Genomic DNA, 56138 nt, shown 5'->3' with positions numbered 1-56138 from the left:
GCCTTCGACCGCTGGATCGGCGGCACCGCAATGGTTCTGGCGCCGCTGCTGCTGACCGCCGGAGTGCTCACCCGGTGCGGGTACGGACTCCTCTTCGACGACCAGCTCGCCGCCTACGCGGAAGCGTCCACATTGCTCACGTGGTCGTACTCGCTGTTCGCGCTCGGCGTCGTCGCCCTCGTGCCCGCCGTGATCGCCCTGGCCCGGCGGATCGGCGGCGGATGGGGCGTCTGGGGCGGGACACTGGCGCTGCTGGGACTGCTCGCGCGGATCTTCCACGCCGGAGCCGACCACATGGCCTTCCGCTTCGCCGACGCCATCGGCGTCCCCACCACGACCGAGGCGGTGCGCGAGAGCTACGGCGCGTTCCACGTCTTCGCCACCTTCTCCATCGCCATCATGACCGGCTGGATCGTGCTCGCCATCGGCGCCAAGCGCACCGGCGTCCTGGGCTGGACACAGGCGACCGGCCTCGCGCTGGCCTGCGCGCTGCCGCTCGGCGTCCTCAAGGGAGCGACGGTCTTCTCACTGGTGGCCGTCCTCGGACTCGCCCTCGCCCTGGTGCCCGCCGGAGTGCGGACCTGGCGCACCGGCCCGGCGCCGCGACCCGCGACGGCGATCCGGTGGACGGCCGTCGTCCTGGCCGCCACCGCGCTGGCCACGCTGCTGGGACAGGCGGGCTGACTCGCCCGGGGCCCGCGCCCCCGCCGGGCGACCGGCGGGGGCGTCCCGTGCTCAGTTCCGGTACCACTTCTGGGCGCCGGTGCCGTTGCACGTCCACAGTTGCAGTGGCGTGCCGTCGGCGGTGTTGGCGGCGGTGACGTCGAGGCACTTGTTCGCCTGCGGGTTGACCAGGTCGTTGGCGCCGGACAGGACCCACTTCTGGGCTCCGGTGCCGTTGCAGGTCCACAGCTGGACCTTGGCGCCGTCGGCGGTGGAGCCGCCGGAGACGTCCAGGCACTTGCCGAGGGCGCGCACCGAGCCGTCGGCGGCGAAGGTCCAGTTCTGGGCGCCGGTGCCGTTGCACGTCCACAGCTGGACCTTGGTGCCGTCGGCGGTGTTGGAGCCGGAGATGTCCACGCACTTGCCGGCCAGGCCGGTGATGCGGCCCGCGGAGCCGGTGTCGGGGGCGGTGACGCGGACGTAGTCGACCACGAGCTGCTGCGGGAACGTCGTGGCGGCGTCGGGGTTGCCCGGCCAGTTGCCGCCGACCGCGAGGTTCATGATCATGAAGAAGGGGTGGTCGAAGACCCACTGGTTGCCGCCGATGTCGGCGGGGGTCTTGCGGGAGTACTGGATCCCGTCGACCGACCAGGCGATCGCGCCGGGCGACCAGTCCACGGCGAAGGTGTGGAACGCGTCGGAGAACTTCTGCCCGTTGGGGAGGGTGTAACCGGCGCCCACACCGGCGCCGCCGGAGTAGCCGGGGCCGTGGATGGTGCCGTGCACGGTGGACGGCTCGAAGCCGACGTTCTCCATCACGTCGATCTCGCCGGAGTTGGGCCAGCCGGCCGAGCCGATGTTGTCGCCCAGCATCCAGAACGCCGGCCACATGCCCTGCCCGCGCGGCAGCTTCATGCGCGTCTCGAAACGCCCGTAGGCCTGGGTGAAGGTCTGCGCGGTCAGCAGCCGCGCCGAGGTGTACTGGCAGGTCCCGTACCAGCAGCCGTAGTTGCCCGGATTGTCGCGGCGGGCGGTGATGACGAGGTTGCCCGCGCCGTCCAGGGACGCGTTGTCGGTGCGGTCGGTGTAGTACTCCAGCTCGTTGTTGCCCCAGCCGGAGCCGCCGATGTCGTGCCGCCACTTCGCCGGGTCGGGCGCGGTGCCGGCCGCGCCGTTGAAGTCGTCGGAGAACACGACCGGGCCCGCCGACGCCGGGGCGGGGGCCTGGACGGCCGCGATGGCGATGGCGAGGGGTAACGCGGCGACGAGGCCGACGATGGTCCTTAAGAGCTTCATGGCTCCTCCTGCCCACTCACTTACTATCTGGTCAGTAAGTGTTTGCCGCACGGTATCGCCCGAAAGCGCACGAGTCAACACAGAGTGTCGAGACGTCGGCACACCAGGGCCGAAAGGCCTGGATCCGCCCGCCGCGCCCGGCGCAGAGTGGATCCCCACCCCAGCGGAGGAGACATCGTGAACTGGCTCATCACCGGCTGCTCCAGCGGCCTCGGACGCGCGCTCGCCGAACGCCTCCTCGACCGCGGCGAGCGGGTCGTGGTCACCGCCCGGCGGCCCGAGTCCATCGCCGATCTCGCCGCCCGGGACAACGCGCTCGGCCTGCGCCTCGACGTCACCGACCGGGACCAGATCGCCGCCGCGGTCGCCGCCGCCGGGCCCGTCGACGTCCTGGTGAACAACGCCGCCTACGGCTACCTGTCGGGCATCGAGGAGGGCGAGGACGACGAGATCCGCGCGATGTTCGAGGCCAACGTGATCGGGATGGCCGCCGTGACGCGCGCGTTCCTGCCGCAGATGCGCGAGCGCGGCGCCGGGCACGTGCTCACCGTCTCCTCCATCGGCGGGCTCGTCGCGTTCCCCACGATCGGCTACTACTGCGCCACGAAGTGGGCGGCCGAGGCGATCAGCGAGGCCCTCGCGGTGGAGGCCGCGCCGCTCGGCGTCAAGGTCACCATCGCCGAGCTGGGCGGCCTGCGCACCGAATGGGCCGGGGGCAGCCTGCACGTGTCCAAGACCGTCATCGACGACTACGAGGTCGTGGCGCAGGGCAGGGCGTTCATCCCCAGCATCCACGGGCACCAGACCGGCGACCCCTACCGCGCCGCCGACGCCCTCATCGACATCGTTCAATCGCCCGAGCCGCCGCTGCGGGTGGTCCTGGGCTCCGACGCCCTCGGCATCCTCGAAGAGCGCGTGAAGACCTACGCCGACGTCGTGGAGGCCGGGCGCGAGGGCGCCTCGGCCATCGACTTCCCGGGCTGAGGTCACGCCACCGGCGTGCCGTTACCGGCCTCGGCGAGCGCGGGTTCCGGCGCGCCGCTTCCGGCCGCCGGACCCGGCGTGGGCTCGCGTCGCGGCACCATCGCCACCGCCAGTCCCAGCGCGATCGTGACGACCGCCGACAGCAGCAGCGTCACGCGCCCGCCGACGGCGGTGACCAGCGGCCCGCCGAGCAGCGTCCCCAGGGCGGTGGCGGGGGTGGTGAGGGCGGTGCGGGTGGCCAGGACGCGGCTGAGCAGCTCGGGGGGCGTCTCGCGCTGGAACAGCCCGGTGGTGATGGCGGTGAACGGCCCGTAGATGATCCCGCCGACGGCCATGCCGGCCAGGCCGGGGACGACGGCGTCGGTGAGTCCCAGCGGCAGCAGCGCCAGTCCCCAGCCCAGGATCACGCACGCGATCACCGGCCACGGACGCCGTTTGCGCAGCAGGCCCGCCCCGAACGCGCCGATCGTGGCGCCCACGCTGAAGACCGACCAGTACAGGCCCAGCAGGCCCGCCGAGCCGCGCAGCTCCTCGGCCACGTGCACGGGCAGCGCGACCTCGACCGGCCCGTACAGGAAGAAGAACGCGCAGGTCACCGCGATCAGCCCGAGCAGGCGCGGCCGGTCCAGGACGGCCCGCCACCCACCGGTCGGCGCGCTCTCGTGGGTCTCGCGGCGGGTCTTGACGGTGGCGGCGGCCACGGCCAGGACCGCGAAGCTCACCGCGTCCACCACGATCACCCATCCCGGGCCGGACAGGGCGGTCAGCCCGCCCGCCAGCGCGGGCCCGGCCACGAACGAGGCCTGCGAGAACGTCGACAGCAGCGCGTTGCCCGCGACCCGGTCCTCCTCGGGCAGCACCTCGGCGATGAGGGTGTAGGTGCCGGCGTTGCCCCACGCGTGCAGCAGCGCCGACACCGCCAGCAGGACCACCAGCGCGATCGGCGCCAGCGACCCGGTCACCGCCAGGACGCCCACCGTGCCCAGCGTGACCGCGCGCAACGTCGCGTCGGACGCCACCAGCCGCGCCGCCGGGAGCCTGCGCATCAGCGGCGCCAGCAACGCCGCCCCGAGCGGCGTGGGCAGCGCGTAGGCGCCCACCGCCAGGCCCGTCCACAGCCCGGCCTGCCCCTCGGGCGCGATGTGGACGGCCAGCCACGCCACCGCCACCATGCTCATGCCGTCCCCGAAGGCCGAGACCAGCAGCCCCGGCCACATCCGCCGCAGTACCGGATGCCGCAGCAGCCGTCCCGTCGATCCCGCCCAGTTCCTCAGTTCGCTCATGACGTCGAGCCTGGTCCCGGCGGGCGCCCGCGGCATCCGTGCGCGGCACGGAGACGACCACGGAACCGCGTGCGCGACACTTGCGCGGTGACCCCGGAGATCTCCGCCCGCGAGGCCGACGTCCTGGCGCTGCTCGGCGAACACCTGAGCAACGCCGAGATCGGCGCGCGCCTGTACATCTCGGTGCGCACGGTGGAGAGCCACGTGTCGTCCATGCTGCGCAAATTCGGCGCCGCCGACCGCCGCGCCCTCGCCCACCACGCCGCCGAACTGGCGCGCGCCGGGACCCCCGGGCCCGCGCCGGTCCTGCCCGCGCCCCTGACGTCCTTCATCGGCCGCGCCCGCGAACGCGCCGCCCTCGCCGCGCTGCTCCGCGAGCACCGGCAGGTCACCGCCGTCGGCCCCGGCGGCGTCGGCAAGACCCGCCTCGCCCTGAAGGTCGCCGCCGAGACCGCCGCCGCCCACCCCGACGGCGTGTGGTTCGTCGACCTCGTCTCCACCACCGACACCGCGATGGTCGCCGCGGCCGTCGCCGCCGCCCTCGGCCTCGGCGAGCAGCCCGGACGGGGCCTCGACGAGTCGGTCACCGTCGCCCTCGCCGACCGCGACGCCCTGCTCGTGCTCGACAACTGCGAGCAGGTCCTCGACGGCGTCGCGCCCTTCCTGGAGCGCCTGCTGGCCACGTGCCCGCGCGTGCGCGTCCTGGCCACCAGCCGCGCCCGGCTCATGGTGCCCTTCGAGCGCGTCTACCAGGTCCCCTCCCTGTCGGCCGAGGACGACGCCGTCGCCCTGTTCCTCGACCGCGCCTCGGCCGCCGGGCTCACCCCCGACGCCTCGATGCGCGAACGGATCATCGAGATCTGCCGGCGCCTCGACGGCATGGCCCTGGCCATCGAGCTGGCCGCCGCCCGCTGCGCCGGGCTCGGCCTCGACGGCCTCGGCGCCGGGCTGTCCGACCCGCTGCGGATGCTCGCCGGCGGCTCCCGCGCCGACGACCGGCACCGCTCCGTGCGCGCCGCCCTCGACTGGAGCCACGCCCTCCTCGAACCCGCCGACCGGGCCCTGCTGCGCGCCGTCTCGGTCTTCGTCTCCCCGTTCACCGCCCGCGCCGCCGCCGCGATCGCAGGGGAGACCTTCGTCGCCGACGGGCTGGCCAGCCTCGCCGAACAGAGCCTCCTCGTCGTCACCGCCGCGCCCGGCGGCACCGAATACCGGGCCCTGGAGACCATCCGCCAGTACGGCGCCGAACGCCTCGACGCCGCCGGGGAGACCGAAGCCGTCCACGCCCGCCACCTCGCCTGGTGCCTGTCGGCCGCCGAGGACCTGGCACCCACCGGCGACTGGCGCGTCCGCTTCGACGACACCGCCGACGAACTGCGCGCCGCCCTCACCCGCGCCACCGACCGTCCCGCCGCCCACCGCCTCGCCCGGCGGCTGGCCGAACTCACCTTCGCCCGCGGCCTCATCGGCGAGTCCCAGCAACGCCACGAACAGGCCGCCGCGCTCGCCGCCGACCCGGCCGAGGCCGCCGGGCTCCTCCGCGACGCCGCCGCCGTCGCGGTGTGCCGGATGCGCGGCGACGACATGTACCGCCTGCTCAAAGAGGCCGCCGCGCTCGCCGAGAGCGCCGGGGACACCGCCGCGGCCGCCCGCCACTGGGCCACCGCCGCCACCCACGCCCACCGCTTCTCCGGCGAGTTCGCCGACCTGCCCACCCACGCCGAGGGTCTGGCGCTGCTGGATCGCGCCGCCGAGCTCGCCGGGGACGACCCGGGCGCGCTGGCGGCCGTCGCGCTCGGCGAGGCCGGGGTCCGCTTCGACGCCTTCGGCTCGGCGCTGGGGCCCGCGGAGAACTCCGTCGCCGAGACCCTCGCCGCCGCCGAGCGCGCGGTGGCCGCCGCCCGCCGCACCGGCGACCCCTACGCCGAATCGGCCGCGCTGGACACCCTCACCGGCGCGCAGAGCTGGAACGGCGACGCCTTCGCGGTGGCCGCCACCATCGAGCGGCGGGTGGCGCTGATGACGCCGCTGCCGGAGGGACCGGTCCGCACGCTGGAGCTGATGGACGCACTCGTCCAGTCGATCGAGGCCGCGCTGGGTGTGGGCGACGTGGCGGGCGCGCGCGGCAACGCCCGCCGCGTCCGTGCGCACCCGCTGCTGGCCGAGGTGTCCTACCGCGCCACCGGCTGGGAGCTCGTCGCGGGCGTCCTCGGCGGCGACCCGGCGCCGCTCCCGGCGATCGGTGAGGACTTCCTGGACTCCTGGCGGCGCTCGGGCCGCCCCACCGGGACGTTCCTGGGCCCGGGGGTCTCCGCCGGACTGACGCTGCACCGCCTGCGCGGCGACGAGGACGCCGTCCGCGAGTGGTCCGATGTCCTGGCCCGGGTGGGGACCCTGCCCACCCACGGCCACAGCTACCTGGCGATCTTCGAGGCCACCGAACTGCTCCACACCGGGCGCTTCGAGGAGGCGCTGAAGCGCCTGGCGCCCGACCCGCGCGAGGTGTGGAAGTACGTCACCTGGCTCTGGCTGCACTGGTACGTCCCGCTGCGCGCGGAGGCCGCCGTCCTGGCCGGTGACGCCGCCGCCCGCGAGTACATCGAGGACGGGCGCGGGTACGTGCGCGGCAACCCCTTCGCCGAGGCGGTCCTGGACCGCGCCGAAGCGCTCCTCGACGGCGACCGGCTCCCGGCCACGTCCTTCGCGGCGAGTCCGTACCAGGCGGCGCGCACGCTCGTCCTGGCCGGAGGGGCCGAGGGCGAGCGCGGCGCCGCGCTGGTGGCGGAGCTGGGGCTGGTGCCGATGGCTCCCCCGCCGCGGACCTGAGTCCTCACCGGGCGGCCACGGCAGCACGGGTGGTGACGAGAGAGACCCGCGCCTGCAGCCCTGCCGAACAGGGGAAGGCGCGGGTCATCTACGAGCTCACCGCCGACGGCCGCGGGCTCGTCCCGGTCTAGCTGACGCTCAGTCCCGGTCGAGCTGGCGCAGTGCCCGGCACGCCGACTCGATGGCGCCCTCGATCCAGCAGCGGTAGGCGGTCGACGTGCCGTCACCGGCGAAGACGAGGCGGCCCCCGGCCTCCGGCGCGCGCGTGTCCGGTCCGACCTCGACGGCCTGGCCGGGCATGTACACCGCCGCCTCGCCGCCGGTGAAGCGGTTCCGAGCCCACGACTCGACGTGGTAGCCGCCGGTGAAGGACTCGCCGACCACCGGCCCGTGCAGGCGCTCCAGGTGCCCGACGGCGGTGCGGGCGGCCTCGGCGGCGTCCAGGGCGTCCCAGCCCCGGGCGTCATCGGACCAGGTGTAGGACGCGTAGACCACACCGCCCGTGCCCTGCGGGTGCGAGGGGTAGACGACGTACCGCAGCGGGCCGTCGGTGACGTCGACGCCGCCGGGGGTGGTGCCGTCCGGGTCCCACCAGCGGGTGTCGAACTCCAGCATGATCTTGGTGGCCGCGTCGTAGTGGAGCTCGCTGATGGCGCGCTGCTTGTGGTACGACAGCTCCGGGGTGAACTCCACGTGCCGCAGCACCGGGTGCGGGCACGTGACCATGACCGCGTCGGCGGTGAAGCGCCGGTCGCGGCCGGTGGAGTCGGTGGCGGTCACCGTCAGCTCGGCGGCGGTGGAGTCGATGCCGGTGACCTTGTGCCCGGCGCGGACGGGTCCGGCCAGCTCCGACAGGGCCGCGATGATGCGGTCGGAGCCGCCCGGGATCTCCACCAGCTGCGTGCCCCGCGCGAGGAACACCCGCGACAGCAGCGTGTGCGTCAGCGACAGCGGCATCCGCGCGGTGAGGTTCTCCAGCGTCCCGACGAGGTCGATGAGGTCCTCGCTGAACCCGGCCTGCTCGGCCAGGAACCGCCGCAGCGACCACTCGCCGTACTGCTCCAGGTGCGCGCGCCAGCCCTCGGTGTCGTGCCGCTCGGGCGTGATCGCCTCCAGCGCGGCGGCCAGGATCTCGCCCGAGCCGCGCGCGTCGTCCACCCCGAACTCGGCGTTCAGCGCGCGGGGATCGGCCTGGTAGTCGCCGCGCGTGGTCCGCAGGTTCATGCAGTCGACGATCCGCTCCGGGCGGCCCATCACGAACTGCCGCTTCTCCAGGCCCAGCCGGTCGATGAGGACCTGCGCCAGCTCGTGGTCGACCGGGAAGCGCATCGCGCCCGCCTCGGCGTAGGAGTCGGCCAGCAGCCACGGGTGCCGGACGGTCTTGATGCGCCCGCCGACCCGCGTGTCGGCCTCCAGGATCGTCACCGTCGCGCCCGCCTCGCGCAGCAGCCACGCGGAGACGAGCCCGGCGACGCCGGCGCCGATGACGATGACGCGGCGGCCCTTCAGGCGCTCCAGCGAGCCGGCGCCGGTGAGCATGTCCCGGTAGCGGGCGGTGAGATCGGCGCCGTCGACGGGATCGCGGCGGGTGATGTCGCAGGCGACCTCGGTGAGACGGTCGATGGTGATGGTGATCGGGGGCTCCTCAGGGCGAAAGACGAATCGTTCGTCGGTGAGGATAAAGGGTGAATGGGACTTTTTCGCGATGGCACGCTAGCCCAGCCCCGCCTCGTGCCCCACGATCGCCGCGCGCACCCGGTTGTCCACCCCCAGCTTCACCAGGATCGCGCTCACGTGCGCCTTCACCGTGCCCTCCACCAGGAACAGCCGCCGCCCGATCTCGGCGTTCGGCAGGCCCCGCGCCAGCAGGGCCAGCACCTCGCGCTCGCGCGGGGTGAGGGCGTCCACGAGCCGCCGGGCCTCCTCGGCGCGGGACAGGCGCTCGGGGCCGAGGCGGCCGAGGACGCGCTTGGCCACCGAGGGCGACAGGTACGCGCCGCCCCCGGCGACGGCGTGGACGCCGGTGAGCAGCTCGCGGGGGTCGCCGGCCTTGAGCAGGAAGCCGTCGGCGCCCTCGGCGAGCGCGCGGTGGACGTGCTCGTCCTCGCCGAAGGTGGTCAGCATGACCACGGCGGTCTCGGGCAGGACGCGGCGGAGTTCGGCGGCGGCGGACAGGCCGTCGAGGCGGGGCATGCGGATGTCCAGCAGCGCGATGTCGGGCCGGTGGGCGAGGGCCAGGTCGATGGCCTCGCGGCCGTCGGCGGCCTCGGCGACGACCTCGATGCCGGGGTCGGTGGACAGGATCGCGCGGACGCCCGCCCGGATCATGTGCTCGTCATCGGCGAGCAGTACGCGGATCACGCCGCCTCCGGGAACGTCGCGCGGACGGTGAAGACGCCGCCCTCGGCGGCGGCGCGCAGGGAGCCGCCGGCGAGGCGGACGCGTTCGTCGAGGCCGATGAGCCCGCGCCCGCCCGAGACGGCCGGGGAGGCGCCGGTGACGGGGTTGGCGACCTCCACCGCCGACGCCGTCACGCTCACCGTCACCGGCGCGCCCGGCGCGTGCTTGGCGGCGTTGGTGAGGGCCTCCTGGACGACGCGGTGCGCGGCCCGGGACGCCACCGGCGCGCCCGTCGCGGTGAACGCCACGGCCAGGCCCGCCGCGCGGGCCCGCTCCACGAGGTCGGCGATCGGCTCGTCGACCGGCGTCAGCGGCTCGCTCTCGGCCCGCAGCAGCCCGATCGTCTCGCGCAGGCTCTCGGTGGCGCGACCGGCGGCGGCGCGTAGGTCGGCGACGGATGCCCGGTGCTCCCGCGGTAGGTCCGGCGCCAGCTCCAGCAGCCCGGCGCGCAGGGCGAGCAGGGCCAGCTCGTGGCCGAGGGAGTCGTGCGTGTCGGCGGCGATGCGCTCGCGCTCGCGCAGGCGGGCCTCGGCGGCGATGAGGGCCCGCTCGCGCTCCAGGGCGGCGACGCGGTCGCGCCCGGCGGAGACCAGCTCGGCCTGCTGGCGGCGGAAGCGCCCGGCGAGCCAGGGGAGGGTGACCAGGACGCCGAGGACGGCCAGGGCGGTGAACACGTGCCAGGGGTCGATCAGGGCGAGGAGCCCGGAGAGGGCACCGGCCGTCCAGAGCGCCCAGTGGTCGCGGGGGTTCGGCGATCGCCGCCCGAGGTAGTAGGCGGCGATCGCGAGGAGGACGGTGAGGGCCACCCGCCATACCGGCGCGCTGCCGCCGTAGCCGAGCCCGTTCCACTGGCTCAGGCCCGCGGTGAGCAGCAGCGCGAGGAAGCTGATCATCGGCGGAAGGCTACCCGCGCGACCCGGGCGGCGGCGACGGCCAGGGCGGCGGCCGCGCCGGTGATGAGCAGCAGCATCACCGAGGGCGCCCGGTACCAGCACTGCGCCCAGGTCACGTCCCGGCGCATCAAGAGCTCCAGCAGTGAGGGGTAGGCGGCCAGCAGCGCGACCGGCAGGACCAGCGGCGACAGCCGCAGCGCCTTGCGCTTGGCGCGCCCGGCCCAGCGCCGCGACCGCAGGACGCCCAGGACGCCCAGCCCGGCGGCGGCCAGCAGCAGCGCGGCGATCACGAGCTCGGTGGTCCACAGGCCGCCGCCGGTCTCGGGGGCGCGGCCCTCGGCGAGGGCGCGCAGGCCGTCCACGACCACGTGCGATTCGTCGTAGATCGCCGAGCTGTTGGCCATGACGGCGATGCCCAGGCCGGTCTCGGGGTCGATGAGCTGGTCGGCGGTGTAGGTGAACAGGTTCCCGGCGTGCTCCAGGGTGCCGTCGGGGTTGACGCCCCAGCCCATCGCGTAATCGGTGCCGGGGGCGGGGGTGTGCATGAGGGCCAGGGACTCGGGGGCGATCAGGGCCGGTCCGTGCCCGGACTGCATGATCAGCCACCTGCCCATGTCGGCGGCGGTGGTGACGACGTCGCCGGACCCGCCCAGGTAGCGCTTCTCGAACAGTTCCCCCGCCCGCGGCCAGGTGCCGAAGAGGTGGATGTGCCCGGGCGGGGCCTCGCGGGTGACGGCGGTGCCGGTCATGCCGAGCGGGCCGAAGACCTCGGCCGCCATGTACTCGGGGTAGGACCGCCCGGAGGCCACCTCGATCAGCCGGGCGAGCAGGTCGTAATTGACGTTGGTGTAGGCGAACCCGGCGCCCGGGTCGGCTACCAGGTGGTCGTCGGCCAGCCGGTCCACAAAGGACGCCAGGTCGGGCGCGGCGTTGGCGTCGGCGATGTCGACGCCGGTGTCGGAGATGCCGGAGGTCTGGTTGAGCAGGTGTCGCGGGGTGATCGCGGCGGCGCGGGGGTCGTCCATGGCGAAGCCGGGCAGCTGCGCGGCCAGCGGCGCGTCCAGGGCGACCCGGCCGTCCTCGGCCAGCTCCAGCACGGCCAGCGCGGTGAAGGACTTCGACACCGAGGCCACCCGCATCGGCGAGTCGGCGCTGATCCCCTCGCCGTAACCGGCGGCGTGGACGACCTCACCGTCCCTGGTGACCACAAGGGACAGACCCGGCAGGCCGGAGGCGTCCAGCTGCTCCCGGGCGAAGGCGTCGATGGCCTCGGGGGTCAGGGACGGTGAGGGCGCGGCGGACGCGGCGCCCGGCAGCAGGAGCGCCCCGGTGAGGGCGGCGGTGGCGGCGATGCGGGTGATCTTCATGCCCTGAAATCTATGAACCGGCAGGTCGCCGGACATGGGGCGAAAGGCAGCACCCACCCCTGACGAAAGTCGGGGGTAGGTTGCGATCATGACGAGCTCCCGCGTGCGCCACGGACAGGTCACCCACACCCGCGTCGTGGCCGCGACCCCGGCGGAGGTCTTCGCCGCCTTCGGCCCGCCGCTGCGGCTGGACTGGTTCCGGATCCCCGGCTCGCTCGGGCACGAGATCGACTACCGCGTCGGCGGCGGCGAGACCGCCAGCGGCGCCTTCACCCCCGACGCCGAGCGCGAGCTGATCGAGTACTCCTCGCGCTACCTGGACCTGGTCCCCGGCGAGCGCATCGTGTTCGCCTACGGCCTGGCCGTGCAGGGTGTGCGCAGACAGGCCGCGCTGGTCACCATTGAACTGTCCGCAGTGGACGGCGGGACGGCGCTGTCCTACACCGAGCAGTACGCGCTCACCGGATTCGACGGGGACGGCGAACGCGACGCCCGGCACCAGGAGGGCAGCATTCCGCTCCTGCTGAACCGCCTCGATCACGCGCTGGCGCGGTGATCTGGGGCCGCGCAATTGACGGCGGTCGGCATTGCGGATATCCGTTAAGGTGTGTCGCACTTACGGACCTTGACGTGAAAGAGACACCCCTCAGTTATGGACGAGCTCAGTGGATTGAACCGCGAGCTCCTGGACCCCGACGAGTGGATGCGCAAGCAGGACGAGCGCATCGCGAAGCTGCGGGAGCAGGGCGAGCGGATGAGCACCGATCTGGCCGGTGCCCGGATCGAGGCGAGCGACCGCGGTGAGCTGGTGAACCTGGCGGTCAACCCGTCCGGCGCGCTGCTGTCGGTATCGCTGTCCCCGAGGGCGCTGAACCTGACGGCGACGCAGTTGTCGGAATTGATCATGAGCGTTTACCGGGACGCGCAGCGGCGCGGCTCGGAACGAATGATGGACATCATGTCCGAGCATCTGGGCGCCGATTCGCAGTCGATGGACTTCGTGCGCAGCGTCGTGCCGCGGCCGGAGTCCGAGGACGGCGATGACGGCGACACGGACGCGTGGAGGTACAACCGATGAGCTTCAACGTCAAACCCGAGGAACTGACCGCGCACGCCACCGTCCTCGAAGGCATCAAGGGCGACATGGAACGCGCCAAGCAGACAGCGAAACAGGTCGGCTACGGCGGGACCGAGGCCTACGGCCTGTTCCTCCAGTTCCTGGTGCCGCCGATCCTGGAACTGTGCCTGGGCAACGCCGCCGACCTCATCGGTGACGCCGCCGAACTGGCCGGCGCCTTCCACAACGGCATCAAGTCCAACAACGAGTGCTACATCGCCTCCGAAGAGGCCATCAAGGACATGTTCGACAGCGCCAACTCCGACGGGATGCTGCGATGACCGGCGAGGCCACGATCGGGCCCGCCGGGCCCATGATCGCCCAGAACGAAGGCCCCTCGCAGTACGCGGGCGCGGGCCTGCTCGACAGCGGCATGAACATGTGGAAGGACATCGGCGACGGCAAGACCGACTGGCTCAGCATGAGCGTCGACGGTCTCGCCGTGGGCCTGGACGTCCTGGCGATGGCCATGAACCCGCTCGGCGAGCTGATCAAGGCCGGCGTCGGCTGGGTCATGGAACACGTGTCGTGGATCCGCGAGCCGCTGGAGATGCTCACCGGCGACCCCGGCGCGATCACCGCGGTGTCCAAGACCTGGGCCAACATCGCCCAGTACGTCGCCGGTGTCGCCGACCGCTACGAGCAGTCCCTCGGCGGCATCTCCGGCTGGGCCGGGGAGGCCGCCGAGAAGTACCGCGCCAACGCCAAGGACTACATCAACGGCCTGCGCGCCCTGGCCGGGCACTCCGACGACGTCGGGCAGGGCGTGGCCATCGCCGGGATGGTCGTGGCCACCGTCCGCGCCATCGTCTTCGACATCATCGCCTCCTTCATCAGCCGGGTCATCACCAACGCGATCCTGGCCGCCGCCTCGGCCGCGGTCACCTTCGGCGGATCCATCGCCGCCTTCTTCACCAGCCTCGGCGTGGACGCCACCGTCACCGCCAGCCGCGTCGCCGAGCGCATGGCCAAGCTCCTGCAGAGCATCCGCCGCTTCGTGCAGCGCTTCAGCGTCCTGGGCGAGAAGGGCGCCACCGTCGCCAAGAAACTCAACCAGCGCGCCCAGAACATCCACAACTGGTCCAACCGGGCGGTCAAGTCGAACGGGCGCCTCAAGTGGATCCGGGACATGAACTTCTCCCGGGCCAACTCGCCGCTGGCCAAGCTCACCCGCCCCAACGGCACCATCGCGCAGGTCAACAACGCCCTCGGCGACGTCCCCCAGGCGGTGGCCGAGTCCCCGTACTCGCGCGCCACCAAGGAAAGCGCCAAGAGCTACAAGGACGGCCAGTACGAGGACGGCGCGAACAAGAAGTGAGCCGCCGCAAGACGCCCCGTACATCCCGCCGGGGATGGCGCGCGCTCGCCGTCATCCTCGGCGGCGCCGCGCTGGGCGCGGCCGTGGTGTGGCCGGGCATGACCGTGGCCGAGGGCTTCGGCTCGGCCCAGGACTACGCGCGCCTGTCGGGCGTGGCCCGGATCGGGGGCTGCGAGCCGGCGCTGTTCGGGCCGTCCTACACCTGCCGCGCGCACGTGGTGTGGGACAAGGGCTGGGAGGAGGACGTCGAGGTCGCCTCCACCACCGACCTGGAGGGCGAGGTCCGCGTCCAGCGCCGCACCGACACCGGCCGGGGCGCCTCGGAGAAGTACGGGCGGGTCTACACCGAGTCCTATCCGCGCCGCTCCGGGCTGGTCACGGTGGGCGTGTTCGCCGTCGGTGTGGTCGTCATGCTCGGTTTCTGGCGCTGGTCGGGCCGCCGCTGGCTGGGCGCCGAGCCGTTCCGGAGGGGCGGGGACGCGCGCCCGGCGCCGGGTGGGCCGAGGCCGGGAGCGCGTCCGGTGTTCAAGCGCCGGAAGTGAGATCAGTTCCGGCTACCGGTCACCAGCACCAGCCGGGACGCAGCTCGCAGATCTCCTCGCCGGTGCAGCTGTTGCGGCGGCAGAGGTACTTCGGGCCGCCGTCGCAGATGTAGTACGTGTTCCACCAGCAGTCGGCGGAGGCGGTGCGCTCCGGGACGAACCGGGACAGCAGGCGGTCGGTGATGGTGGTCAGCCTCTTCATGTGTCACTCCTGGGGCGGGCGCGGTGACCGGGTGTCACCGCGGGATCCGTCCAGAGTGGAGGGTCCGTCGGCCCTTGATCCATACCCCGTCATTCAGTGACCTCGGGCCCCGGCCGGGTGGCCGGGGCCCGGGGATCGCTCAGCGCAGGGCGTAGGAGCGGATCATCGTCTGCTCCGAGGTGTTGCCACCGGCGTCCACCGTGGACATCCGGGTGGACACCGAGGTCGCGCCCCTCGGGTGGATCAGGACGGCGTAGGCGCTGTTCCCGGCCCGCACGACCGGGACCTTCGTCCAGCTCCGGCCGTCGTCGTAGGACACCTCGAAGGTGAGCGAGGTGGTCTTCGGCTTGGCGGCGGTGTGCTCTTCGGTGAGCGTCACCAACTGCGGCAGCAGCGCCGAGGCGTAGCCGTCCCGGACGCCGGTGGTGTTGAGGCGGACCGAGGAGACCGGCAGATCGGTGTACTTCGTGGGCGCGCTGTCGAAGGCCCACTTGTTGACCGACCGCTTCCCGATCCCCGACCAGTCGAAGTCGCGCGTGGTGTCGAAGGTGACCTCGAAGCGCCCGGCGGTGCCCTCCGGCACCTCGAAATAGGTGCCCCGCGCGTCGACCGCCAGCGGCTTCCCGTCGAGCGTGACGCTCGTGGTCGTTCCGTCGCTGCTCGCCCGCAGGCCCAGGGGCCCGGAGAACATCATCATGCGGAACATGAAGGCGTTGTCGGCGTAGCGGTACGGGTGGGCCTCGAAGGCCGGGGAGAGCGGGGCCGCGTTCCAGCGCTCCCGCGTCGTGGCACCGGCCACGGCGGTGTAGGGCCGGAACTCGTACTCGCGCTGATCGAAGTCGTCCGGGTTGATCTCCAGGGAGACACGCCAGGTGCCCGGCACGTGGTACCCGGTCTCGGTGGACGGCAGGGTCACCGGCCGGATGACGGGGAACGCCTCGACATCGGGCCGGGTGTCGGATCGCGTGCCCGTCACCGTCCCGGCGGCCTGCGCCTCGTAGACGTCGAGGGTGCGGGCCAGCTCGGCGTCGGCGTAGGCCAGGTCGAGCCGCCGCGGCACCCAGTCCGCCCGGGTGGCCAGGTCGTAGTAGACCCCGGGTGCGATGAGGGCCGTGGACACCGACCAGTCGGTCTCCAGACCGGCGGGGGCGGGCTCGGCCAGCGTGAAGTACCGGCTCCAGCGCCCGCTGTCGACGGCGTTGATACCTCCGCCGCCCGGCGTGCCGATCCCGATGGAGCTGTTCAGGTCCAGCGCGGTCTCGTCGGTGCGGTCGGTGGCGTCGATGTCGGCCTCGACGGCCCGGCCCAAGTCGAAGACCTCGTGCCTGTCGGCGGTGACGGTGACGTCGCGCCCGGTGAAGGTCATGCGCGGCAGGTCCTCGCCCGGCGCGCTCGACTCGAAGCCGCCCACGAGGATGTAGCGGCCGGGCGCGACCCGGGCGGTGCCGGTCCCGTCGGCCCCGACGCTGAACCAGATGGTCTCGTCGGTGTCGGGGTTGTACCCGAGCATGCGGGAGCCGGTGTGGTCCTCGCCGGCCCGGGGTGTCGCGGAGACGGTGAGCTCGTAGGCCTCCCGCTCCATCGACGCGGTCAGCACGGTGTGGACGGCGATGCCGCCGCCCGTGGCGACCAGGCTCCCGGGGAAGTCGCCGCCGCCCGGGAACGCGCCCGGGTGCAGCGAGACGTCCACCGTCGCGGTGCCCTTGGCCGGAACCGTCACGGTGGCGGTGTCCACTGTGAACAGTCCACTTGGGCCGGTCGTGGCCAGGTTCAGGGTGACCTCGGCGTCGCCGTCGTTGGTGTAGGTGACGGTCTTGACCTTCGGCTCGGCGGGCGCGGGGAAGTTGGTGTACGCGAAGCTAACCGAGCCGTCGACGGTGAGGTCCTGCGCGAAGGCGCGCGCGACGTCCAGCCGCCCGGCGCCCTGCTGGTAGGCGGTCTGCCCGTCCAGGACCTTCGCCGAGTTCATCAGCGCGGCCTTCAGGCGCGGGCCGGACCAGTCCGGGTGCCGCTGCTTGAGCAGCGCCACCGCCCCGGCCACGTGCGGCGTGGCCATCGACGTCCCGCTGTGCGCGGCGTACGGGCCCTCGCCCGGGGTCCCGGCGGCGCGGGCGGCGGTGATGCCGGAGCCGGGCGCGGCGATGTCGGGCTTGGCGGCCCGGTCGCTCTCGCGCGGTCCCCGGCTGGAGAACTCCGAGTACTCATCGGACTTGGTCACCGAACCCACCGCCAGCGCCGAATCCGCCAGCGCGGGCGCCTCCACGGAGGCGTCGTAGCCGTCGTTTCCGGCGGCGGCCACCACGAGGGTCCCGGTGCGCTCGCTGACGGCGTCGGAGGCCAGGGCCACCGGACTGACCTCGCCGGGCCAGACCGGCCAGCCCAGGCTCATGCTGATGGCCGTGGCGCCCTCGTCGGCGGCCCACTCCATCGCCTCGATCACCTTCGACATCGGGCAGCGGCCGAGGTCGTCGCAGACCTTGCCGATCAGCAGCGACGCGCCGGGCGCGACGCCCTTGTAGCGGCCCTCGGAGGCGGCGCCGGTACCGGCCAGGATGGACGCCACGTGCGTCCCGTGCCCGTAGCCGTCGACGGCCTCCGGTGAGGTGCCGGTGAAGTCGCGGGCCTTCGCGACGCGCCCGGCCAGGTCGGGATGGGTGGGGTCGTAACCGGTGTCGAGGACGGCGATCGTGACGCCCGTCCCGTCGTAACCGGCCTGCCAGGCGGTGGGCGCGCTCACCTGCGGGACGCTCACGTCGAGCGAGAGCCTCCCCGGCGCGTCCAGCCAGACGTGCTCGACGGCCGTGGCCCGGCGGGCCGAGGCCAGGCCCGCCCACCAGCCGCCCAGGTCGGACGGCGTGGTCGCGGTGGCGCCGATGCTCTCCAGCGCGGTTCCCTCGGCGGCCATGCGGGCCGACCCGCCACCGGCGACGATGAGCGGCAGCGTGGCCCGGTCGGCGAAACCGTCCTCGATGAGCCCGGTGACGTCGAAGAGCCGCCGCTCGACGGTGCCGGAGGCGACCAGCGCGGCGGCGTCGTCGGGCAGCACGAGCGTGCCGTCCTTCGAGGTGACCGTGCGGTGGCCGATGCCCTCGCGGCCCGCGCCGGGCCGGAAGGTCAGCCGCCCGTCGGCGTCGACGGTGACCCGGTCGCCGGTGATGAGGGAGACGGTGTGCGGGCGCCCGTCCTTCGGTGGCGCGGCGGCGGGCGGATCGGCGGCGGCCTGCTGCGCCGGGATCAGCGCGGCGGCCAGGACCGCCGCCCCGATCGCGGCCAGGCCGCGTCTGGTGTTCTTTCCCCGTTGGTGTTTCATGCCGGGCGATGCTGCCAGCCCCGGGCCGGACGTGGGGGGCCGGCGAAAACGCGCGTTCGCCGATGTAGGCGCCGGACGTCACCGGTCGCGGGCGGGTCTGCTCCTCCCCGCGGAGTTCCATTCACTGAATCCCCTGTGGACCGTCGATCATGGACGCCCAGGTCGCACGATCATCCCCTGTGGACCCCGGTGCAACCGAAATCGATCTTCGAGGCGTATTGGACATCGTCGGTTACCAACTGAAAGGGCATGCCCAAGTGCGAACCATGATGAAGTCCCGTAAGTCCGTTCGAAAGGCCGCCGCCTCGCTGCTGGTGGCCGCGGCCCTCGCCACCGGCGCGACCGGGCTCGTCCAGGCCGGGACCGCCGGGACCGCCTCCGCCGGTGAGCGGGCGGTCGAGGCGCTCGGCCAGGTGCCCGGGACGATCTACTACTCCCTGAACGACACGGTGTACGCCTTCCAGCCCAGCGTCGGCGCGACTCCGAAGCCAGTCTTCACCATGCCCGGCGGCGGGAGCACCGGGCTCGCCACGGTCTCCGGCGACGGGCGCCACCTCGCCTACTACACCAAGGGCAGCGCCTACCCCAAGCAGAACCTGGTCGTCCGCGACCTTGTCAAGGGCACCGACAAGGTCGTCTACCGCGACCTCGTCCAGAACGGCGGACCGTGCGCGTCCCCCGAATGGGCGCCCGACGGCAAGTCCGTGGTCGGCGTTCTGAACGGCCGGAACCTGAACTGGATCGAGGTGGCCACCGCGAAGGTGATCGCCACGACGACCCTGCCGGGCTGCCAGCCCTTCAAGCCCTCGGTGAACCCCGCCGGAGGCTACGACGTGAACATGGTCGCCGGCTTCGACTTCGAGTTCGCCCGCGTCGCCCCGAACGGCACCGTCACGACGTTCCCGAACGTCAGCGCGGCCCTCAAGGCGCGCGGCGCCGAGCGGGGCGTCACCGACATCGTCGCCATGGGCCGGGAGGGCTCGCGGGCCTGCGTCACCACGCTCGACCCGAACTCCTGGCGTCCGCAGTACTGCGAGGTCTCGGTCGACGTGACCTCGGGCGAGGTCTACTTCGAGCGGACCGCCGACTCGCCCGGGATCACCCTCCCGCTGGCCGACGGCACCAACCTCGACGCGACCATCGGCGACGTCACCCGCTACGACTGGGAGGGCAACGCCTACCAGCACTCGGTCGTCCCGGTCTCGCTGTACAACGCGTCCGTCATCGGCTACAAGCCCTGACGTCGTGTGGGCCCCGCCGCTCGCCGGTGGCGGGGCCCGCCACCGAAGACCAAAGACTGCCCGAAAGGGCATCGCCGCACCCGATGACCTTGTCACCATGGAATCGGGGGGAGGTGTCCGTCATGCGCCTGTACGTTCCCAGAGCGCGCTCCGGCGAGGCGGCCGCGCGCAAACGGCCCGAGGAGCACGAGCTCGCGCTGTCCGGGCTGATGACCCGCGACGGCCTCGCCGCGCTCCAGCGGACCGCCGGAAACCAGGCGGTGACGCGGTTCGTGCAGCGCTGCGGCGGCAAGCCCGGCCAGGGCGTCGAGGGCAGCGAGGAGGACCTGCCGGTGCAGCGGGCGGTGACCTGGGCCAACGGCGCGGTGCACGAGGTGAACAACCTGGCCAAGTGCGTGATCACCGGCGCGGCCGTCGGTGTCACCTGGCCGAGCCTGAACGGCACGCAGTTCTGGTCGGAGGCGGCCGTGCGGGGCGCGCTGGCCAAGCCCACGATCAAGACGCAGGCCGCCGGTGGCGGCGGATTCGACGCGGAGGTGGAGGCCATCGGCAACAACACCGGCAGCTTCGACGAGACGGTCCTGGCGAAGGGCCCGTGGCGGCACAAGGCGGGCAAGGCCGCGGTGCGCGCGGTCGTCCCGGCGCTGGCCAAGGACCTCGCCGGCGCGGGCGACACCACTTTCCGGGCCCTGGGCGACCCCACCGACGACCACATGTTCAAGGCGAACCGCCGTCACGAGGACAAGCACGCCACCGACCACAAGGCCGCCTTCGACGCCACCATCGGCGCCTGGGACGCCAAGCTCGTCCAGGCGAAGGCGGCGGGCACCAAGTTCCACGGCGCCACCGCCAACGACGCCACCGCGGCCCTGTGGGCGGCGATGGGCGGGACGCCCGACGAGATCGCCTCGGCGTTCCTGACCGCCTGCGTCAACGCCGTCGTCGCCTATCACGGCACCGCCGCCGGCGGCCCGGTCGGCGCGCCCACGGGACCCGGCGCGAGCAGCGGCGGCACGGTCTCCTGGGCCCGATACAAGAACCCGTCATGAGCGGTGACCTGAAGGCCACGGTCGGGCCGGGTGACGTCGAGGGCGAGCTGGCCGTCGTCCTGCGCGTGGAGAACGCCTCGGGCGAGCCGGTGGAGCTGCTCAATCCCGACTTCGGCCACCCCTCGCCCCGCTCGGGCTGGCCCTTCTCCACCGCCGCCTACCGCGCCTCGCTGCTGATGTCCTACGGCTACCTGACGATCACGGTGACCGATGTGGACGGTGAGGAGGTCCGGCGTGAGGCCCTGGAGACGTGGGCGACGCCGATCCTGCGCCCGAAGGTCGCCCTGGCGCCGGGGGAGAGCCTGACGGTGCCGGTCCCGGTGGGGCCGTTCTACCGGCTCTCGCCCCTGGACGCCTACCGGGTGACCGTGGAGTACGGGGACGATGTGATCAAGGTGCGGGCCGAGGGCGCGATCAGCGGCTGAGGAAGTCCTCGATCAGCGGCGCGATCTCGTGCAGGCCGTCCTCCAGGGCGAAGTGGCCGGTGTCGAGGACGTGCAGCTCGGCGTCCGGGAGGTCGCGGAGGTAGGCGTGCGCGCCCGGCTCCGGGAAGAACATGTCGTGGCGGCCCCACACGATCAGCGTGGGCGGGGTGTGCTTGCGCAGCCACGCCTGCCAGGCCGGGTAGCGCTCCACATTGGAGTGGTAGTCGTAGGCGAGCGCGAGCTGCGCCTCCTTGCGGCCGGGCAGGTCGAGGAAGTGCTGGTCGAGGGTCCAGCCGTCCGGGGCGATGAGGGAGGCGTCGGCGACCCCGCCCTCGTACTGGCTCCGGGTGCCTTCGAGGGTGAGCAGGCCGCGGATGATCTCCTCGGCGCCGGGCTGTTCGGGGCGCAGCGCGATGAAGTCGCGGGCCTGGGGCGAGAGGCCGTCCTCGTAGGCGTTTCCATTTTGGACGATGAGCCGCTCGATCCACTCCGGGTGGCGCTCGGCGACGCGGAAGCCTACGGGCGCGCCGAAGTCGAAGACGTACATGGCGAAGCGGCGCAGGTCGATGGCCTCCAGGAAGCCCTCGACGACGTCGGCGAGCCGGTCGAAGGTGTACTCGAAGCCCTCGGGTGCCTCGGTGTGCCCGAAGCCGGGGTAGTCGGGGGCGATGACGCGGTAGTCGTCGCCGAGGGCGTCCATGAGCCGCCGGTACTGGTGCGAGGCGGACGGGAATCCGTGCAGCAGCAACAGGGCGGGCGCGTCGGGCCGGCCGGGGAGGGACTCGCGGTAGAAGACCTCGACCCCGTCGACGGTGACGCGGCGGTGGGCGATGCGGGGGACGGCCATGACGACTCCTTCTAATGGTTACGGCGTTAGTTAACCATTAGAAGTGGTGTCGGGGAAGCGGAGGCCGGGAAGAGTGACGCGGGTCCCATCTCCAACGGGACCAACCTGGCGAAAGGACCTATCTGCCAAAGGGATTGTGGGCGATGGCGAGGTGGCCGATGGTGTCCGTGCCCAGCTGGCGGGGCTCGGGCAGGCCGTCGGTGATCAGCCTCCGCCGCAGTGGCGCGTACAGGTCGGCGACCCGGATCAGCCGGTGCCCGTTGTCCACGCCCTCGCGCAGGACGTCCAGCAGCGCGCCCGTGAAACCGGTGTGGCGGCTGGTGCCCGGCGCGTGGGCGAGCCGGGTGGAGGAGGCGGCGGTGAGGATGTGCGTGCCCTCGATCTCCAGTTCGGCGCCGGGGACGGGATCGCCCATCGTCTCGGTGGCCACCCCGGAGTAGCAGCAGTCGAGGATCACCAGTTTCCGGAGCGCGGGCGATTCGGCGAGCATCGCCCGGATGTCGGCGTAGGCGAGGCTCGTGAAGCGCTGCTGCTCGTGATCGGTGCCGGGGAGGGCGAGGTAGAGGCTCCCGTCGGGCTGCCGGAGCCCGTGCCCGGCGAAGTAGAACAGTACGGTGTCGGTGGCCTCCTTCGCGGCGGCCACGATCGCGCGCAGGTCGCTCAGCGGCGGGTCGGCGAAGGTCCTGACCCGGCCGAAGACGCCGTCGAAGCGCCGCCGCAGCTCGGTCAGGTTCGCCGAGACCGCGGGGATCTCCGGCAGCCGCGGGTCCTCATAGGACGCGCTGCCCACCAGGATCGCCACCGACTCGTCCGGCCGCGGCAGCCGCGTCTCCAGGCCCGGGCGCAGGGTCGTCGCGCCGGAGCCCGGCTCGCGGTCGATCTCGTCGACCGGGACGCCCGACAGGGCCGCGACCGCGTCCAGGACGTCCGCCCGGGTCAGCTCGACGTGCTCGGCGCGGGTGTCGCGCATCCGAACGCGTGCGCCCGCCTCGTCCAGCAGGTCGGTGGCCTTGGCCGGGAGCGCCCGGCGCGGGACGTAGCGGTCGGCGAGGTCGGCGACGACGGGGATCAGCTCGTCGGGGACGGTGATGCGGTGGTGGTCCTCGTGGACGGTCCGCCGGGCGCGCAGGATCCGCGCGGTCTGCTCCACGGTGGCCTCGGGGACCGCGACGAGCTGGAAGTGGTTGTCCAATGTGGCCCCGGGCGCGACCAGGCTGTCGGCGTCGCCGGGCCGCAGGGTCAGGATGACGCGCAGCTCGCCGGAGACCACCAGGGTCCAGAAGGCCGACAGGACCGGGTCGTGCGGATCGCGGGTGCGCAGGTTCAGGAACCAGTCGGCGTCGGAGATGCACAGGATCGCCCCCGCGACCCCGGCCCGCCGGAACAGGTCCAGGGGGTCGGTGACGCGTCGCCACTCCACCAGGAACAGCGGTTTGCCGTGCAGGACCGGGGGAGCGGTCCGGTCGGCGATCGCGGCGGCGACGGCGGCCACGATCGGGACCTTGCCGGTGCCGGAATCGCCGATGACGATGGGGTTGTTGCGGGTGCGGCGGGCCAGGATCTCCAGGATGCGCCGCACCTCGGCTTCGCGGGCGACGATGGGCGCGTTGCCGGGGGCGAGGGCCTCGGCGGTGAGATCGCGGCCGAGGGGGTGGGGGCCCATGAGTTCGATCAGCGTGCCGAGGACCTGCTCCGGGACCATCGGCCCGCCATTGGTGCGGGTGAAGGCCCGGCCGGCCATCCTCGGGCCGTCGGCGTCGCGCAGGAGCGCCATGAGCAGGTACTCGGGCGTGATCAGCGCGTCGCCGCGCGCGTGGGCCGCCTCTCGGGCGTTGGCAAGGAGGCGCCCCGCGGCCGGTTTCAGCGGGTGGTCCGGGACCTTGCCGCCCTCGCCCCTGCTCAGCCGGGCACTCGTGCCGTGGAAGACCTCGTCGGTGTCGACCCGCGCCAGCTCGAAGGCCCCGGCCGCGTGGGAGTCGGGTGCGTGCTGCTCGAAGAGCGCGTGCACGAGCGCGTCCAGCAGGTCCACCGGCCGGATGGCGCGCTTCGTCGCCGGTTCCTCATCGACCAGCAGGTTCGCCCCCTCGATGATCTCCCGGCCGCGCGCGTCGAAGCGGAACTCGTCCAGCGGGTACATCCCGCCATTCTCCCGCCCGCGCGCGAAAAGGCGCCCCCGGCGAACCGGGGGCGCCTGAACTCTCGGCCTACAGCGGCTTCCCGCCGTTGGCGAACTTCCCGTCCGGCGTGACCGCGAAGAACGTGCCGTTGGCTCCGCCGTGCCCGGTGACCTCGCCCGGCTTGGTGTCCTTGGCGAAGCGGTAGAGCGGCCAGCAGTCCAGGGACGACTGGACGGTCCCGTCGGCGCGCTTGAAGCTGGTGATGCGGGCCTTCACGCCACTGGCGTCGGTGGAGATCTCACCGACCGGGGGCCAGGCCGCGGCGCATTCGCCGTTGCAGGTGGAGGCCATCGGGTCGTCGGTGTCGCCCTTGTGCCGGTAGAGGACGAAGCCCTCGGAGTCGACCACGATGGTGCCCAGGCGCGGGTCGTCGATCGTCTTCAGTGGACCGTTGGCCGCGGGCGCCTTTCCGGCGCGCTTGCCGTCGGGCTTGACCGCCCACCACTTGCCGCCGACGCCCTGGCCGTTGGTCTGGCCGGGCGCGCTGTCACCGGCGAAGCGGTAGAGCAGGTAGTTGGACAGCATCGCCTGCTTCGAGCCGTCCTCGCGGGTGAAGGACCCGAGGATCGCGGGGTCGATGCCGGTGAGCTTGGCGGCGTCCACGGCGGGGCTCGGCGGCCACTTGACGGCGCATTCGCCCGAGCAGTTCGACTTCGGCGGCTCCGAGGCGTCGGCGTCGAAGCGGTAGAGGACGTAGCCCTCGTCGTCGACGACGAGGTCGCCGAGCACCGGGTCGGTGACGGTGGCCAGCGCGTCGGCGGCCTTCTCGTTCCCGGCGGGCGTGGTGTCGGGCGCCTTGGCGGTTCCGCAGGCGGCCAGGCCGAGCAGCAGCGCGGCGGCCGCGATGGCGATCAGCGGTTTCCTCATCGGGATCTTTCCCCTCTTATGGTGTGGATGTGGTCGCGTGCGGCACATCCCCTTTCACGGACGCCGTGGCGGATCGGTTCTAAGAAATCCCGCGGGATTTTTCGCCCGGGCCCGACGCCGATAGCCTGTGGCGATGCGGAACGGCGGGCTCGTGCGGGCGGTATCGGTGGTGTCGTTGCTGTTCACGCTCGCCGCGTGCGGCGCGGGCGGCACGGACATGTCCGATGTGGATCCGATGCCGGTCCCGGTGGCGTTGCCGGGCGCGTCCACGGGGACCTACTCCTTCGACTGCGGCACCGGCGGTGACCACCGCAACGGGGACAACATGATCACCAGCCCGGGGCAGCCCGGGGCGGCGCATCACCTGCACGAGTACGTCGGGAACACCTCCACCGGCGCCGGCTCCACCGAGGCCTCGCTGCTGGCGGCGTCCACGACCTGCGGCGACGGCGACAAGTCGGCCTACTACTGGCCGGTCCTGCGCACCGGCGATCCGCACGACGGCGAGGTCGTCACACCGTCCAGAGTGGAGCTCCAGTGGCGCGGCAACGCGGCCGCGCCGGTCATCGCGCCGCCGATGTTCACCCGGATGCTGGCCGGGAACGCCAAGGCGGTCAGCTCCGGCGGCGCCTTCGCCCGGCCGAGCTGGACGTGCGAGGGCTTCGCCGACCGGGTCACCAACCGCTACCCGGCCTGCCCGGAGGGCGCGGCCGTCATGCGCGTGCACGACTTCCCGAGCTGCTGGGACGGCCGCCGCGCCGACAGCCCCGACCATCGCGCGCACCTGACCTACCCGGCGGCCAACGGCGTGTGCCAGAAGGGCACCTTCGCGGTGCCGCAGCTGCGCCTGGTGGTGTCCTACGACCTCGGCGACGGGCCCTTCACCGTCGACACCTTCCCCGAGGAGGCCAACAGCGCCGCCGCCGATCACGCCGACGCCGTCCTGGTGGTCCCGGCGGAACTGATGGCCGAGATCGTGCGGACGCTCAATGCGGGCGAGCGGCGGTGAACCGTTCCGGCCGCGCGTCCGTGATGGGGTGCGAGTGCGACGAGGAGGAACCCGGATGGCTGGATTCTGGCCGCGCAAAAGGGAACGGGCCGGCGGCGAGGCGCTGATCCGCTCGCTCTACGAGGAGCACGGTCACGCGCTGCTCGCCTACGCGACCCGGATCACCGGCGACCGGGCGGCCGCCGAGGACGTGCTCCAGGAGACGCTGCTGCGCGCCTGGCGCAACGCCGAGTCCCTGGCCAGTGGTGAGGGCTCCATGCGCTCGTGGCTGTTCACCGTCGCGCGCAACATCATGACCGACCGCTTCCGGGCGGGCCGGGCACGACCGGCCGAGGCCCCGGAGACCGAGACCGTCACGCCGGTCGAGGCCGATCACGCGCAGAACGTGGTCGACTCGATGCTGGCCTACCAGGCGCTCCAGACCCTCTCCGACGATCACCGTACGGTGCTGGTGGAGCTGTACCTGCGGGGCCGCAGCGTCACCGAGACCGCCGAGGCGCTCGGGATACCGCCGGGGACGGTGAAGTCCCGCTCCCATCACGCGCTGCGCAAGCTGCGCGACCGTTTCGGGCCGGGCCCGGCCGCGCTGGAAGGAGCCGCATGAGCGAGCACGAGGCGCCCCAGCTCGGCGCGTACGTCCTCGGCGTCCTCGATCCGCAGGAGCGCGCCCGGATCGAGACCCATTTGTCCACATGCGAGCGATGCCGCGCCGAGGCGCGCGATCTGGAGGAGGTGAGGGACATGCTCGACGAGGTGCCGCCGGAGGCCTTCCTGTCCGGTCCGCCGGACGCCCCTCACGTCCTGGACGCCACCCTCGCCAGCGCCCGCCGCGAAAGCGAGCGGGGCGCGCTGAGCCGCCGCATGTTCACCCTCGCCGCCGCGATCGTGGGCGTGCTGGCCATCGCCGTCGGCGGTGTCCTCTTCGGACGGTCCACGGTTCCGGCGCCGGCCGAGGCGGTGCCGCAGGTAACCGCCGCCCCACCGGCCGAGGGCACCCGCTTCGGGACCGCCGTCGACCCCGTCACCGGCGCCCGCCTCACCGTCGCGATGACCCCCGCCGACGGCTGGGTGCGCCTGAACCTCGCCGTCAGCGGCATCCCGCAGGGCGAGGAGTGCCGGATCATCGTGGTCGGCGCCGACGGCCTGCGCGAGGAGGCCGGGAGCTGGCTGGTGGGCGCGAAGGGCGCCAAGGACGGCGTCACCCTCGACGGGGCCGCGCTGGTCCCGCCGGGCGAGGTGACCGCGGTGGAGATCGTGAACACCGACGGGAAGGTCTTCGTCAGCCTGCCGATGTGAGGCTCAGGGCCGGGTGGAGCCGGTGGCGTACTCGTAGGCCTCGGCCATCGCCGCCGCCCACGCGGGCGGGTCCTCGATGGCCACCCACTCGCGCGTCACCCGCCCGCCGGAGGAGAACGGCTCGGCGCCACCGGCGACGAGCTCGGCGGCCCGGGCGGCGGGGACCTTGACCACCAGGCGTCCCGACTTGAGGAAGGCGAAGATCTTCCCGGCCACCGTCAGGGTCCGGCTCTGCAGGGACCGGCCGGGCGCGACGTCCTCGCGGGCGAGGTACTCGTCGGCCAGATCGGCGTAGTAGGTCTCGGGGTCGGTCATGACTGCACCTTTCGCCGTTCGCTTTCGGTATTGCATCAAACTGGTGTGCGAAAGTCCAGGTCCACGAGCGCATACGCGACCGCATACGCGCCCCCTGTGCGCCCGGCGAGATTCCTAGCCTGAATCCGAAGCCAACGGATTCTCGCAGAGGAGAAGCCCATGTCACGCCTCGTTCGCCGGTTAGCCGACGCCACCCTCGACCGTCTGGTCCCGCGCTCGCACGCCGGCGCCTGCCCCAGCTGCCAGACCTATCCGCACGCATGCCCCGGCGGTTACGACCGGGTCTGCTGCTACCACGGCTCGCACTGCAACCCGTCCTGCGGCTGCCCCTGACGTGCCCGGCGGCCCGGTCGCCCGCCGGGCCGCCCTCACCCCTGCCGTTCCGTTACCGCCGGATGGCAGGATGGCCTCCGGTCACGGTGTCGTTGAGGGCAGTGTCACCGAGGACATTGCCGTGGGAGGACTGAGATGGCGCGAGCGAAGTTGTGGTCACCCGGCCCGGAGGCGCTGAAGGACAGCCGCATCGGGCGGTACATGGACTGGCTGCGCGCCGAGCGCGGCCACGACTTCGGCGATTACGCCTCCCTCTGGGAGTGGTCGACCACCGACCTGCCCGGCTTCTGGGACTCCGTCTGGGACCACTTCGAGGTCGGCGAGCGCTCCGGCGACTCGCTGAACCCGGCGGAGATGCCGGGCGCGGGCTGGTACCCGGGGGCGCGCCTCAACTACGCCGAGCGGGTGCTGCGCGCGCCGGGCGTGGGCGAGGACGACCCGGTGGTCTTCGGCTACTCCGACGCCCGCGAGCCGGTCGTGCTGACCCTCGGCGAGCTGCGGGACAAGGTGGCGCGCTGCCGCGCGGGCCTGGTCCGGGCGGGCGTGGGCGAGGGCGACCGCGTCGCGGCCTACCTCCCGAACGTGCCGGAGGCGCTGGTGCTGCTGCTGGCCACCGCGAGCCTGGGCGCGATCTTCTCCAGCTGCGCGCCCGAGTTCGGCACCCGCAGCGTCACCGACCGCTGGACGCAGATCGCCCCGTCGGTGCTGGTCACCGTTGACGGCTACGCCTACGGCGACAAGACCATCGACCGGCGCGACGAGGTCGCCGCGATCCGGCGGGCGCTGCCCTCGCTGACCACCGTCGTCCACGTCCCCTATGTCGGTGGAGCGCTGGACGACACGGTCGCCTGGGAGGACTTCCTGGCCGAGGACGCGCCCCTGGAGTTCGCGCCAGTGCCGTTCGCGCACCCCCTGTACGTCCTGTACTCCTCGGGGACCACGGGCCTGCCGAAGCCGATCGTGCACGGGCACGGCGGCATCCTGCTGGAGCACCTGAAGATGCTGGCCCTGCACCACGACCTGGGTCCCGGCGACCGGTTCTTCTGGTTCTCCACCACCGGCTGGATGATGTGGAACTACCTGGTCTCGGCCATCGCGGTGGGTTCGGCGATCGTGATGTACGACGGCAATCCCGGCGCCCCCGACCTGACCCGGTTGTGGCGGCTGGCCGAGGAGTCCGGGATGACCTACTTCGGCACCTCGGCGCCCTACCTGCTGGCCTGCCGCAAGGGCGGCCTCGTCCCCAACGAGATCGCCGACCTGTCGAAGCTGCGCGGGGTCGGCTCCACCGGCGCGCCCCTGCCGCCGGAGGGCTTCCGCTACGTCTACGAGGCGATCGGCTCCGACGTGGTGCTGTCCTCGCTGTCGGGCGGGACCGACGTGTGCACCGGCTTCGTGGGCGGCGTGCCGATCCTGCCGGTCACCGAGGGCGAGATCACCTGCCGCTGCCTGGGTTCCCGGGTCGAGGCCTACGGGCCGGACGGCAAGCCCGTCATCGGCGAGCAGGGCGAGCTGGTCATCACCTCGCCCATGCCGTCCATGCCCGTCGGGTTCTGGGGCGACGAGGACGGCTCCCGCTACCGCGAGGCCTACTTCTCGGTCTACCCGGGGGTGTGGCGGCACGGCGACTGGATCACGGTGTCCGAAGAGGGCACCTGCGTCATCACCGGGCGCTCCGACGCCACCCTCAACCGCGGTGGCGTGCGCCTGGGCACCGCCGAGTTCTACTCGGTCACCGAAGGCCTGCCCGAGGTCGCCGACTCGCTGGTGGTGCACCTGGAGGACGACGAGGGCGGCGCCGGCCGCCTGCTGCTGTTCGTGGTCCCCGCGCCGGGCGTGGCCTTCGGTGCCGACCTCGTCAAGCGCATCCGCACCGAGCTGCGCACCAGCCTCTCGCCGCGGCACGTGCCCGACGAGATCCACGCCGTCCCATCGGTCCCCAAGACCCTCTCCGGCAAGAAACTGGAGGTGCCGGTCAAGCGCATCCTCACCGGGACGCCGATCGAGAAGGCCGCCGCGGAGGGCGCGCTGGCCAATCCGGAGTCGCTGGGTGCGTACCTGGCCTTCGCGGTGAATGTGGAGTGAAGCCCGTCACCGCTGGGTAACGTCAGGTCGTCCCGCCGTCCGGGTGAGGGAGGACCGTCATGGCCGTCGAAAGCGTGCGCAGCACCGTCCCGACCAGACTCGACCGCCTGCCGTGGTCGAAGTTCCACTGGCTGGTCATCATCGCCCTCGGGACGGCCTGGATCCTGGACGGCCTGGAGATCCAGATGGCGGCCTCGATCGCCAAGGTCCTCACCAACGCCGAGACGCTCGCCCTGACCTCCGCCGAGGTCGGGGCCTCGGCTTCGGTGTACCTGTTCGGGCAGGTGGTCGGCGCGCTGCTGTTCGGGCGGCTCGCCGACCGGCACGGCCGCCGCAAGATGTTCATCCTGACCCTGACGCTGTACCTGGTCTTCAATGGACTGGCGGGGCTCTCGCTCAATTTCTGGATGTTCGCGATCTTCCGTTTCGTCGCGGGCATGGGCATCGGCGGCGAGTACGCCGCGATCCACTCCGCGATCGACGAGCTGATGCCGGCCCGCTACCGGGGCCGGGTGTCGCTGGCGATCAGCGGGACGTACTGGGCGGGCGCGGCCCTCGGCGCGGTGCTCAGCGCGTTCCTGCTCAACCCGAACATCTTCGGCGAGAACGTCGGCTGGCGCCTGTGCATGTTCATCGGGCCGCTGATCGGCGCCTCGGTGTGGCAGCTGCGCAAGCACATCCCGGAGAGCCCGCGCTGGCTGATGACGCACGGCCGCGCCGAGGAGGCGGAGAAGACCATCTCCGGCATCGAGGACTACGTGCGGAGCAAGGGCGGGACGATCGAGACGATCCCCGACTCGGCGGCGGTGGAGGTGCGGCACTACCCGCCGGTGACCTACCGCGAGATCGCCGCGGTGATGCTGCGCAAGTACCTGAAGCGCTCCACCCTCGGGTTCGTGCTGATGGTGACGCAGTCCTTCCTGTACAACGCGATCTTCTTCACCTACGGCCTGGTGCTGGCCGACTTCTACGGCATCCCCGACTCCTCCGTCCCGTGGTTCTTCATCCCGTTCGCGCTGGGGAACCTGTGCGGGCCGCTGGTGCTGGGACGGTTCTTCGACACCATCGGCCGCAAGGCGATGATCGGGAGCACCTACCTGGTGTCGGCGGTGATCCTGGCCTTCTCCGGCTACCTGTTCTGGATCGACGCGCTGACCGCGGTCACCCAGACGATCCTGTGGTGCGTGGTCTTCTTCATCGCCTCGGCGGCGGCCTCCTCGGGCTACCTGACGGTGAGCGAGATCTTCCCGCTGGAGCTGCGCAGCCAGGCGATCGCGTTCTTCTTCGCCATCGCGCAGTTCTTCGGCGGCGTGGTCGCGCCGTGGCTGTTCGGGGTCCTCATCGGCGAGGGCACCGACCGCACACCGCTGTTCATCGGCTACCTGCTGGGCGCCGGGCTGATGTCGCTGGGCGGCATCACCGCGCTGACCATCGGCGTCTCGGCCGAGGGGAAGTCCCTCGAAGACGTCGCCACGCCGCTGTCGATGGTCACGGGCGGCGAGCGTTAGCCGATCCAGCAGTACAGGTCCCACCCGGCCCCGGACGCGCGCCGGGCCAGCGCGGGCAGCCCGCCCGGGCCGTCCAGCCCGGCGAGGGCGTCGCGCAGGGCGGGCCCGAAGCCCTCGATCAGCGGCAGCCCGTCGCGGGCGGGCGTGGACGAGGCGCCGCGCGCCAGCCGCGCGGCCGGCAGCCCACTGAGTCCGGCGACCACGCCCGGCAGCTCCCACGGCGTGACCGGCGCGGTGAGCACGTCGGCGTCCGGCAGGTACGCGCGCGGGCCGTCCATGAGCAGCCCGAAGGTGAGCTCGGGCGCGGTGAAGTACAGCTGCGCGAGGTCCATCAGACGCGCATGAGGTCGGCGCCGACGACGATGCGCTCGGCCGGGAAGTCCTTCGCCGCCTCGGCCCGCCACACCTCGTTGGGGATACCGGCGTCGCCGGGCACGAAATGCGACAGCACCAGCGTTCCGACGCCCGCCTCGGCGGCCACGCGCCCCACGTCGCCGACTTCGGTGTGCGAGGCGACCAGGTGCTCGCGCAGCCGCGAGCCGTTGGTCGCCGACAGCAGCACGCCGATGCTCTCGGTGCGCATGACCTCGTGGACGAGGACGTCGGCGCCGCGCGCCAGCTCGATCAGCGCCCGGCTGGGCGCGGTGTCGCCGGAGATCACGATCGAGCGGTCCCAGGTGTCGATCCGGTAGGCCCACGCGTCCATCGGGGGATGCTCGACGCGGACGGCGCTGATGCGCACCAGGTCGTCCTCGTGGACGAGCCCGGGCGCGTCCAGCTCGCGCGGCCGGATCAGCGGCGCCAGCGGTGGGCGGCCCTCGTCGGCCATCCGGGTCCGCACGTCGGTGTGGGCGTAGGACAGGAAGTCGGTGACCATCCGCTCCAGCGGCGGCGGCCCGTACACGTCGACCGGCGACGCCAGGTTCGCGCACCACGCCAGGTGCAGCAGCGTCCCCAGGTCGGCGTTGTGGTCGGAGTGGTGGTGGGTGATCGCCACCGCCCGCAGCGCGTCCAGCGGCACCCCCGCCAGCCGCAGCTGCCGTCCGACCCCGTTGCCGCAGTCGATGACGTAGGCCGCGCCGCCGACCAGGACGGCCTGCGCGGGCGCCGCGCGGCTCGCCTTCGGCGTCGGGCCGCCCGCGGTGCCCAGCAGGACGAGCTCGGTGTGGCTCATACGACGTCCGAGCCCAGGTCGCCGGTCTCGCCCGCGGCGATGGCGCGGCGTCCGCGCACCACCACGTAGGCGATGAACCCGAGCCACACGGCCGCGCCGATCGGGATCGCCAGCGCCGAGGGCAGGTACGGCGTCACGAAGCCCTCCACGAGCCCCGACACGAACAACGTCGCCACCAGCCCCATCGCCACCATCGCGCCCGTGCGGGCCGCGCGCGCCAGCGACTGGCCCCGCGTCAGCCCCGGCGCGGGGGCGATCCAGGACCAGCCGATCCGCAGCCCCACCCCGGCCGCCACGAAGATGCTGGTCAGCTCCAGCAGGCCGTGCGGGAGGATGTACAGGAAGAACGTGTCCCCGCCGCCGTTGCCGACCATGACGCCGCCGGTCACGCCGATGTTCATCAGGTTCGTGTACAGCGCGTACAGGGTCGGCACGATCAGGACGCCGCCGATCAGCGCCAGCGCTGACAGGAACGCGTTGTTGATCCAGACCTTCAGGAAGAAGTTCTGCGCGGCGTACTCCGAGTAGTAGGCCTTGAAGTCGCGGTTCACCAGCGACTCGATCTGGCCCTGGGACATCAGCTGGAGCTGCGCCTCCGGGTGCCCGGCGATGTAGGTGATGATGATCCCCGTCGCCGCCACGAACACCACCAGCACGCCCACGCACCACGGCCACGCCTGGTACACCGCCGCCGGGAACGTGTGGGTGAAGAAGCGGACGATCTGGCGCGGCGAGGTCCGCGCCGTCCCCGTCACCGTCGACCGCGCGCGCAGCACCAGCTGCGACAGCCGCGCCACCAGCAGCGGATCGGGCATCCGCGAGCGCACCACGGCCAGGTGCGTCGCCGCGCGCTGGTAGAGCATCAGCAGCTCATCGGACTGGTCGGCCGACAGCCGCCCCGACCGGCACAGCTGATCGAGCCGCAGCCATTCGGCATTGTGCTCGGCGACGTAGGCATCCAGGTCCACGATGCGAAGGTACCGGCAGACGGCAATCGGGCGCTCACCCGCGTCGATGTGGGGCGCGGCGGGGTTGGTCATGATGAGGCAGGCTCCCTACCTGGTGCCTATGCGGCACGCCCCCTACCTGGTGCCTATGCGGCACACTAGGGCCGTGGCTCTTGACACCGGATCCGACATCCTCCCCGGCCGCTTCGTCAGCGGCGAGGCGGTCGAACTCGACGTGCGCGTCGCCCGGCTCGGGTCCCGCATGCTCGCCTTCTCGCTCGACCTGGTCGTCATCGCCACCGGGTTCATGGTGCTGCTGCCGCTGAGCCTCTACTTCCTCAAGCTCATGATGGACGTCGGCGCCATCGTCGACGGGGCCCTCTTCAGCGCGGTGGTCCTGATCGACCTGGTGATCATGTTCCTCGTCGTGCCCGCCACCGTGGAGACCATGAGCAAGGGCCGCTCCCTGGGCAAACTCGCCACCGGGCTGCGCGTCGTCCGCGACGACGGCGGCCCCATCCGCTTCCGGCATGCCTTCGTGCGCGCCCTCGTCGGCGTGGCCCTGGAGTTCCCCGGGCTGCTCCTGCCCGGCGTCACCTGGCTCGTCGGGCTGTGGACGATGCTGGTCAACCCCGCCGGGAAGCGCCTGGGCGACCTGGCCGCCGGGACCGTCATCATCCACGAGCGCTCACCCGCGGTGTGGGGATGGGCGCCGCTGATGCCCCCGCCGCTGGCCACCTGGGCGACCCTGCTCGACATGTCGAACCTGGACGACGAGCTCGCCCTCGACGTGCGGCACTTCCTGTCCCGCAACACCATCATCGGCGAACCCGCCCGCACCGCCCTCGGCCAGCGCCTGGCCGCCGAGCTGGCCGCGAAGGTGACCCCGCAGCCGCCCGCCGGTACGCCCGGGTGGGCGTTCATGAGCGCGGTCCTGGCCGAGCGGCACCGCCGCAACGCCGCGCGCCTGGCGGCGTCCCGCGCGGTCACCGCGCAGGTGTGGGACACCCTGTACGGCCCACGTCCCGTCTCCTGAAAGGCCCGGCATGACCTTCGGCGGCACCCCCGACTGGACGCCCTTCATCTCCGCGACCACCGACCAGGCACCCCGCCCCATCCACCTGGACGCGGTGGCGCGCTTCGCCGCGCCCGGGCGGGCCGTGGACCTCGGCTTCGGCGCGGGCAACGAGTCCCTCGACCTGCTCGACCGGGGCTGGACCGTCACCGCCGTCGACTCCAGTCCCGCCGCCGTGGAGACCCTCCGCCGCCGCGCGGCCGGCCGCGACGACCGGCTGACGGTCGTCCAGTCCGACCTCGCCGACGCCGAGATCGGCGAGGCCGACTACGTCTTCGCCGGGTTCAGCCTCTTCTTCACCGCCCCCGAGCGGTTCCCGGACATGTGGAAGCGCGTTCGCGCCGCTGTCGCCCCCGGCGGCCGCATCGCCGCCCACTTCCTCGGCGACCGCGACACCTGGAGCGGCGATGACGGCATCACCGCCGTCACCGAGGACGAGGCCCGCGCGCTGCTCGACGGGCTCGTCCTGGAGCACTGGCACGTCACCGACGAGGACGGCCGGGCCTTCTCCGGCCCCAAGCACTGGCACGTCTTCGGGTTCATCGCCCACCGCCCCGCCTGACTGGTAGGAAGAGGGCATGACCGGACTGGCGCTCACCGGGGTGACCGGGGCCGTCGGCGGGGCCGTGGCCGCCGAACTCGCCGCCGCCGGGGACGCGCTGACCATCCTGGTCCGCGACCCCGCCCGCGCGCCCGACCTGCCCGGCGCCGACGTGCGCGTGGTCGCCTCCTACGGCGACTACTCGGCCGTCCGCGACGCCCTCGACGGCGCCAACACGCTGTTCCTGGTCTCGGCGAAGGAATCGGCCGACCGCCTCGACCAGCACCGCTGCGCCGTCGACGCCGCCGTCGCCGCGGGCGTCCGCCGCATCGTGTACCTGTCGTTTTTGTCGGCGGCACCCGACGCCACCTTCACCTTCGCCCGCGACCACTTCCACACCGAGGCCCACATCCGCGCCTCCGGCGCCGCCTTCACGTTCCTGCGCTCCAGCCTCTACGCCGACTTCGTGCCCGGCATGGTCTGGGACGACGGCGCCATCAAAGGCCCCGCCGGTGACGGCGCGGTCGCCTGGGTGGCCCGCGCCGACGTGGCCGCCTGCGCCGCCGCCGTCCTCAACCACGACGGCCACGAAGGCCGCACCTACGACCTCACCGGCCCCCGCGCCTGGACGATGGCCGAGACCGCCGCCCTGCTGGGCGCGCGCTACGTCCCGGAGACCCTGGACGAGGCCCGCGCCTCCCGCGCCGGGTACGGCGCACCGGCATGGGAGGTGGAGGGCTGGGTGACGTCCTACGCGGCGATCGCCACGGGGGAGATGGACGTGGTCAGCGACAGCGTGCGGAGGCTGACCGGGCGGGAGGCGAGGTCGCTGGAGCAGGTCGTGGGGGCCTGAGCCGGGTCGTATCCTGACTGTTCCAGGCGAAATGGCGGGAGGTGTCTGGATGCGTGAGGTATCCGAGCAGCAGTTCATCGACGACCCGTACGGGATGTTGCGCCGGGTGGAAGCGGGCGAGAGCTTCGCCGTGACGAGACGCGGCGAGGTGGTGGCGATGGTCCGGCCCACCACCAGCAGCGCGAGCCGGTACGCGGCCTTGACCGCCGATGGGAAACTGCGTCTCGCACCCCTGACCACCCGAGATCTCGCGCGTTTCCCGCGCATTGAGGTACCGGAAGGTGTCTCGCTGCTGGAGATGCTCCTTCAGGAGCGGGAGGGAGACGGCCGGTGATCTACATGGACACTTCTGCGGTGGTCACCCTGCTCACCGGCAGCGACTACGCCACCGAGTTGGTGCGATTCCTCGCGAGTCAGGACGATTCACCGCTCGTCATGAGCTCAATCGGTTTCGTTGAGACCGTGCGTGTGGCGGACAGGCTCGGTGCTTTTCCAATGCTGCTGAGTGAATTGGTGCAGGCCTACGGTGAGCTTGTCGTCTCCGATGAGATCCGTGACAGTGCCGCGCTCTTGATCGGCGGCCTGAAGACGCCGGACGCCATTCACGTCGCCAGCGCGTTGAGTCTTGGTGAGGACCTCACGTTCCTCGTCAGCTACGACAAGCGCATGCTCGAAGTCGCCACCGAGCAGGGCATCCCCGTCGCGTCGCCCGGCCTGAACGCCTAAAGCCGCCCGCTCGCCTTGAGCGCCAGGTACGCGTCGGTGACCTTGCTGGCGAACACGTCCGACGGCGCGTCCACCACGTCCACCCCGTACCGCACGAGTGACGCGGCGACCCTGCGGCGTTCGACGAGTGCCTTCTCGGCCGCGGCGGCCTGGTAGGCGACGTCCATGGGGTCGCCGTCGCCGTAGCCGCGCATGGTGCGCAGGTTCGACACCACGGGGTCGCTGACGGCGGCGACGATGACCTTGTGGCGTGAGGCCAGCTGGGGGAGCGCGGGCAGGAGGCTTTCGGCGATCGCGCCGGGTTCCAGGGACGTGAAGATGACCACGAGGGCGCGTTTCTGCTCGCGGCGCAGGACCTCGGCGACCACGAGCCCGAAGTCGGTTTCCACGAGCGCGGGTTCGAGTGGGGCGAGGGCGCGGATCAGTTTCGGCAGCAGCCCGCGCCGGGCGCCGCCCTCCACGACCGCGCGGACGTCGGTGTCGACGGCGAGGGCGTCCACGCGGTCGCCCGCGCGGGCCGCGACGGCCGACAGCAGCAGGGCGGCGTCGATGGTGGCGTCCAGGCGGGGTTCGGCGTGCTCGCCGGTGCCGACGAGGACGGCCGAGGTGCGCCCGGTGTCCAGGACGCACAGGACGCGCCGGTCGCGTTCGGGCCGCCAGGTCTTCACGATCACCGACTCGCGGCGGGCCGAGGCGCGCCAGTCGATGGAGCGGATGTCGTCGCCGATGACGTATTCGCGCAGCGAGTCGAACTCGCTGCCGCGCCCGCGTCCGCGTGCCGCCACGGCGCCCTCCAGGACGCGCAGGCGCGAGAACTTCTCGGCCAGGTGCCGGCGGGAGTCGAAGCGCGGCAGGACCCGCAGCGTCCACGGCGGGCTCACGCGCTCGGCCTGCGTGCGGGTGGCCTGCCGGTAGGCGAGGCGCATCGGCCCGTGCGAGCGCAGGGTGACCCGCACCGCCGCGCGGTCGCCGCGCCGGGTCGGGGTGAGCGGCATCGGCAGGTCGCGGATCTTGCCGGGCGGCAGGACGATGTTCTGCGCGCCGAGGGCCGCGCCCGCCGAGGGCACCCAGGTGTCGTGGACGGCGCCGTAGAGGGTGCCGGTCCCGTCGTTGCGGAGGTGCAGGGTGACGGTGGCGGTCCCGGTGAGCCGGACGAGCCGGTCGCCGCTGCGCCACATCGTCACCCGGTTGAGGGGGGTGGCGATGAGCGCGTCGGCGACGCACGCGACACCGACGAGCACGATGTAGGCGAGCAGCCCGAGGAACGGCTCCGGCCACAGCGGCAGGGTCAGCAGCAGGGCGCCGAGGACGGCGACCGGGCGCCAGGTGATCATCGCGGCGTGGGGACGGTGGCCAGCAGCGAGTTCAGCACGTCGTCGGCGCCCACGCCCTCCAGTTCGGCCTCGGGGCGGACCTGGATGCGGTGCCGCAGGCAGGGCCGGGCGAGGGCCTTGACGTCGTCGGGGGTGACGTATTCGCGCCCGGCGAGCCACGCCCAGGCCTTGGACGCGTTCAGCAGGGCCGTCGCCGCGCGCGGCGAGGCGCCCAGGGACAGCGACGGGGACCGCCGGGTCGCCTGGCACACGTCCACGATGTAGCCGAGGACGGGGTCGGTGACCTGCGTGGCGGCCACCGCGCGCTGCGCGGCGGCGATGTCCTCGGCGGAGGCGACGGCCTGGACCCCGGCGGCGGCCAGGTCGCGCGGGTCGAAACCGGCGTGGTGCTTGCGCAGGACGTTCACCTCTTCGTCCCGCGAGGGCGGGTCGACGGTGAGCTTGAGCAGGAACCGGTCCAGCTGCGCCTCGGGCAGCGGGTAGGTGCCCTCGTACTCGACGGGGTTCTGGGTGGCGGCCACCAGGAACGGCTCGGGCAGCTTGCGGGGCAGGCCCTCGACGGTGACCTGCCGCTCTTCCATGACCTCCAGCAGCGCCGCCTGCGTCTTCGGGGGCGTCCGGTTGATCTCGTCGGCGAGCAGGAGGTTGGTGAACACCGGCCCGGGCCGGAACTCGAAGTTCGAGGAGGACGTGTCGTAGATCAGCGAGCCCGTCACGTCGCCCGGCATGAGGTCGGGGGTGAACTGGAGCCGCTTGGTGTCCAGGGCCAGCGCGGCGGCCATGGTCCGCACGATGAGGGTCTTGGCCACGCCGGGCACGCCTTCGAGCAGGATGTGGCCCCGGCACAGCAGCCCGATGACCAGGCCGCTCACCGTGGACTGCTGCCCGACGATGACCTTCCCGACCTCCTCGCGGAAGCGTCCCAGCGCGGCGCGGGCGCGCGCTGAATCCGAATCTGCGCCGTGCGTCGTCGTGGACCAGGTCGCCCCGGAGGTCGCTGCGATGGGATTGTCGCTCACTTGGTGTGCCTTTCGGTGCGGCGGCCGCCGTGGACGGCGGCTTCGAGCGTGTCCAGCGAGTAGATCGCGTTGAGCAGGTCCTGATCGGTCTGCGGCGGAGCCCCGTAGAGCACGCCGTGGACGTCGTCGGGTGGCGCGCCGATCTTCGCCGCGATGGTGGCGACGACGCGGGCGGGTTCGGCTTTCGAGGTCAGGCCGACCGCGGGCAGCATCCGGCCGATGGCGCCGTCCCGCAGGGCCTGGAAGGCGGTGTCGCGCGCACCGGCGCGCCGGTAGAGGCGGGCGCGCCCGTAGACGGTCTCGGCGGCCGGGACGCGCACCGCCAGCGGTTCCACCGCCGGTGGCCCGATACGGCGGCCGCGCGCGAAGGCCAGGGCCAGCAGCGTCACCAGGACGCCCACCAGCACCGCCCAGAACGACGGCGGCAGCGCCGAGTACAGGGGGTTCGACCAGTCGGCGGCGGGCGGCGGGTCGTAGGTCTGCTCGTGGGTCTCACCGGAGAACTCCGGCATGGGCGGGTGCGGCTCCCGGCGGTGCATGTCCAGCCACACCATGCGCGGCTTCTGCGACAGCAGCCCCACGGCCAGCGCCGAGTTGCCCGCGTGGTCGATGCGCCCGTTCAGGAACGGATCGGCCGCGCCCACCACGACCGTCTCCACGTCACCCTCGCGCTGCACGACCATCGACCGGCCGTAGCAGTAGATCGCCGCCTCGCCCTGGTCGGGCTTGTAGGGCCGGTACACGTCGCGGCGGACCTCGGCGACCCCCGCGGCCTGCGCCTCGGGGATCCCGCACCCGGGATCGGCGGTACCGGCCGCCGAGCGCGACTCGTCCACGATCAGGTTCTGCAGGTACGTCAGCCGCCCGCTCGGGGGACGCAGCATGACCACGCGGCTGCCCGGCGGGAGGCCCGCCAGGACGTCCTCCTGGTCCGGCCGCAGCATCTCCTCCGCCGGGACGAACACCGTCACCGGCCCGGCCTGCGTCAGCGCGCCCAGCTGGTCGACGGTCTTGGCCACGTCGACCTGGACGCCCCGCGCGTGCAGCCGCTCGGCCAGCGCGCTCGCCCCGAACTCGCCGGTGGCGGTGGGGGAGGCGTAGTCGGTGTCGGCGGGGTCGGGCGTGGACGACTGCACCGCGATGACCGCGAGGACCAGGAGCACGGCGACGACCGCGAACGGCGTCCACAGCCGCCAGCGCACGAAGCGGCGCGGGCGCTTACGGCGGGCGATCTTCTGAGGTGCCGCCTCCTCGGTGGCCTCCACCGGCGTCTCCACGGTCTCGGCGCTCATGCGCCGCTCCCGGCGAGGCGGCCGTCGGCCGCGGCGGCGATCATCCCGTCCAGCTCCTCCATGCGACCGGCGTGACCGGCGGTGGCCGCCACGCGCCCGTACCAGATGTCGGAGAAGACCAGCGCGGCCTCGTCCATCCAGTCGGCGACCACCGGCAGCGAGCCCGTGGCCGCGCGCGCCAGCTCGGTCACCGTCCAGCCGGGCCGGTGGTCGACGTACTCGCGGTCGATCAGGTCGCGGACGGAGGCGCGCAGCCACTCGCGGACGGCCAGCTTGTGCTCACCGGCCGCCATGTACGCCCGCGCGCGCTGACGCAACCCGTCCGAGGGCAGGTCGGGGACCTCGTCGGTGTCGTCGAAGTCGGCGGTCGTCTCGAAGACGACCTCGTCCCGCACCGGCGAGCGGGTCGGCAGCAGGCGGCGTCCCTGCGAACCCAGCGCGACCAGCGTCGCCAGCAGCAGCAGCGTCAGGACCAGGCCCAGCTCACCGAGCGGGTACCAGTCGGCGAGGTCGGCGATGAACTGCGACAGCTCCCAGGTCCAGCCGGTCACCCGTGCGGCCCCCCGATCGGGCCGTACACGATGCGCGGCGGCGACAGGTCCGGCGGCACACCGGCCCGGCGGGCGGCGTTCAGCGCGATGTCGAGGCCCTCGTAGCGGATGCGCGTCTCGATGAGCGTGACGGCGTCCAGGCAGGCCATCATCGCGTAACCCATGGTGTTCACCGCCAGGTAGATGACCCCGAGCATGATCCAGAAGTTGTCCCGCAGCAGCGGCGCGAACTCCGCGATCCGGTCGGCGGCGGAGAAGGCGGCGCAGAAGATCGACAGGCGCACCAGCGCCCACGACAGGTACCCGAGCATCCGGACGCCCGCCGCGCGCATCCCGCCGCGCCCGGCCAGCTTCAGGCCGCGCCCGACGGCCTCGCCGAAGCGGGTGTTCTCCAGCACCATCACCGGCACGATCAGCCCGGTGAACGCGTACACCACCAGCCACGGCAGCCCGCACATCGCCGCCGCGATGGACGCGATGGGCGCCACGATCGCGATGAACCCCAGGACCCGCCCCCACGGCACCGGCGAGCGCCACAGCGCCCGCCACGTGCCGGTCGGCTCGCCCAGCAGCGTCGATCTCGCCGCCCGCGCCGCCGAGGCGCCCAAGAGGGTGATGATCACCGTCTCGGTGCTCAGGCCGATCCACATCCACAGCCAGCTGAACGACGACGACTGCATCGTCAGGTACAGGAAGGAGTCGGTGCCGGTGGGAATGGAGGTCATCCGCAGCGCGGTCATGCCGATCTGCTCGATGAGCGCCAGGAAGAACGCCTCGGCCAGCATCGGCTTCCACCACGCCCGCAGGAGTGAGGCCGCCGCGTCGAGCAGCTCGCCGACCGTCATGGGACGCAGTGGCAGCACCTGGGAGCCGGTCACCTGTTCCCCTCTCGACGGGCGGGCGGTGTGCGGGGCGGAATCTAGCGGGCACGGGCAGTGCGCCGACCCGGCACGAGCGGTTCGAGCGGGTGGTGTCAGCCATCGTGCCATGACCGCGCTCGCGGCGAGGGGGAGCGGGGCTGGGACGCGGGCCGCGCCCGTCATTCGGCGTCCCGTCACGCCCGGCGCGCCGGCGACACCCGTCACTCCGGCGCCGTCCCCCGAACCCCACCCGCCCCACGCCACGTCCCCACCAGCGCATCCTCCACCCGGGTCCCACCCCTGCCCGAACGGCTCGTAACCGAGGTCACGTCGTGGAAAATGTCAGAACCTGGCTAGATTTGTGTCCTCACTGTGTGTACAGGGCACTGGCACCGTTACAAGATTCCACCGACCGGATGAAACTATGGAGCCCATGAGAGCACGCGTACTTGTTGTTGACGACGATCCCGCCCTCGCGGAGATGCTCGGCATCGTGCTGCGCACCGAGGGCTTCACTCCGTCGTTCGTGTCGGACGGCGAGCGCGCCCTTTCGGCGTTCCGGGAGAACGGCCCGGACATCGTGCTCCTCGACCTGATGCTGCCCGGCATGAGCGGCATCGACGTGTGCAAGGCCATCCGCGCCGAGTCGGGGGTCCCGATCGTGATGCTGACGGCCAAGAGCGACACCGTCGACGTCGTCCTGGGCCTGGAGTCCGGCGCCGACGACTACGTGGTCAAGCCGTTCAAGCCCAAGGAGCTCGTCGCCCGCATGCGCGCCCGGCTGCGCGGCGGCCAGGACGACATGCCCGAGCGGCTCACCATCGGCACGCCGGGCCTGCGCGTGGTCGTGGACGTGCCCGCGCACACCGTCACCCTGAACAACGCCGAGGTCAAGCTGACGCCCCTGGAGTTCGACCTGCTGGTCGCCCTGGCGCGCAAGCCGCGGCAGGTGTTCACCCGCGAGGTCCTGCTGGAGCAGGTGTGGGGCTACCGGCACGCCGCCGACACGCGTCTGGTGAACGTGCACGTCCAGCGCCTGCGCGCCAAGATCGAGCCGGACCCGGAGAACCCGCAGCTCATCCAGACCGTGCGCGGTGTCGGCTACAAGGCCGGTATCGGCTAACCCCTTCGATGCCCCTCGCGTTCACCCCTCCTTGGCGCCGGCCGAAGGTCAAGGCGCTCCTGCGCCGTGCCTACCGGCTGGTGGTGCGCCTGGCGCGTCCCGTACTGAGGACGTGGCGGGGTTCGCTCCAGTTCCGGGTCGTGGCCATCACCATGGTCGCCTCGACGGTGCTGGTGGGCGCGTTCGGGATCCTCGTCGCCAGCAGCATCAACGACGAGCTGCTGGAGCAGAAGTACGACGCGACGCAGTCGGCGATGGAGCAGGGCCGCAACGACGCCGTCACCGGCCTGCGCGGGCTGACCGGCCCCACCGACTACGACTTCGGCCCCACCGCCACCAAGCTCGTCAAGGACCTCGTCGCCAAGGGCGGCGGCGGTGACCTGAAGGTCATGCTGCTGCCGCTGCCCGCCACCCAGGAGCGGCTCCGGAAGCAGAGCCCCCAGCGCGCGACCGACGGTTACGGCTACCCCGTCGCGCCGGTGGACACCCTCGTCCCCGAGGACCTGCGCGAACGCGTCGCCGCCGGCGGCGACGGCCGCAAGATCACCCTGCTGTCCTTCGACGAGAAGGCCCCCGAGTCCTACGTGGTCCTCGGCGCGCCCGTCACCGTCGGGCAGGACACCGCCAACCCCAGCTTCGGCCTCTACTACTTCTTCCCCCTCGACGGCGAGCAGGCCGTCAGCGGCATCGTCGGCAGCGCCCTCCTCGTCGCCGGGCTCGCCCTCGTCCTGCTGCTGGCCGCCCTCGCCTGGCTGGTGACGCGCATGGTCGTCACACCGGTGCGCGCCGCGGCCCGCACCGCCCAGCGCCTGTCGGCCGGGCTGCTCCACGAGCGCATGACCGTCCGCGGCGCCGACGACCTGGCCCGCCTGGCGGGCTCGTTCAACCTGATGGCGGAGAACCTCCAGCAGCAGATCGTGCGCCTGGAGGAGATGTCGCGCCTCCAGCGCCGCTTCACCTCCGACGTGTCGCACGAACTGCGCACCCCGCTCACCACCGTCCGCATGGCCGCCGACCTGCTGCACTCCAGCCGCGAGGACTTCCCGCCCGCCGCCGCCCGCAGCGCCGAGCTGCTCCAGGACGAGCTGAACCGCTTCGAGGACCTGCTCGGCGAGCTGCTGGAGATCAGCCGCTTCGACGCCGGTTTCGCCCAGCTCGACGCCGAGGCCGTCGACCTCAACCCCATCGTGCGCTCGGTGGCGGCGTCCTTCGACTCGCTCGCCGAGCGCTGCGGCGTCGAGATGCGCCTGACCATCCCCGACTCGCCCACGATCGCCGAGGTCGACCCCCGCCGCGTCCAGCGCGTCCTGCGCAACCTCATCGGCAACGCCGTCGAGCACGCCGAGTGCCTCCCCGTCGACATCGAACTGGCCGCCTCCCACTCGGCGGTCGCGGTGAGCGTCCGCGACCGCGGCGTCGGGCTCAAACCCGGCGAGGAGAAGCTCGTCTTCAACCGCTTCTGGCGCGCCGACCCCTCCCGCGCCCGCCAGACCGGCGGCACCGGCCTGGGGCTGTCCATCAGCATCGAGGACGCCAAACTGCACGGCGGCTGGCTGGAGGCGGCCGGCGAGCCCGGGCGCGGATCGGTCTTCAGGCTGACCCTGCCGATGCGCGCGGGGGACAGGCTGCTGTCGTCGCCGCTGCCGCTGACCCTCCCGGGAGACCCGGCCGAGACCGCTACCGAGACCACTGCCGAGAGCCCATCCGAGATCTCCGACGCCGGAGGTGTGCCCAGTGGACAGACGTAGGAACGCGCTGCTCGCCGCCGGGGTGGCGCTCGGGCTGCTGATGACGACCACGGCCTGCGGGATCCCCGAGGACGGGCCGGTGGTGCCGCTCGGGCTGCAGAAGTTCGACCCGGCGAGCGGGTACACCGGCGGGGGCGAACAGGTCCCCTCCACGCGCGCCGACGAGTCGGTGGCCAACTTCCTCAAGGCGGCGGCGGGCGACCCGGCCAAACGCCAGAACCGCCTGGAGCGGTTCATGGCCGACAACAAGAAGGAACAGCGCTGGGGCGAAATCGAGGGCCTACCGCTGATCGACGACGTGAACATCGAGCCGGTGAACATCGGCAAGGTCCGGGTGACCGGGAAGATCATCGCGACCTACACCCTCGACGGGCAGATCCTGCCCCCGGAGACCGGCAACACCGATATCGACCTGACCTATCTCCTGACGCAGGACCCGAAGACCGATCTGTGGCTGTTCTCCGAGGCTCCGACGCAGATTCTGCTGACCGTGGCCCACTTCCGCGAGAGCTATGCGCCGGCGCCGATCTACTTCCTGAACAAGCCCGATCACCACAACGTGGTGGCCGACACCAGGTACCTGTTCAACAACGCACCACCCGAGCAGAAGACCGCCGACCTGCTGTTGTGGCTGGTGGCCGGGCCGTCCCAGGCGATGAAGCCCTTCGTCTACACCGCCGTGCCGCCCAACACGAACCTCAACTCGGCGGACATGAGGGCCGACGGCACGGTCGTGGTCGACCTGGACAGCGGCGCGGCGAACATCGACACCACCCTGATCCGCCCCCAGCTCGCCTGGACGCTTCGCTCGGTCAGGACGGAGCTGATCGGCGGGTTCGACCTTCAGGTCGACTCCATCTCGCGGGTCACCGGTTCGCTGGTCGACTCCCGTGCGACCAACCTGGCAAGCAGTCTCGTCCCCCGCGACCTGCGGCCCCGGGTGATCACCGAAGGCACCGTGCAGCCGCCCGTCCCCGGCGTGCCCGCGGCCACCTATCAGGGGCTGCGTTACGCCGTTCCGAACATCGCCGCGGGCAAGACCATCCTGGTGAGCCCGGAGGGGGTCCGGGTCGTCAAACCGCTGGGGGAGGGGCAGGTCCCGAAGAACCCCGACCCGACCTCGATCAAGATCACCGACCTGCCGCCCGGTGAGGTCGGACGTCCCACGTGGCTCAGTGACAGCATCGTGCTGATCCCGGTGGCCGGAAAGGTCTACGCGGCGGCCCTCGGGGACAAGGACACCACGAAAGCCTCGTCCGGGCCCGTCATGAACGCCACCGTCGGCCGCATCGCCATGTCGCCCGACGGCGCCCGCCTCGCCTACACCTCCGGGGGCCGCGCCCACTGGGCCGCGATCCAGGAAAACGGCGACGGCACCGTCACCGTGGGCGCGGCGCACGACCTCGGCCCCGACATGACCCAGGTGCGCGACGTCGGGTGGAGCCGGCAGGATCGCGTCGCCATCACCGGTGTCAGCTCGGATAAGCAGCACCTTGTTGAGTACTCCCTGGACAACGTCTTCGTGAAGAGCGTCGAGGACCTCGGTTCGGCGAGCGAGCTCGATGAGCTGGCGGTGAAGTGCGCCGACCCGTGGAACGGGCCGGGGACCGTCGGGGATCTGTACGTGACGGTGGGGGACACCGTCTACCAGTCGAGCTCGGGCGCCTCGCTGACCCAGTACCGCCCGGAGCCGGCCGACACGGCGTCCTCGCTGAAGGGCCGGGGCCTCTTCCTCCAGTAGGCGCCCGCCGTCCCCCGTTCGCTTAACCCGTACCCCCACGCAAGCGGCGGTCCCCGCCTCCGCGGGGACCGCCGGTCGTCGGTTCGCTCCGAGCGTCACGGGCCGGTCGGTGACCTGGCCTCACGCTCTCCGCGTTCCGGGTGTGCCTCGATGAGTTGTCGCGCGCGGCCGTTCTCGCCGATGCCGCGTCCGTTCGCCGGTCGCGTCTCGTCGGCCGCTTCGACGACGGCGCCTGCACGAGGTCGCGTCGTCGGTGTATCGGGTCTGCCGGCCGCATCGGCCCTGATTCCGCCAGGGCCGAGACTCGCCGTCGGGTCACCGCCGGGGGCCGGGCGGGTGTGGTCGCGCCCGGTCTGCGGTGTCCCTAGCTGTCGAGCCTGATGAGGCCGTACGCGTAGCCCTTGCGCCGGTAGACGACGCTCGCCTTGCCGGACTCCTTGTCCTGGAACAGGTAGAAGTCGTGGCCCACGAGCTCCATCTGGAAGAGCGCGTCATCGACGGTCATCGCGTCGGCCTTGTGGTCCTTCTCGCGGACGATCTGCCCGGGCAGTTCTTCGTCCACGGTGTCGGCATAGGGATCGAAGGATTCGAGGTCCTCACCGAACGCGGGGGACGGTGCGGTCGCTCCTGAGCCGTTCGGGGACGCCGAGCCCACGCCCACGGCCACGGGAAGCGAGGCGGTGGCGGCGGCCACGGAGACCGGTGTGCGGCGGCCGCGGTGGATGCGGCGCCGGTCGGCGGATTTGCGGAGTCGGTTGTTCAGTTTGCCGATGGCCACGTCCAGCGCGGCGTAGAAGTCCTGCGCGCACGCCTCGGCCCGGATCACGGGGCCCCTGGTGAGATAGGTCAGCTCGACGCGCTGGCAGCGCTCGGACTGACGCCGGTTGGGTTCGTGGTGGAGTTCCACCTCGACCCGGATCACCTTGTGGTCGTACTTCTCGACTTTCGCCAGCTTCTCTTCGACGAGCTGGCGGTAGTGCTCGGGCACCTCGACGTTACGGCCTTTGACAACGATTTCCACGCCTGACCTCCCACGCGATCACCACGTGATCTGACGATGGGTTAACCAAGGGGTTAACCGGGACTTCTGGATGGACCGGCCCGAACCGAAGGTTCGGCGGCCGGTGAGTCAGCAGAGCACCTCCTCTCCACCATCTCGATACCGTCGCGTTACCTTCTCGCGATGCTTGGAGCCTAGCCGCTGATCATCGGGATGTCACCGGTCGGCCCGGGTGAATCACTTCATCGCCCGCGTCGCGTAACCACAGGTTACGACCAGGTGGACGCCGGGAGAGCCGATCGGCGCAACCGCTCCGGGTGGATTTCGTCCCATAGGGGCGTCGCGGCCACCACCGCCGCCCCCACCGGCCGCCTCCCGAGCCCGGCGAGCACCCGCGAGGCCGCCGCGAGCGTCGCCCCCGTGGTCGCCACATCGTCCACCAGCACGAGCGACGCCGTCTCCGGCAACCCCGCCAGCCGCCTCCGCGCGCCCCACCGGGGAGCGAAAGCGTCCACCGCCCCGCGCAACCTCGCGTCCCGCCCCAGCCCCGCCGAATCGGCCCGCCCCCGCGCCCGCAACACCCGCAGCACCGGCACCCCCAACCGCCGCGCCGCCGCCTTCGCCAGCGGCGCCAGATGATCCCACCCCCGCCGCCGGCGCCCGGCGAACGTGGTCGGAACCGGCACCAGCGCGCTCGCACCCCCATGCGCGATCACCGCCCCCGCGAGCAGCTCACCGAGCTGCGGGAGCAGATCACGCCGATCGGCCTCCTTGTACGCCAGCACCGCCCGCCGCAACACCCCGCCGTACACACCCCCGGCCGCGAGAGGCGGCAACCCCGGCGGAGCCCGCCGCAACCCGACCCGGCCCGGGGCCAAGGCGGCGAGCGCGAGCAGGCAGGGCGGGCACAGTCCCGGGCGCAGCCGCGGGAGCGAGGTCCGGCAGGAGGCGCACTCGGCGAGCAGGAGGAGGGTGAGGGCGGAGGGCTTGGGTGGCTCGGGGGACGCCGCCGGGGGCGAAGTTGGGGTCATGCGGACATCTTGGGCGGGGATGAAGTGGGGCGCAAGTGGGCGAGTGGGATGCCTGTGGATTACTCGTGGGTTGTGGATAACTTCTGGCCGCCCGGGCATCTCGGCGCCGGGTGAGCGGGTTTCGTGCGCCTGCCCTGCCCCGCCGTGTGCGTGCGTGCTCTGTTGGTGGGGGGCTGTTGGTGGGGGCCCAGAGCCCGCCCCGCTGGGGCGAACGTAACCGGGCCGTACGCGTGCTCCACCAAACGGCCCATCGCAGAACCTGTGGATAACGTGCCGCATGTGGATAACCGGGGGGATGGTGAAGCCGGGCGCGTGAAGCGCGTGCAGCCGTGCCCGGTTCGGCGAACGCGGCCCGGAGCACTCGGTCGCCCCGCGCTGCCGCCCTGCTCAACCCCGCGCGGTCTCGGCCTGCCCCGCCCAAGCCCGGTGTGTCCGGCGACGCTCGCCGCCAAGGCCTCGCCGTGCCCCGCCCCGCCATGCCCGACTGGCCTCGCTGTGCCCGGCGGCGCTCGCCGCCCGCGCTTCACTGCGCCCGACCCCGCCTGATGGCGCTCGCTGACCCTGCCAGGCACCGCCGCGGTGCTCGCCGTCCGTGCCTTACCCCGCCATGCTCTGCCCGAGGCGCACGCCGACCCCGCCTCACCTCGCCCTGCCCCGCCCCACACCCATGCCCGGCGGCGCTCGCCGACCCGTGTTGGTGGAGCCATGGATCGGCGGGCCCGGGTCGGCGGGCCCTGGTCCAGCGGGTCGCCGGTTGTCGCCCGGCGCGTGGGCCACGCATCGCCATTCCGACGTGGTGGCCATGTGAGTGCGTTTCATTCGCCGGGGCGGGCAACAGAGCCAACCTCAGGTGCCCACCCGGATGAGTCGCGTGCTCACCGGGATGCGCGGCCGCCGCGTTCCGACGGACCTCGCGGGCACGTGAGGGCGGCCCACTTGGCCATGGCGTCAGTCGCATCGCCTTACCCTGGGGTCGCCCGTCGCGGCCGGGCCATGGCGCGCCCGCCACCCCGGCCAGCGCCGAGGCCGACCGAAACCGCCGCGACTGTCGCCACCGGTCATCTACGGCGGCACCCGAATCCGCCTCAGCCGCCACCGCGTTCATAACGGACTTCGCGGGCATGTGAATGCGGCTCGATTGCCCACCTCGGCACGTGAAAGCGGCTCACTCGCCCGCGCGGCGACCCGGACCTCGGTGCTGGTCGTGCCCCCGTTGAGGCCGCAGGTCTGCACCTACGCGGCGACCCGGTCCAGCGGCCCGGCCGCCGCCGAGGCGGTGCCGGTGGGGCCGCGCCCAGACCGGTGATGTGAGCGCCGGGGTGACCAGCCCTCGCCTCAGCTGCCGCCACCGGTCATCCCCGGCGCCACCCGAACCCGCCTCACCCGCCCCCGCCGCTCATCACCCGCCTCACCCGCCCGCCGCCTCCCGCACCACCGCCCACATCACCACGTCATCCCGCCCGCCGTCCGCCGCGGGGATCAGCGCGCGCATCACGCCCTCGCGCGTCCACCCCAGGCGCTCCATGATCGCCTGCGAGCCCGCGTTCCACGTCGCCGTCCCGGCCTCCACGCGTTCCGCCTTCGCCTCGGTGAACGCCCACTCCGTCACCAGCTTCGTCGCGCGGGTCGCGTACCCCTTCCCGCGCGCGGCCGAGTCCAGGTGGATGCCGAGCATCGCGGTGCCGGGGCCGCTCTTGAAGTACACGCCGATCGAGCCGACGTGTTCGCCGCTCCCGGCGTCGCAGATCGCCATGCGGGCGGCGGTGCCCGCCAGCCATTCGGCGTAGGCGGCGCGGGTGTACTTCGCGGCCTCGTCGCGGGTCGGGACGCGGGTGGAGACGGTGGCGCGCATGATGTCGGGGGTGTTCCAGGCGGCCCAGGTGGCTTCGATGTCGCGTTCGTCGATGGGGCGGACGAGGACGACGCCGTCGGTGAGGTGACCGCCGGGCAGGTCGGGGAGGGCGCGGGGTGTGCGCCCGGCGGGGTCGGTGGACAGCCGGGAGAACACGATCGAGTCGCCGAAGGACCCGTCGGCCAGCACGATCTCACCGCGCTGGACGCCCTCGCGGCGGTAACCGGCGGCGAGGGCCACCCGCTGGCTGGCGATGTTGGCGGGGTCGATGGCGAGGGTCGCGCGGTGGAAGGGCTGCTTGAACAGCCACTCGGTGACCGCGATCAGCGCCTCGCTCATGTGGCCGCGCCCGCGCTCCCAGGGCGCGGTCCAGTAGCCGATCTCGGCGGCACCGCGGCCCTTGTGCACGATCGGCAGGCCGATGACGCCGAGGAACCGCCCGGTCTCGCGGTCGGTGAGCGCCCACTGCGCGCCGCCCTCGTCGTAGGCGCGCATCGCCTGGTTGGTGATCCAGTCGAGGGCGTCGGCGACGGTGTACGGGTTGGGCAGGAACGGCAGGAACTCGCGCGTGGACGCCGCACCGCACGCCGCCGCGACGTCCTCGGCGTCGTCCACGCCGACCGCGCGCAACCGCAGGCGCTCGGTGACCAGCTCCTCCTGGGGAAAACGGAACTCGCTCACTACTGGTCCTCCTTCAATCGCGCCGCCAGCCAGGCGTCGCGCATCTCGCCACCGCGATGGGCGATCGCCTGCCGCAGCGTGCCCTCGAACGTGAAACCGGCCTTCTCCGCCACCCGGCGGGAACCCGCGTTGCCCACGTAGGCCTTCCAGGCGATCCGCTCCATCAGCAGGACGTCGAAACCGTAGGCGCACACCGCGTTCAGCGCCGCCGTCATGTAGCCGCGCCCGCGCGCCCAGAACGCCGTGTGGAAACCGACGTCCCCGGACCGCCGGTCACCGGCGTCCAGGCGCAGGTCGATCGTGCCGCAGGCGCTCTCGGCGTCCGCCAGGACCCACACCGGCCCCGCCCCGTCCCGCCACGAGCGGCGCCCGAAGTCCAGGAACCACTCCGCGTGCGAACGCTCATAGGGCACCGGCGTGGTGATCCACTGCTGCGCCTCGGTGTCACCGCACATCCGCACCAGCGCGTCCACGTCCTCTTCCCGCGCCGGACGCAGCCTCAGCCCCGGGACCGACGTGCTCAGCTCCGGCTGCTCACCGGAGAACGCAACCGCGCGGGCCCGCGCGACGTCATATCCGGGCGGCGGCGTGGCGCGCAGCTCACCGGACAGCAGATCACCCGTCCAGGTGTCGCGGCGCGAACCCCGCTGGTCGAGGCTCGCCCGCTGCCGCCCGGTCATGGTGAACCCGAGTTTCAGCGCGAGGAGGCGAGAGGCGTGATTCCCGACGATCGCGTCCCACTCGACCCGCGGGCAGCCCACGACGTCGAAGGCCCACGTGATCACCGCCCGCGCCGCGCGCTCGGCGACGCCACCGCCACGCGCCCACGCCGAGGTCCAGAAGGCGATCTCCATGACCCCGTGCCTCTTCGGAGTGAGGTTCACCATCCCCAGCACGCGCTCGCCATCGGTGATCACCCACCGGTAGTTGACGTCGTCGTGCCACTGCCGCAGCGCCACCGAGGCGAAGTTCGCCGGGAAGCGCTTCTCCCAGTCGAGCGGGACGAGCGTCCAGCGCATCACCTCCGCGTCGGTCATGGCCCGCGCCAGGTCGACGAGGTCGCCGTCTTCCGGCGCGCGCAGCGTGAGTCCATCGGCGGTGAGCGTGACCGGTTCCATGTGACACTCCTGGGTCGATGCGTGGGAGATCACTGGATCCTAGGACCGGCCCGCCGGGATCGCCGCCCGAGTTTTCCGGCGCCCCGTGACGCCGGGAACAACGTGACCGGAATGCGCGTTTCGGCGATCGCGAAACCTCCTCCGGCGGGCGTGTGTCGCTGTTCACAGCCGACCCGGGGACGCCGGGTACTCGCGCCTCCCACCTTTGTTTCAGCCCGCGTACGATTGCCCTGCAGGACGTCCCAGAGGAGCGGTGAACTAACCCGTGTCATTTCTTGAGAAGCTGCTGCGAGCCGGCGAAGGCCGGATGCTCAAGCGCCTTAAAGCCATTGCCGACGCCGTCAACTCGATCGAGGACGACTACGTCGAGATGACCGACGAGGAGCTGCGGGCGCAGACCGACGCGTTCAAGGAGCGCCTTGAGGAGGGCGAGACCCTCGACGACCTGCTGCCCGAGGCCTTCGCCGTCGTCCGCGAAGCCGCCAAGCGGGTCTTGGACAAGCGTCACTACGACGTCCAGATCATGGGTGGCGCCGCCCTGCACTTCGGCAACATCGCCGAGATGAAGACCGGTGAGGGCAAGACGCTGGTGTCGACCCTCCCCGTCTACTTGAACGCGCTCGCCGGCAAGGGCGTCCACGTGGTCACGGTCAACGACTACCTGGCCCAGCGCGACGCCGAGTGGATGGGCCAGGTGCACCAGTTCCTGGGCCTGACCGTGGGCGTGATCCTGCCCAACGAGCCGTCGTCGAAGCACCGCGAGGCCTACGCCTGCGACATCACCTACGGCACGAACAACGAGTTCGGCTTCGACTACCTGCGCGACAACATGGCCGCCACCAAGGAGAACCTGGTCCAGCGCGGCCACTTCTTCTCCGTGGTCGACGAGGTGGACTCCATCCTCATCGACGAGGCCCGCACGCCGTTGATCATCTCGGGCCCCGCCGAGCACTCCTCGCGCTGGTACACCGAGTTCGCCAAGATCATCGACCGGCTGAAGAAGGGCGAGGGCGAGGACTACGAGGTCGACGAGGGCAAGCGGACCGTCTCGATCACCGAGCGGGGCGTGGCCAAGGTCGAGGACCGCCTCGGCGTGGACAACCTCTACGAGTCGACCAACACCGCGCTCGTCGGCTACCTGAACAACGCCATCAAGGCGAAGGAACTGTTCAAGAAGGACCGCGACTACATCGTCCGCGACGGCGAGGTCCTCATCGTCGACGAGTTCACCGGCCGCATCCTGGCCGGGCGCCGCTACAACGAGGGCATGCACCAGGCCATCGAGGCCAAAGAGGGCGTGCAGATCAAGCAGGAGAACCAGACCCTCGCGACGGTCACCCTGCAGAACTACTTCCGCCTCTACGACAAGCTGTCCGGCATGACCGGTACCGCCACCACCGAGGCCGGCGAGTTCAACAAGGTCTACCGGGTCGGCGTCGTGGAGATCCCGACGCACCGGTCGATGGTCCGCGATGACCGCTCCGACGTCATCTACAAGACCGAGGCCGCCAAGTTCGAGGCCGTCATCGAGGACATCGTCGAGCGCCACGAGCTCGGCCAGCCGGTCCTGGTCGGTACCGTCAGCGTCGAGAACAGCGAGCTGCTGTCGACGCTGCTGAAGAAGCGCGGCATCGCCCACGCGGTCCTGAACGCCAAGTACCACGCCCGCGAGGCCGAGATCGTCGCGCAGGCCGGCCGCAAGAGCGCCGTCACCGTCGCCACCAACATGGCCGGTCGAGGCACCGACATCCTCCTCGGCGGCAACCCCGAGTTCCTCGCCGCCGCCGAGCTGCGCCAGCGCGGCATCACCGAGGACGACGGGGACAAGTACGCCGACGAGTGGGAGTCGGCCCTCCAGCGCTGGAAGGAAGAGTGCGACCGCGAGGGCGAGGAGGTCATCGACGCCGGTGGCCTGTACGTCCTGGGCACCGAGCGGCACGAGTCGCGCCGTATCGACAACCAGCTGCGCGGCCGCGCCGGACGTCAGGGCGACCCGGGTGAGTCCCGGTTCTACCTCTCGCTGGAGGACGACCTGATGCGGCGCATCAACGCCGCCGCCGTCCAGGCCGTCATGAACCGGCTGAACATCCCCGACGACGTGCCGATCGAGTCGAAGATGGTCACCCGGCTCATCCGCAACGCCCAGTCGCAGATCGAGCAGCAGAACGCCGAGATGCGCAAGAACGTCCTCAAGTACGACGAGGTCATGAACCAGCAGCGCACCGTCATCTACGACGAGCGCCGCATGGTCCTCGACGGCGAGGACGTCAATGACCAGGTCACGAACATGATCGACGACGTGGTCACCGCCTACGTCACCGGCGCCACCGCCAACGGCTACGCCGAGGACTGGGACCTGGAGGAGCTGCACAAGGCCCTCAAGCTGCTCTACCCCACGACCTTCGACTACGAGAAGTACGAGGAGGAGGGGTCCCGCGACAAGCTGGACGCCGAGTCCCTGCTCGAAGAGGTCCTCAAGGACGCCCACGACGCCTACGCCAGGCGCGAGGAGACGATCGGCGAGGAGGACATGCGCTACCTGGAGCGTCGCGTCCTGCTCACCATCATCGACCAGAAGTGGCGCGAGCACCTCTACGAGATGGACTACCTCAAGGAGGGCATCAACCTCCGCGCCTACGCGCAGCGCGACCCGGTCGTGGAGTACCAGCGCGAGGGCTTCGAGCTGTTCAGCCAGATGCTCGAAGGCATCAAGGAGGACACGGTCCGCTTCCTGTTCAACGTGGAGGTTCAGGTCCGCGAGTCCGAGGACGACGAGGAGGCCTCGCCCGCCGACAAGGTCGGCGTCGGTCCCCAGGTCGGCACCAAGGCCGGTGACATCGCCGAGGCCGCCAAGCGCAAGCCGTCGCCCTCGCGCATCGAGGTGAAGGGCCTGCGCGAGAACAAGCAGCCCCAGCGCCTCCAGTACACCTCGCCGACCATCGACGGCGAAGCGGGCAGCGGAGCCGTCCAGGTCGAGTCCGAGGACGCCTCCTCGCCCACCCGCCGCCGCAGCGGCCCCGGCTCGGCCACCGCCGCCGGTGCCAAGCAGGCCGCCCCCGGCCAGGCCACCGGCAGCGGCCCCAGCCGCAACGGGCCCTGCCCCTGCGGTTCGGGCAAGAAGTACAAGCGCTGCCACGGCGCCCCCGGCGCGTAACGCGCACGGTCGTTCGTAGTGTGAGGCCCCCGCTTCGGCGGGGGCCTCACGCGTGCCGGTTGCAGATCTGGACGTGCAGCTCGCCGTAGGAGTTGCGGCCCGCCATCCCCCGCGGGCGGCCCAGCCCGATCTCGGCGCAGCAGTGCGCGTCCGGATCGGCCGCCAGATGCGCCGGGCAGTCCTCGGCCAGTGCCCGCAGCGACTCTCCCGCCAGCTCGAAGGCGAGGCGGCTGCCGACGACGAAGAGTGTGTCGGCGGCGACGTCCCACGCCAGCCGGTCACGGAACTCCCGGCGGGCGGTGAGTTCCCGATCGCCGGGCTCGGGAGCCCGAAAAGCGCGCTCCGGCAGCGTGATCGTTCGAGCCGCCGCAACCCCCGCCCGCGCCCGAACCGCCTTCCACCGCGAGACCGGAAACCCCAGCCCGTGGTGCAGCAGAACCAGGTCGAGCCGCCGCCCGCCGTACTCCTCGCCGCAGGTGACCGGGCTCGACCGCAGCGGCAGGTGGATGAGCGAGCGAGGGGATCGCGAGGCCAGCCACCAGGCGAGCGCGAGATCCCGGGCCGCGGCCTTGTCGACGGACATGTGCCACCCGAGGTAGCCGTCGCGGAGTGAGGCGTGCGCGGGGGGACGGGCCGGGCGGATGACGCGGTGGGGGTGACCGGGGAGGTGGGGGGTTCGGGCGGTGTGGACGACGGTGCGCCAGCGGTGGCCGGTGAGGCGCATGGGGGCCTTTCGGTGGGGGATCGGGGTCGGGAGCGGCGGTGGAGGACCAGGGTAGGCGTGGGGGAGAGGTGGGGCGAGCGGAAAAGCGGCCGCCGGTCGAGCGGCCCCAGGGCTACGAGGGGTGCACGGCCGAGCCCGGCTCACGCTGTGCAGAAGCGGCCGAGTCATGAACGGCCGAGTCACGAACCACCGAGTCACGAACCGCCGGGCCGTGAAGCCGCCCGATCGCGAAACCGCCGGG

The 56138-nt window shown here is 72.2% G+C and carries 51 protein-coding genes (1 of these 51 cut by a window edge); 26 read left to right on the top strand and 25 right to left on the bottom strand.

What is annotated here, in order from left to right; translation table 11 throughout:
- A protein-coding gene (locus QSK10_RS05445) for a hypothetical protein (protein WP_285661478.1) crosses the window boundary here: on the top strand, positions 1–684 show its 3' portion. 45 nt of this gene lie to the left of the window's left edge; only the last 684 of its 729 coding nucleotides appear in the window; the start codon falls outside the window, past its left edge; its stop codon occupies positions 682–684.
- Between the two features lie 51 nt (positions 685–735).
- Here QSK10_RS05445 and QSK10_RS05440 read toward each other — a convergent pair whose 3' ends face one another.
- A complete protein-coding gene (locus QSK10_RS05440) occupies positions 736–1959 on the bottom strand; it encodes an RICIN domain-containing protein (RefSeq protein ID WP_285661477.1) in 1224 nt (407 codons plus the stop codon).
- Positions 1960–2136: 177 nt separating this feature from the next.
- On the opposite strand from QSK10_RS05440, the gene QSK10_RS05435 reads away from it, so the two are divergent.
- Positions 2137–2943: an oxidoreductase gene (locus QSK10_RS05435; protein ID WP_285661476.1), complete on the top strand. Its 807-nt coding sequence runs from the start codon at positions 2137–2139 to the stop codon at positions 2941–2943.
- 2 nt (positions 2944–2945) lie between these two features.
- On the opposite strand, the gene QSK10_RS05430 is transcribed toward QSK10_RS05435, so the two are convergent.
- On the bottom strand, positions 2946–4226 hold the full coding sequence (locus QSK10_RS05430; protein ID WP_285661475.1) for an MFS transporter: 1281 nt from the start codon (positions 4224–4226) through the stop codon (positions 2946–2948).
- 87 nt (positions 4227–4313) lie between these two features.
- On the opposite strand from QSK10_RS05430, the gene QSK10_RS05425 reads away from it, so the two are divergent.
- Positions 4314–7052, top strand: coding sequence for an ATP-binding protein (locus QSK10_RS05425; RefSeq protein WP_285661473.1), 2739 nt, complete (start codon positions 4314–4316; stop codon positions 7050–7052).
- A 138-nt stretch (positions 7053–7190) separates the two neighbouring features.
- Here the strand turns inward: QSK10_RS05425 and QSK10_RS05420 are convergent, their stop codons facing one another.
- From QSK10_RS05420 to QSK10_RS05405, 4 genes are all read right to left on the bottom strand, one after another.
- Positions 7191–8591: a flavin monoamine oxidase family protein gene (locus QSK10_RS05420; RefSeq protein WP_285661472.1), complete on the bottom strand. Its 1401-nt coding sequence runs from the start codon at positions 8589–8591 to the stop codon at positions 7191–7193.
- 174 nt (positions 8592–8765) lie between these two features.
- The gene (locus QSK10_RS05415) at positions 8766–9413 is read right to left on the bottom strand and encodes a response regulator (protein ID WP_285661471.1); all 648 of its coding nucleotides are present in this window, start codon (positions 9411–9413) and stop codon (positions 8766–8768) included.
- Entirely contained in the window at positions 9410–10345 is a 936-nt protein-coding gene (locus QSK10_RS05410) for a sensor histidine kinase (RefSeq protein WP_285661470.1), read from the bottom strand. The genes QSK10_RS05415 and QSK10_RS05410 overlap by 4 nt, the downstream gene beginning before the upstream one ends.
- A complete protein-coding gene (locus tag QSK10_RS05405) occupies positions 10342–11712 on the bottom strand; it encodes a serine hydrolase domain-containing protein (RefSeq protein ID WP_285661469.1) in 1371 nt (456 codons plus the stop codon). The genes QSK10_RS05410 and QSK10_RS05405 overlap by 4 nt, the downstream gene beginning before the upstream one ends.
- A gap of 88 nt (positions 11713–11800) precedes the next feature.
- Between QSK10_RS05405 and QSK10_RS05400 the strand changes: the two genes are divergently transcribed.
- From QSK10_RS05400 to QSK10_RS05380, 5 genes are all read left to right on the top strand, one after another.
- Positions 11801–12268 carry an SRPBCC domain-containing protein gene (locus tag QSK10_RS05400; RefSeq protein ID WP_285661468.1) on the top strand — a complete coding sequence of 156 codons (468 nt, stop codon included), beginning with the start codon at positions 11801–11803 and terminating at the stop codon, positions 12266–12268.
- A 96-nt stretch (positions 12269–12364) separates the two neighbouring features.
- Entirely contained in the window at positions 12365–12790 is a 426-nt protein-coding gene (locus QSK10_RS05395) for a YbaB/EbfC family nucleoid-associated protein (protein ID WP_285661467.1), read from the top strand.
- Positions 12787–13110, top strand: coding sequence for a hypothetical protein (locus tag QSK10_RS05390; protein ID WP_285661466.1), 324 nt, complete (start codon positions 12787–12789; stop codon positions 13108–13110). Before QSK10_RS05395 ends, QSK10_RS05390 begins: the two co-directional genes overlap by 4 nt.
- Positions 13107–14147: a WXG100 family type VII secretion target gene (locus tag QSK10_RS05385; RefSeq protein ID WP_285661465.1), complete on the top strand. Its 1041-nt coding sequence runs from the start codon at positions 13107–13109 to the stop codon at positions 14145–14147. The genes QSK10_RS05390 and QSK10_RS05385 overlap by 4 nt, the downstream gene beginning before the upstream one ends.
- Positions 14144–14689: a hypothetical protein gene (locus QSK10_RS05380; protein ID WP_285661464.1), complete on the top strand. Its 546-nt coding sequence runs from the start codon at positions 14144–14146 to the stop codon at positions 14687–14689. Before QSK10_RS05385 ends, QSK10_RS05380 begins: the two co-directional genes overlap by 4 nt.
- A gap of 19 nt (positions 14690–14708) precedes the next feature.
- Here QSK10_RS05380 and QSK10_RS05375 read toward each other — a convergent pair whose 3' ends face one another.
- Together QSK10_RS05375 and QSK10_RS05370 are read right to left on the bottom strand one after the other, a co-directional pair.
- A complete protein-coding gene (locus tag QSK10_RS05375; protein WP_285661463.1) occupies positions 14709–14891 on the bottom strand; it encodes a hypothetical protein in 183 nt (60 codons plus the stop codon).
- A gap of 139 nt (positions 14892–15030) precedes the next feature.
- A complete protein-coding gene (locus tag QSK10_RS05370; RefSeq protein ID WP_285661462.1) occupies positions 15031–18201 on the bottom strand; it encodes a S8 family peptidase in 3171 nt (1056 codons plus the stop codon).
- Positions 18202–18467: 266 nt separating this feature from the next.
- Here QSK10_RS05370 and QSK10_RS05365 point away from each other — a divergent pair, with 266 nt between their 5' ends.
- The 3 genes from QSK10_RS05365 to QSK10_RS05355 all read left to right on the top strand — a co-directional run bounded on the left by QSK10_RS05365 (position 18468) and on the right by QSK10_RS05355 (position 20916).
- Positions 18468–19442, top strand: a complete 975-nt coding sequence (locus QSK10_RS05365) for a hypothetical protein (protein WP_285661461.1) — start codon at positions 18468–18470, stop codon at positions 19440–19442.
- Between the two features lie 122 nt (positions 19443–19564).
- On the top strand, positions 19565–20491 hold the full coding sequence (locus tag QSK10_RS05360) for a hypothetical protein (RefSeq protein WP_285661460.1): 927 nt from the start codon (positions 19565–19567) through the stop codon (positions 20489–20491).
- Entirely contained in the window at positions 20488–20916 is a 429-nt protein-coding gene (locus tag QSK10_RS05355) for a hypothetical protein (protein ID WP_285661459.1), read from the top strand. The genes QSK10_RS05360 and QSK10_RS05355 overlap by 4 nt, the downstream gene beginning before the upstream one ends.
- On the opposite strand, the gene QSK10_RS05350 is transcribed toward QSK10_RS05355, so the two are convergent.
- From QSK10_RS05350 to QSK10_RS05340, 3 genes are all read right to left on the bottom strand, one after another.
- On the bottom strand, positions 20906–21763 hold the full coding sequence (locus QSK10_RS05350; RefSeq protein WP_285661458.1) for an alpha/beta fold hydrolase: 858 nt from the start codon (positions 21761–21763) through the stop codon (positions 20906–20908). The two genes, QSK10_RS05355 and QSK10_RS05350, sit on opposite strands and share 11 nt — an antisense overlap.
- A gap of 118 nt (positions 21764–21881) precedes the next feature.
- Positions 21882–23900, bottom strand: coding sequence for a caspase, EACC1-associated type (locus QSK10_RS05345; protein WP_285661457.1), 2019 nt, complete (start codon positions 23898–23900; stop codon positions 21882–21884).
- A 67-nt stretch (positions 23901–23967) separates the two neighbouring features.
- The gene (locus QSK10_RS05340) at positions 23968–24807 is read right to left on the bottom strand and encodes an SCO0930 family lipoprotein (RefSeq protein ID WP_285661456.1); all 840 of its coding nucleotides are present in this window, start codon (positions 24805–24807) and stop codon (positions 23968–23970) included.
- A 133-nt stretch (positions 24808–24940) separates the two neighbouring features.
- On the opposite strand from QSK10_RS05340, the gene QSK10_RS05335 reads away from it, so the two are divergent.
- From QSK10_RS05335 to QSK10_RS05325, 3 genes are all read left to right on the top strand, one after another.
- A complete protein-coding gene (locus QSK10_RS05335; RefSeq protein WP_285661455.1) occupies positions 24941–25816 on the top strand; it encodes a DUF1996 domain-containing protein in 876 nt (291 codons plus the stop codon).
- Between the two features lie 103 nt (positions 25817–25919).
- Complete coding sequence (locus QSK10_RS05330; RefSeq protein WP_349497685.1) at positions 25920–26420, top strand: sigma-70 family RNA polymerase sigma factor; 501 nt, start codon at positions 25920–25922, stop codon at positions 26418–26420.
- Positions 26417–27112 (top strand): anti-sigma factor family protein, encoded by a 696-nt coding sequence (locus QSK10_RS05325; protein WP_285661453.1) that lies wholly within the window; start codon positions 26417–26419, stop codon positions 27110–27112. Before QSK10_RS05330 ends, QSK10_RS05325 begins: the two co-directional genes overlap by 4 nt.
- Positions 27113–27115: 3 nt before the next feature.
- Here QSK10_RS05325 and QSK10_RS05320 read toward each other — a convergent pair whose 3' ends face one another.
- A complete protein-coding gene (locus QSK10_RS05320; protein ID WP_285661451.1) occupies positions 27116–27427 on the bottom strand; it encodes a hypothetical protein in 312 nt (103 codons plus the stop codon).
- Positions 27428–27586: 159 nt separating this feature from the next.
- Here QSK10_RS05320 and QSK10_RS05315 point away from each other — a divergent pair, with 159 nt between their 5' ends.
- From QSK10_RS05315 to QSK10_RS05305, 3 genes are all read left to right on the top strand, one after another.
- Positions 27587–27760: a hypothetical protein gene (locus tag QSK10_RS05315; RefSeq protein ID WP_285661450.1), complete on the top strand. Its 174-nt coding sequence runs from the start codon at positions 27587–27589 to the stop codon at positions 27758–27760.
- Between the two features lie 135 nt (positions 27761–27895).
- Positions 27896–29845, top strand: a complete 1950-nt coding sequence (locus QSK10_RS05310) for an acetoacetate--CoA ligase (RefSeq protein WP_285661449.1) — start codon at positions 27896–27898, stop codon at positions 29843–29845.
- Positions 29846–29904: 59 nt separating this feature from the next.
- Entirely contained in the window at positions 29905–31353 is a 1449-nt protein-coding gene (locus QSK10_RS05305) for an MFS transporter (RefSeq protein WP_285661448.1), read from the top strand.
- Here QSK10_RS05305 and QSK10_RS05300 read toward each other — a convergent pair.
- Genes QSK10_RS05300 through QSK10_RS05290 form a run of 3 tightly spaced genes read right to left on the bottom strand, consistent with a single transcriptional unit; the run spans position 31350 to position 33495 of the window.
- Complete coding sequence (locus tag QSK10_RS05300; RefSeq protein WP_285661446.1) at positions 31350–31685, bottom strand: hypothetical protein; 336 nt, start codon at positions 31683–31685, stop codon at positions 31350–31352. The genes QSK10_RS05305 and QSK10_RS05300 overlap by 4 nt on opposite strands.
- Positions 31685–32527 (bottom strand): MBL fold metallo-hydrolase, encoded by an 843-nt coding sequence (locus QSK10_RS05295; protein WP_285661445.1) that lies wholly within the window; start codon positions 32525–32527, stop codon positions 31685–31687. Before QSK10_RS05295 ends, QSK10_RS05300 begins: the two co-directional genes overlap by 1 nt.
- Entirely contained in the window at positions 32524–33495 is a 972-nt protein-coding gene (locus QSK10_RS05290) for a stage II sporulation protein M (protein WP_285661444.1), read from the bottom strand. The genes QSK10_RS05295 and QSK10_RS05290 overlap by 4 nt, the downstream gene beginning before the upstream one ends.
- A 145-nt stretch (positions 33496–33640) precedes the next feature.
- On the opposite strand from QSK10_RS05290, the gene QSK10_RS05285 reads away from it, so the two are divergent.
- The 5 genes from QSK10_RS05285 to QSK10_RS05265 are packed head-to-tail and all read left to right on the top strand — an operon-like array spanning position 33641 to position 36669.
- Positions 33641–34510, top strand: a complete 870-nt coding sequence (locus tag QSK10_RS05285) for an RDD family protein (RefSeq protein WP_285661443.1) — start codon at positions 33641–33643, stop codon at positions 34508–34510.
- A gap of 10 nt (positions 34511–34520) precedes the next feature.
- The gene (locus tag QSK10_RS05280; RefSeq protein ID WP_285661442.1) at positions 34521–35111 is read left to right on the top strand and encodes a class I SAM-dependent methyltransferase; all 591 of its coding nucleotides are present in this window, start codon (positions 34521–34523) and stop codon (positions 35109–35111) included.
- Between the two features lie 16 nt (positions 35112–35127).
- Entirely contained in the window at positions 35128–35943 is an 816-nt protein-coding gene (locus tag QSK10_RS05275) for an NAD(P)H-binding protein (RefSeq protein ID WP_285661441.1), read from the top strand.
- 49 nt (positions 35944–35992) lie between these two features.
- Positions 35993–36277, top strand: a complete 285-nt coding sequence (locus tag QSK10_RS05270) for a hypothetical protein (RefSeq protein WP_285661440.1) — start codon at positions 35993–35995, stop codon at positions 36275–36277.
- Positions 36278–36282: 5 nt separating this feature from the next.
- Positions 36283–36669, top strand: a complete 387-nt coding sequence (locus QSK10_RS05265; RefSeq protein WP_285662925.1) for a type II toxin-antitoxin system VapC family toxin — start codon at positions 36283–36285, stop codon at positions 36667–36669.
- Here the strand turns inward: QSK10_RS05265 and QSK10_RS05260 are convergent.
- The 5 genes from QSK10_RS05260 to QSK10_RS05240 all read right to left on the bottom strand — a co-directional run bounded on the left by QSK10_RS05260 (position 36666) and on the right by QSK10_RS05240 (position 41743).
- Positions 36666–38003 carry a DUF58 domain-containing protein gene (locus QSK10_RS05260; protein WP_285661439.1) on the bottom strand — a complete coding sequence of 446 codons (1338 nt, stop codon included), beginning with the start codon at positions 38001–38003 and terminating at the stop codon, positions 36666–36668. The genes QSK10_RS05265 and QSK10_RS05260 overlap by 4 nt on opposite strands.
- Entirely contained in the window at positions 38000–38929 is a 930-nt protein-coding gene (locus tag QSK10_RS05255) for an AAA family ATPase (protein ID WP_285662924.1), read from the bottom strand. Before QSK10_RS05255 ends, QSK10_RS05260 begins: the two co-directional genes overlap by 4 nt.
- 89 nt (positions 38930–39018) lie before the next feature.
- Positions 39019–40314: a DUF4350 domain-containing protein gene (locus QSK10_RS05250; RefSeq protein ID WP_285661438.1), complete on the bottom strand. Its 1296-nt coding sequence runs from the start codon at positions 40312–40314 to the stop codon at positions 39019–39021.
- Complete coding sequence (locus tag QSK10_RS05245) at positions 40311–40865, bottom strand: DUF4129 domain-containing protein (RefSeq protein WP_285661437.1); 555 nt, start codon at positions 40863–40865, stop codon at positions 40311–40313. The genes QSK10_RS05250 and QSK10_RS05245 overlap by 4 nt, the downstream gene beginning before the upstream one ends.
- Positions 40862–41743, bottom strand: coding sequence for a hypothetical protein (locus QSK10_RS05240; protein ID WP_285661436.1), 882 nt, complete (start codon positions 41741–41743; stop codon positions 40862–40864). Before QSK10_RS05240 ends, QSK10_RS05245 begins: the two co-directional genes overlap by 4 nt.
- 415 nt (positions 41744–42158) lie before the next feature.
- Here QSK10_RS05240 and mtrA point away from each other — a divergent pair, with 415 nt between their 5' ends.
- From mtrA to QSK10_RS05225, 3 genes are read left to right on the top strand one after another with little or no spacing between them, the layout of a single operon-like run.
- Positions 42159–42848, top strand: a complete 690-nt coding sequence (gene mtrA / locus QSK10_RS05235) for an MtrAB system response regulator MtrA (protein ID WP_285661435.1) — start codon at positions 42159–42161, stop codon at positions 42846–42848.
- Between the two features lie 8 nt (positions 42849–42856).
- A complete protein-coding gene (gene mtrB, locus QSK10_RS05230; RefSeq protein ID WP_285661434.1) occupies positions 42857–44596 on the top strand; it encodes an MtrAB system histidine kinase MtrB in 1740 nt (579 codons plus the stop codon).
- On the top strand, positions 44583–46337 hold the full coding sequence (locus QSK10_RS05225) for an LpqB family beta-propeller domain-containing protein (RefSeq protein ID WP_285661433.1): 1755 nt from the start codon (positions 44583–44585) through the stop codon (positions 46335–46337). The genes mtrB and QSK10_RS05225 overlap by 14 nt, the downstream gene beginning before the upstream one ends.
- A gap of 364 nt (positions 46338–46701) precedes the next feature.
- Here the strand turns inward: QSK10_RS05225 and hpf are convergent, their stop codons facing one another.
- The 4 genes from hpf to QSK10_RS05205 form a co-directional block, all read right to left on the bottom strand.
- Positions 46702–47358, bottom strand: a complete 657-nt coding sequence (gene hpf / locus QSK10_RS05220; protein WP_285661432.1) for a ribosome hibernation-promoting factor, HPF/YfiA family — start codon at positions 47356–47358, stop codon at positions 46702–46704.
- Positions 47359–47606: 248 nt separating this feature from the next.
- Positions 47607–48368 (bottom strand): ComF family protein, encoded by a 762-nt coding sequence (locus QSK10_RS05215; protein WP_285661431.1) that lies wholly within the window; start codon positions 48366–48368, stop codon positions 47607–47609.
- A 1408-nt stretch (positions 48369–49776) separates the two neighbouring features.
- The gene (locus QSK10_RS05210) at positions 49777–50901 is read right to left on the bottom strand and encodes a GNAT family N-acetyltransferase (protein ID WP_285661430.1); all 1125 of its coding nucleotides are present in this window, start codon (positions 50899–50901) and stop codon (positions 49777–49779) included.
- On the bottom strand, positions 50901–52019 hold the full coding sequence (locus tag QSK10_RS05205; protein WP_285661429.1) for a GNAT family N-acetyltransferase: 1119 nt from the start codon (positions 52017–52019) through the stop codon (positions 50901–50903). Before QSK10_RS05205 ends, QSK10_RS05210 begins: the two co-directional genes overlap by 1 nt.
- 265 nt (positions 52020–52284) lie before the next feature.
- Between QSK10_RS05205 and secA the strand changes: the two genes are divergently transcribed.
- The gene (gene secA, locus QSK10_RS05200; RefSeq protein ID WP_285661428.1) at positions 52285–55173 is read left to right on the top strand and encodes a preprotein translocase subunit SecA; all 2889 of its coding nucleotides are present in this window, start codon (positions 52285–52287) and stop codon (positions 55171–55173) included.
- 46 nt (positions 55174–55219) lie between these two features.
- Here secA and QSK10_RS05195 read toward each other — a convergent pair whose 3' ends face one another.
- Positions 55220–55897 (bottom strand): hypothetical protein, encoded by a 678-nt coding sequence (locus QSK10_RS05195; RefSeq protein WP_285661427.1) that lies wholly within the window; start codon positions 55895–55897, stop codon positions 55220–55222.
- Between the last annotated feature and the right edge of the window lie 241 nt (positions 55898–56138).

Origin of the sequence: Actinorhabdospora filicis (assembly GCF_030269765.1) — a bacterium.
Lineage (GTDB): Bacteria > Actinomycetota > Actinomycetes > Mycobacteriales > Micromonosporaceae > Actinorhabdospora > Actinorhabdospora filicis.
This window is presented reverse-complemented; position numbering and strand designations above follow the sequence as displayed.

Excerpts from the sequence above, each read along its gene's own strand:
- QSK10_RS05440 (WP_285661477.1), bottom strand. The coding sequence starts at position 1,959 with ATGAAGCTCTTAAGGACCATCGTCGGCCTCGTCGCCGCGTTACCCCTC.
- QSK10_RS05430 (WP_285661475.1), bottom strand. The coding sequence starts at position 4,226 with ATGAGCGAACTGAGGAACTGGGCGGGATCGACGGGACGGCTGCTGCGG.
- QSK10_RS05420 (WP_285661472.1), bottom strand. The coding sequence starts at position 8,591 with ATGCTCACCGGCGCCGGCTCGCTGGAGCGCCTGAAGGGCCGCCGCGTC.
- QSK10_RS05410 (WP_285661470.1), bottom strand. The coding sequence starts at position 10,345 with ATGATCAGCTTCCTCGCGCTGCTGCTCACCGCGGGCCTGAGCCAGTGG.
- QSK10_RS05405 (WP_285661469.1), bottom strand. The coding sequence starts at position 11,712 with ATGAAGATCACCCGCATCGCCGCCACCGCCGCCCTCACCGGGGCGCTC.
- QSK10_RS05400 (WP_285661468.1), top strand. The coding sequence starts at position 11,801 with ATGACGAGCTCCCGCGTGCGCCACGGACAGGTCACCCACACCCGCGTC.
- QSK10_RS05395 (WP_285661467.1), top strand. The coding sequence starts at position 12,365 with ATGGACGAGCTCAGTGGATTGAACCGCGAGCTCCTGGACCCCGACGAG.
- QSK10_RS05390 (WP_285661466.1), top strand. The coding sequence starts at position 12,787 with ATGAGCTTCAACGTCAAACCCGAGGAACTGACCGCGCACGCCACCGTC.
- QSK10_RS05385 (WP_285661465.1), top strand. The coding sequence starts at position 13,107 with ATGACCGGCGAGGCCACGATCGGGCCCGCCGGGCCCATGATCGCCCAG.
- QSK10_RS05375 (WP_285661463.1), bottom strand. The coding sequence starts at position 14,891 with ATGAAGAGGCTGACCACCATCACCGACCGCCTGCTGTCCCGGTTCGTC.
- QSK10_RS05370 (WP_285661462.1), bottom strand. The coding sequence starts at position 18,201 with ATGAAACACCAACGGGGAAAGAACACCAGACGCGGCCTGGCCGCGATC.
- QSK10_RS05365 (WP_285661461.1), top strand. The coding sequence starts at position 18,468 with ATGATGAAGTCCCGTAAGTCCGTTCGAAAGGCCGCCGCCTCGCTGCTG.
- QSK10_RS05360 (WP_285661460.1), top strand. The coding sequence starts at position 19,565 with ATGCGCCTGTACGTTCCCAGAGCGCGCTCCGGCGAGGCGGCCGCGCGC.
- QSK10_RS05355 (WP_285661459.1), top strand. The coding sequence starts at position 20,488 with ATGAGCGGTGACCTGAAGGCCACGGTCGGGCCGGGTGACGTCGAGGGC.
- QSK10_RS05350 (WP_285661458.1), bottom strand. The coding sequence starts at position 21,763 with ATGGCCGTCCCCCGCATCGCCCACCGCCGCGTCACCGTCGACGGGGTC.
- QSK10_RS05345 (WP_285661457.1), bottom strand. The coding sequence starts at position 23,900 with ATGTACCCGCTGGACGAGTTCCGCTTCGACGCGCGCGGCCGGGAGATC.
- QSK10_RS05340 (WP_285661456.1), bottom strand. The coding sequence starts at position 24,807 with ATGAGGAAACCGCTGATCGCCATCGCGGCCGCCGCGCTGCTGCTCGGC.
- QSK10_RS05335 (WP_285661455.1), top strand. The coding sequence starts at position 24,941 with ATGCGGAACGGCGGGCTCGTGCGGGCGGTATCGGTGGTGTCGTTGCTG.
- QSK10_RS05325 (WP_285661453.1), top strand. The coding sequence starts at position 26,417 with ATGAGCGAGCACGAGGCGCCCCAGCTCGGCGCGTACGTCCTCGGCGTC.
- QSK10_RS05320 (WP_285661451.1), bottom strand. The coding sequence starts at position 27,427 with ATGACCGACCCCGAGACCTACTACGCCGATCTGGCCGACGAGTACCTC.
- QSK10_RS05315 (WP_285661450.1), top strand. The coding sequence starts at position 27,587 with ATGTCACGCCTCGTTCGCCGGTTAGCCGACGCCACCCTCGACCGTCTG.
- QSK10_RS05310 (WP_285661449.1), top strand. The coding sequence starts at position 27,896 with ATGGCGCGAGCGAAGTTGTGGTCACCCGGCCCGGAGGCGCTGAAGGAC.
- QSK10_RS05305 (WP_285661448.1), top strand. The coding sequence starts at position 29,905 with ATGGCCGTCGAAAGCGTGCGCAGCACCGTCCCGACCAGACTCGACCGC.
- QSK10_RS05300 (WP_285661446.1), bottom strand. The coding sequence starts at position 31,685 with ATGGACCTCGCGCAGCTGTACTTCACCGCGCCCGAGCTCACCTTCGGG.
- QSK10_RS05295 (WP_285661445.1), bottom strand. The coding sequence starts at position 32,527 with ATGAGCCACACCGAGCTCGTCCTGCTGGGCACCGCGGGCGGCCCGACG.
- QSK10_RS05280 (WP_285661442.1), top strand. The coding sequence starts at position 34,521 with ATGACCTTCGGCGGCACCCCCGACTGGACGCCCTTCATCTCCGCGACC.
- QSK10_RS05275 (WP_285661441.1), top strand. The coding sequence starts at position 35,128 with ATGACCGGACTGGCGCTCACCGGGGTGACCGGGGCCGTCGGCGGGGCC.
- QSK10_RS05270 (WP_285661440.1), top strand. The coding sequence starts at position 35,993 with ATGCGTGAGGTATCCGAGCAGCAGTTCATCGACGACCCGTACGGGATG.
- QSK10_RS05265 (WP_285662925.1), top strand. The coding sequence starts at position 36,283 with ATGGACACTTCTGCGGTGGTCACCCTGCTCACCGGCAGCGACTACGCC.
- QSK10_RS05260 (WP_285661439.1), bottom strand. The coding sequence starts at position 38,003 with ATGATCACCTGGCGCCCGGTCGCCGTCCTCGGCGCCCTGCTGCTGACC.
- QSK10_RS05250 (WP_285661438.1), bottom strand. The coding sequence starts at position 40,314 with ATGAGCGCCGAGACCGTGGAGACGCCGGTGGAGGCCACCGAGGAGGCG.
- mtrA (WP_285661435.1), top strand. The coding sequence starts at position 42,159 with ATGAGAGCACGCGTACTTGTTGTTGACGACGATCCCGCCCTCGCGGAG.
- mtrB (WP_285661434.1), top strand. The coding sequence starts at position 42,857 with ATGCCCCTCGCGTTCACCCCTCCTTGGCGCCGGCCGAAGGTCAAGGCG.
- QSK10_RS05215 (WP_285661431.1), bottom strand. The coding sequence starts at position 48,368 with ATGACCCCAACTTCGCCCCCGGCGGCGTCCCCCGAGCCACCCAAGCCC.
- QSK10_RS05205 (WP_285661429.1), bottom strand. The coding sequence starts at position 52,019 with ATGGAACCGGTCACGCTCACCGCCGATGGACTCACGCTGCGCGCGCCG.
- QSK10_RS05195 (WP_285661427.1), bottom strand. The coding sequence starts at position 55,897 with ATGCGCCTCACCGGCCACCGCTGGCGCACCGTCGTCCACACCGCCCGA.